General features: G+C 43.9%; 48 protein-coding genes and 3 pseudogenes (2 of these 51 running past the window's edge). 26 read left to right on the top strand and 25 right to left on the bottom strand.

Translation table 11 applies throughout. From position 1 onward, the window contains the following. The 3 genes and pseudogenes from V7K27_RS04330 to V7K27_RS04320 form a co-directional block, all read right to left on the bottom strand. On the bottom strand, positions 1-1,500 hold the 5' portion of the coding sequence (locus tag V7K27_RS04330) for an NAD(P)H-quinone oxidoreductase subunit 4 (RefSeq protein WP_334944649.1). The gene continues 78 nt to the left of window position 1, outside the view; 1,500 of the gene's 1,578 nt are visible here — the first part of the coding sequence; it begins with the start codon at positions 1,498-1,500; its stop codon lies beyond the left edge, outside the window. Positions 1,501-1,770: 270 nt separating this feature from the next. Further along, entirely contained in the window at positions 1,771-1,998 is a 228-nt protein-coding gene (locus V7K27_RS04325; protein ID WP_334944647.1) for a type II toxin-antitoxin system MqsA family antitoxin, read from the bottom strand. Then, a pseudogene (locus V7K27_RS04320) lies at positions 1,995-2,282 on the bottom strand (DUF4258 domain-containing protein). Before V7K27_RS04320 ends, V7K27_RS04325 begins: the two are co-directional and overlap by 4 nt. A 349-nt stretch (positions 2,283-2,631) precedes the next feature. On the opposite strand from V7K27_RS04320, the gene V7K27_RS04315 reads away from it, so the two are divergent. Together V7K27_RS04315 and V7K27_RS04310 are read left to right on the top strand one after the other, a co-directional pair. Continuing rightward, a complete protein-coding gene (locus tag V7K27_RS04315; protein WP_334944645.1) occupies positions 2,632-2,889 on the top strand; it encodes a hypothetical protein in 258 nt (85 codons plus the stop codon). Positions 2,890-3,050: 161 nt separating this feature from the next. Next, positions 3,051-3,614 (top strand): hypothetical protein, encoded by a 564-nt coding sequence (locus V7K27_RS04310; protein ID WP_334944643.1) that lies wholly within the window; start codon positions 3,051-3,053, stop codon positions 3,612-3,614. A 45-nt stretch (positions 3,615-3,659) separates the two neighbouring features. Here the strand turns inward: V7K27_RS04310 and V7K27_RS04305 are convergent, their stop codons facing one another. The 6 genes from V7K27_RS04305 to V7K27_RS04280 form a co-directional block, all read right to left on the bottom strand. After that, complete coding sequence (locus tag V7K27_RS04305; RefSeq protein WP_334944641.1) at positions 3,660-3,905, bottom strand: addiction module protein; 246 nt, start codon at positions 3,903-3,905, stop codon at positions 3,660-3,662. Positions 3,906-4,216: 311 nt separating this feature from the next. Beyond that, a complete protein-coding gene (locus V7K27_RS04300) occupies positions 4,217-4,399 on the bottom strand; it encodes a DUF6887 family protein (protein WP_334944639.1) in 183 nt (60 codons plus the stop codon). Further along, positions 4,380-4,568 (bottom strand): DUF6888 family protein, encoded by a 189-nt coding sequence (locus tag V7K27_RS04295; RefSeq protein ID WP_334944637.1) that lies wholly within the window; start codon positions 4,566-4,568, stop codon positions 4,380-4,382. The genes V7K27_RS04300 and V7K27_RS04295 overlap by 20 nt, the downstream gene beginning before the upstream one ends. A gap of 264 nt (positions 4,569-4,832) precedes the next feature. Next, on the bottom strand, positions 4,833-6,935 hold the full coding sequence (locus V7K27_RS04290) for an NAD(P)H-quinone oxidoreductase subunit 5 (RefSeq protein ID WP_334944635.1): 2,103 nt from the start codon (positions 6,933-6,935) through the stop codon (positions 4,833-4,835). A gap of 236 nt (positions 6,936-7,171) precedes the next feature. Further along, positions 7,172-7,558, bottom strand: a complete 387-nt coding sequence (locus tag V7K27_RS04285) for a thioredoxin family protein (RefSeq protein ID WP_334944633.1) — start codon at positions 7,556-7,558, stop codon at positions 7,172-7,174. 620 nt (positions 7,559-8,178) lie between these two features. Continuing rightward, positions 8,179-8,895: an NnrU family protein gene (locus V7K27_RS04280; RefSeq protein WP_334944632.1), complete on the bottom strand. Its 717-nt coding sequence runs from the start codon at positions 8,893-8,895 to the stop codon at positions 8,179-8,181. A 212-nt stretch (positions 8,896-9,107) separates the two neighbouring features. On the opposite strand from V7K27_RS04280, the gene V7K27_RS04275 reads away from it, so the two are divergent. The 8 genes from V7K27_RS04275 (at position 9,108) to V7K27_RS04240 (ending at position 20,796) form a co-directional block, all read left to right on the top strand. After that, positions 9,108-10,121 (top strand): LysR family transcriptional regulator, encoded by a 1,014-nt coding sequence (locus V7K27_RS04275; RefSeq protein WP_334944630.1) that lies wholly within the window; start codon positions 9,108-9,110, stop codon positions 10,119-10,121. 495 nt (positions 10,122-10,616) lie between these two features. Continuing rightward, the gene (locus tag V7K27_RS04270; RefSeq protein WP_334944628.1) at positions 10,617-12,020 is read left to right on the top strand and encodes a serine/threonine-protein kinase; all 1,404 of its coding nucleotides are present in this window, start codon (positions 10,617-10,619) and stop codon (positions 12,018-12,020) included. 27 nt (positions 12,021-12,047) lie between these two features. Further along, positions 12,048-13,091, top strand: a complete 1,044-nt coding sequence (locus V7K27_RS04265; RefSeq protein WP_334944626.1) for a phosphate ABC transporter substrate-binding protein — start codon at positions 12,048-12,050, stop codon at positions 13,089-13,091. A gap of 255 nt (positions 13,092-13,346) precedes the next feature. Next, positions 13,347-14,747 (top strand): ABC transporter substrate-binding protein, encoded by a 1,401-nt coding sequence (locus V7K27_RS04260; RefSeq protein WP_334944625.1) that lies wholly within the window; start codon positions 13,347-13,349, stop codon positions 14,745-14,747. Positions 14,748-15,386: 639 nt separating this feature from the next. After that, positions 15,387-16,001: a PEP-CTERM sorting domain-containing protein gene (locus tag V7K27_RS04255; RefSeq protein WP_334944623.1), complete on the top strand. Its 615-nt coding sequence runs from the start codon at positions 15,387-15,389 to the stop codon at positions 15,999-16,001. Positions 16,002-16,169: 168 nt separating this feature from the next. Further along, the gene (locus tag V7K27_RS04250; protein ID WP_334944621.1) at positions 16,170-18,218 is read left to right on the top strand and encodes a phospholipase C; all 2,049 of its coding nucleotides are present in this window, start codon (positions 16,170-16,172) and stop codon (positions 18,216-18,218) included. A gap of 238 nt (positions 18,219-18,456) precedes the next feature. Further along, positions 18,457-19,434: a hypothetical protein gene (locus V7K27_RS04245; protein ID WP_334944619.1), complete on the top strand. Its 978-nt coding sequence runs from the start codon at positions 18,457-18,459 to the stop codon at positions 19,432-19,434. A gap of 315 nt (positions 19,435-19,749) precedes the next feature. Then, positions 19,750-20,796 (top strand): PstS family phosphate ABC transporter substrate-binding protein, encoded by a 1,047-nt coding sequence (locus tag V7K27_RS04240; RefSeq protein WP_334944617.1) that lies wholly within the window; start codon positions 19,750-19,752, stop codon positions 20,794-20,796. A gap of 54 nt (positions 20,797-20,850) precedes the next feature. Here the strand turns inward: V7K27_RS04240 and V7K27_RS04235 are convergent, their stop codons facing one another. Beyond that, positions 20,851-21,570 carry a Crp/Fnr family transcriptional regulator gene (locus V7K27_RS04235; RefSeq protein ID WP_292795523.1) on the bottom strand — a complete coding sequence of 240 codons (720 nt, stop codon included), beginning with the start codon at positions 21,568-21,570 and terminating at the stop codon, positions 20,851-20,853. 526 nt (positions 21,571-22,096) lie between these two features. On the opposite strand from V7K27_RS04235, the gene V7K27_RS04230 reads away from it, so the two are divergent. Beyond that, complete coding sequence (locus tag V7K27_RS04230; RefSeq protein ID WP_334944615.1) at positions 22,097-22,831, top strand: DALR anticodon-binding domain-containing protein; 735 nt, start codon at positions 22,097-22,099, stop codon at positions 22,829-22,831. A 421-nt stretch (positions 22,832-23,252) separates the two neighbouring features. Here the strand turns inward: V7K27_RS04230 and V7K27_RS04225 are convergent, their stop codons facing one another. Next, positions 23,253-24,122 (bottom strand): Cof-type HAD-IIB family hydrolase, encoded by an 870-nt coding sequence (locus V7K27_RS04225; RefSeq protein WP_334944613.1) that lies wholly within the window; start codon positions 24,120-24,122, stop codon positions 23,253-23,255. 484 nt (positions 24,123-24,606) lie between these two features. Here V7K27_RS04225 and polA point away from each other — a divergent pair, with 484 nt between their 5' ends. After that, positions 24,607-27,549 (top strand): DNA polymerase I, encoded by a 2,943-nt coding sequence (gene polA / locus V7K27_RS04220; RefSeq protein WP_334944611.1) that lies wholly within the window; start codon positions 24,607-24,609, stop codon positions 27,547-27,549. 194 nt (positions 27,550-27,743) lie between these two features. On the opposite strand, the gene psb27 is transcribed toward polA, so the two are convergent. From psb27 to cofH, 4 genes are all read right to left on the bottom strand, one after another. After that, positions 27,744-28,148 (bottom strand): photosystem II protein Psb27, encoded by a 405-nt coding sequence (gene psb27 / locus V7K27_RS04215; protein ID WP_334944609.1) that lies wholly within the window; start codon positions 28,146-28,148, stop codon positions 27,744-27,746. Between the two features lie 156 nt (positions 28,149-28,304). Next, positions 28,305-28,736, bottom strand: a complete 432-nt coding sequence (locus V7K27_RS04210; protein ID WP_442947587.1) for a type II toxin-antitoxin system VapC family toxin — start codon at positions 28,734-28,736, stop codon at positions 28,305-28,307. Positions 28,737-28,745: 9 nt separating this feature from the next. After that, complete coding sequence (locus V7K27_RS04205) at positions 28,746-28,997, bottom strand: hypothetical protein (protein WP_334944607.1); 252 nt, start codon at positions 28,995-28,997, stop codon at positions 28,746-28,748. A 628-nt stretch (positions 28,998-29,625) separates the two neighbouring features. Further along, complete coding sequence (gene cofH, locus V7K27_RS04200; RefSeq protein WP_334944605.1) at positions 29,626-30,768, bottom strand: 7,8-didemethyl-8-hydroxy-5-deazariboflavin synthase subunit CofH; 1,143 nt, start codon at positions 30,766-30,768, stop codon at positions 29,626-29,628. A 618-nt stretch (positions 30,769-31,386) separates the two neighbouring features. On the opposite strand from cofH, the gene V7K27_RS04195 reads away from it, so the two are divergent. The 7 genes from V7K27_RS04195 to V7K27_RS04165 all read left to right on the top strand — a co-directional run bounded on the left by V7K27_RS04195 (position 31,387) and on the right by V7K27_RS04165 (position 38,162). Beyond that, the gene (locus tag V7K27_RS04195) at positions 31,387-31,578 is read left to right on the top strand and encodes a CbtB-domain containing protein (protein WP_334944603.1); all 192 of its coding nucleotides are present in this window, start codon (positions 31,387-31,389) and stop codon (positions 31,576-31,578) included. A 38-nt stretch (positions 31,579-31,616) separates the two neighbouring features. Further along, positions 31,617-32,837: a hypothetical protein gene (locus V7K27_RS04190; protein ID WP_334944601.1), complete on the top strand. Its 1,221-nt coding sequence runs from the start codon at positions 31,617-31,619 to the stop codon at positions 32,835-32,837. A 166-nt stretch (positions 32,838-33,003) separates the two neighbouring features. Further along, positions 33,004-33,405, top strand: a complete 402-nt coding sequence (locus V7K27_RS04185) for a DUF1636 domain-containing protein (protein WP_334944599.1) — start codon at positions 33,004-33,006, stop codon at positions 33,403-33,405. Positions 33,406-33,739: 334 nt separating this feature from the next. Then, a complete protein-coding gene (locus V7K27_RS04180; RefSeq protein WP_334944597.1) occupies positions 33,740-34,765 on the top strand; it encodes a multicopper oxidase domain-containing protein in 1,026 nt (341 codons plus the stop codon). 649 nt (positions 34,766-35,414) lie between these two features. Continuing rightward, on the top strand, positions 35,415-36,446 hold the full coding sequence (locus V7K27_RS04175) for a helix-hairpin-helix domain-containing protein (RefSeq protein WP_334944595.1): 1,032 nt from the start codon (positions 35,415-35,417) through the stop codon (positions 36,444-36,446). Positions 36,447-36,645: 199 nt separating this feature from the next. Continuing rightward, positions 36,646-37,080, top strand: coding sequence for a ferritin-like domain-containing protein (locus V7K27_RS04170; RefSeq protein WP_292764575.1), 435 nt, complete (start codon positions 36,646-36,648; stop codon positions 37,078-37,080). Between the two features lie 113 nt (positions 37,081-37,193). Continuing rightward, positions 37,194-38,162 (top strand): FTR1 family iron permease, encoded by a 969-nt coding sequence (locus tag V7K27_RS04165; protein ID WP_334944593.1) that lies wholly within the window; start codon positions 37,194-37,196, stop codon positions 38,160-38,162. A gap of 136 nt (positions 38,163-38,298) precedes the next feature. On the opposite strand, the gene V7K27_RS04160 is transcribed toward V7K27_RS04165, so the two are convergent. Beyond that, complete coding sequence (locus tag V7K27_RS04160) at positions 38,299-39,234, bottom strand: ABC transporter substrate-binding protein (protein WP_334944591.1); 936 nt, start codon at positions 39,232-39,234, stop codon at positions 38,299-38,301. Between the two features lie 490 nt (positions 39,235-39,724). Here V7K27_RS04160 and V7K27_RS04155 point away from each other — a divergent pair, with 490 nt between their 5' ends. Beyond that, positions 39,725-41,224, top strand: coding sequence for a family 10 glycosylhydrolase (locus V7K27_RS04155; protein ID WP_334944590.1), 1,500 nt, complete (start codon positions 39,725-39,727; stop codon positions 41,222-41,224). 364 nt (positions 41,225-41,588) lie between these two features. Here V7K27_RS04155 and V7K27_RS04150 read toward each other — a convergent pair whose 3' ends face one another. Continuing rightward, a complete protein-coding gene (locus tag V7K27_RS04150; RefSeq protein WP_334944588.1) occupies positions 41,589-42,215 on the bottom strand; it encodes a chloramphenicol phosphotransferase CPT family protein in 627 nt (208 codons plus the stop codon). Positions 42,216-42,620: 405 nt separating this feature from the next. Between V7K27_RS04150 and V7K27_RS04145 the strand changes: the two genes are divergently transcribed. After that, positions 42,621-43,202, top strand: a complete 582-nt coding sequence (locus V7K27_RS04145; protein ID WP_334944586.1) for a hypothetical protein — start codon at positions 42,621-42,623, stop codon at positions 43,200-43,202. A gap of 23 nt (positions 43,203-43,225) precedes the next feature. On the opposite strand, the pseudogene V7K27_RS04140 reads toward V7K27_RS04145, so the two are convergent. The 3 genes and pseudogenes from V7K27_RS04140 to V7K27_RS04130 all read right to left on the bottom strand — a co-directional run. Beyond that, positions 43,226-43,339 (bottom strand): annotated as a pseudogene (locus V7K27_RS04140) (molybdenum cofactor guanylyltransferase); the annotation flags it as partial. A 168-nt stretch (positions 43,340-43,507) separates the two neighbouring features. Continuing rightward, positions 43,508-43,610: pseudogene (locus V7K27_RS04135) on the bottom strand (molybdenum cofactor guanylyltransferase); the annotation flags it as partial. Then, complete coding sequence (locus V7K27_RS04130) at positions 43,589-43,777, bottom strand: hypothetical protein (protein WP_334944582.1); 189 nt, start codon at positions 43,775-43,777, stop codon at positions 43,589-43,591. The gene V7K27_RS04130 and the pseudogene V7K27_RS04135, both read right to left, overlap by 22 nt. Positions 43,778-44,270: 493 nt before the next feature. Here V7K27_RS04130 and V7K27_RS04125 point away from each other — a divergent pair, with 493 nt between their 5' ends. The 3 genes from V7K27_RS04125 (at position 44,271) to V7K27_RS04115 (ending at position 47,534) form a co-directional block, all read left to right on the top strand. Then, positions 44,271-44,834, top strand: coding sequence for a TetR/AcrR family transcriptional regulator (locus V7K27_RS04125; protein WP_292766045.1), 564 nt, complete (start codon positions 44,271-44,273; stop codon positions 44,832-44,834). A 504-nt stretch (positions 44,835-45,338) separates the two neighbouring features. Continuing rightward, positions 45,339-46,475, top strand: coding sequence for a cytochrome P450 (locus tag V7K27_RS04120; protein WP_334944579.1), 1,137 nt, complete (start codon positions 45,339-45,341; stop codon positions 46,473-46,475). Positions 46,476-46,601: 126 nt separating this feature from the next. Beyond that, positions 46,602-47,534, top strand: a complete 933-nt coding sequence (locus tag V7K27_RS04115) for an SDR family NAD(P)-dependent oxidoreductase (RefSeq protein ID WP_334944578.1) — start codon at positions 46,602-46,604, stop codon at positions 47,532-47,534. 535 nt (positions 47,535-48,069) lie between these two features. Here the strand turns inward: V7K27_RS04115 and V7K27_RS04110 are convergent. From V7K27_RS04110 to V7K27_RS04100, 3 genes are all read right to left on the bottom strand, one after another. After that, positions 48,070-48,672 (bottom strand): molybdenum cofactor guanylyltransferase, encoded by a 603-nt coding sequence (locus tag V7K27_RS04110; protein WP_334944576.1) that lies wholly within the window; start codon positions 48,670-48,672, stop codon positions 48,070-48,072. Between the two features lie 198 nt (positions 48,673-48,870). Beyond that, entirely contained in the window at positions 48,871-50,925 is a 2,055-nt protein-coding gene (locus V7K27_RS04105; protein ID WP_334944574.1) for a thioredoxin domain-containing protein, read from the bottom strand. A 78-nt stretch (positions 50,926-51,003) separates the two neighbouring features. Next, positions 51,004-51,159, bottom strand: a complete 156-nt coding sequence (locus tag V7K27_RS04100; RefSeq protein WP_334944572.1) for a hypothetical protein — start codon at positions 51,157-51,159, stop codon at positions 51,004-51,006. Between the two features lie 479 nt (positions 51,160-51,638). Here V7K27_RS04100 and clpP point away from each other — a divergent pair, with 479 nt between their 5' ends. After that, on the top strand, positions 51,639-52,250 hold the full coding sequence (gene clpP, locus V7K27_RS04095; protein WP_334944570.1) for an ATP-dependent Clp endopeptidase proteolytic subunit ClpP: 612 nt from the start codon (positions 51,639-51,641) through the stop codon (positions 52,248-52,250). A gap of 261 nt (positions 52,251-52,511) precedes the next feature. On the opposite strand, the gene V7K27_RS04090 is transcribed toward clpP, so the two are convergent. Beyond that, positions 52,512-53,501, bottom strand: a complete 990-nt coding sequence (locus V7K27_RS04090) for a hypothetical protein (protein WP_334944568.1) — start codon at positions 53,499-53,501, stop codon at positions 52,512-52,514. An 87-nt stretch (positions 53,502-53,588) separates the two neighbouring features. Then, entirely contained in the window at positions 53,589-54,476 is an 888-nt protein-coding gene (locus V7K27_RS04085) for a hypothetical protein (RefSeq protein ID WP_334944566.1), read from the bottom strand. A gap of 1,066 nt (positions 54,477-55,542) precedes the next feature. Here V7K27_RS04085 and V7K27_RS04080 point away from each other — a divergent pair. Then, a protein-coding gene (locus tag V7K27_RS04080) for a ribonuclease R family protein (protein ID WP_334944564.1) crosses the window boundary here: on the top strand, positions 55,543-57,671 show its 5' portion. The gene runs 229 nt beyond the window's last position; 2,129 of the gene's 2,358 nt are visible here — the first part of the coding sequence; it begins with the start codon at positions 55,543-55,545; the stop codon falls past the right edge of the window.

Genomic DNA, 57,671 nt, shown 5'->3' with positions numbered 1-57,671 from the left:
ACGCAATCTTGCTGTCAATTGTACAGTTGTAGTGTCGTACATCTGAGTCAGCAATTTCGGATAGAAACCAATACCAATAATTGGCACTAACAAACAGGCAATGATAAATACTTCACGGGGTTCGGCATCTATCAAAGCTTGGTGAGAAACTAATTCCTTGTTCTCTTCTCCGTAGAAAATTTCCCGCAACATCGACAGCAGATAAATCGGAGTTAAAATCACTCCCACTGCCATCAAAAACACCACAATGACTTTGAACGTAGAACTATAAGCATCGCTGGTTGCAAAGCCCACAAATACCATTAATTCTGCCACAAAACCGCTCATCCCTGGTAATGCCAAAGAAGCCATTGAACAGGTGGTGAACATGGCGAAAATCTTCGGCATTCTCTTAGCGACACCGCCCATTTCATCCAACATCAGGGTGTGTGTGCGATCGTAAGTTGCGCCGACGAGGAAGAACAAACTCGCCCCAATTAAGCCGTGGGAAACCATTTGCAATACTGCCCCACTCAATCCCAAATCGGTGAAGGAGGCAATACCAATCATGACAAAGCCCATGTGAGAAATTGAGGAGTAGGCAATTTTTCGCTTCAGGTTACGCTGGGCAAAGGATGTTAAGGCAGCGTAGATGATATTAACTACCCCCAAAACTACCAATACTGGCGCAAAGAAAGCGTGGGCATCGGGGAGCATTTGGGCGTTCATCCGAATTAAGGCGTAACCGCCCATTTTCAGGAGAATACCTGCCAATAACATGTGTACTGGCGCTGTAGCTTCACCGTGGGCATCAGGTAGCCAAGTATGCAAGGGAATTATCGGCAACTTGACGGCGTAGGCAATTAGGAAGCCAGCATAAAGTGCAAGTTGGAAATTGAGGGCGAAATCTTTAAGGGCGAGCGATCGCATGTCGAACGTCACCGTATCGCCGTAAAATCCCATTGTCAGGGCAGACAGCAAAATAAACAGCGAACCACCGGCGGTGTATAAAATAAACTTGGTCGCTGCATATTGCCGCCTTTTGCCTCCCCAAATCGACAGCAGGAAGTATATCGGCACAAGTTCCAGTTCCCACACCAGGAAAAATAACAGCATATCCTGGACGGCGAACACGGCAATCTGACCGCCATACATCGCCAAAATCAAGAAGTAAAATAGCTTCGGCTTGAAGGTAACTGGCCAAGCTGCTAAAATCGCCAGCGTGGTAATGAATCCAGTCAAAATAATTAGCGGCATGGACAAGCCATCTGCCCCTACTGACCAATTCAAATCCAGTTGGGGTACCCAGGGGTAACTCTCCACCAACTGCAAATCTGGATTGGAGAAATCATACCCAGTAGAAAAAGCATAAACAATCAGTGCAAAATCTATCAGCCCTACGATGAGGGAGTACCAGCGCACTGTTTTGCCTTCTTTGTCAGGGATGATGGGAAGAAGTAGCGACGCCGCTATCGGAAACAGAATAATCGTCGTCAGCCACGGAAAATTAGCTGTATTCATCACAATTTGTCTGCTATCAAAATCATGTTTGGCAAAAAGTCACTAGTAATTAACTAACAGCTTTTTGGTGATTTAGTCTTCCTCGTTAGGTTGATTTAATTAAATTGGCAATTCCCGATTTTTTCTCTTGGGAGTCTCTTTTGACACTTAGGGGTGCGGAATGTGGGTTCTGATACTCCCAGTCAAGTTAAAATCTACCCTAAAATTATAGTTTAGCGGTGCGATCGCGTAGTCAAACCCATCGCTAAAGCAGAAACGCCAATAAGAAAACTAAGCTGCATATCTAATAATCTCTAATTCTGCTCCATTATTAATAGCTGACTCTGCTTTTTGTAAAACCTGTTCGGTAACTGCATCACTTAAATAATATTCACCGCAGTTATCACAAATTTCTGCTGGAACTTTTTTTAAGACAATAATACATTCATCTCTTTCTAACGTCACAGTCACTAAACCTGGTTTAGTTTCTCCATGTTTACAAATTACACATTTCATCATCTTTGTCTCCTAGTTGTAAAATCATCTAACCAAATATTAGTATCAGGAATATAAGCTGTTACTATATATCCTGTATCTGTAGCTTCATTGTAGGAAAATACAACATGAATCGGTTTACCTTCTATAAAATCCAATATTAGATAACTGGGGTAGGGTGTATCATCAGGATTTTCTTATATCACTTCTCCATAAGAAATTGCAGTTTTTACTTCTTTTTGACTGATGCGGCGATAAAACATTTGTTGGATAGCATGACGGGAGAAAACTAGATTTTGACAATACATCAATTATTTTTTTAATTATGCGGGTTTCCCGACTTGAGCGTTAGCGTAGCGTCACTGGCGTTGTGTTAGCACAGAGAGTACGACACCCAACCCTAGATAATCGTGCGTTACGAACTTCGTTCTAACACACCCTACATACTAAGCTGATGTGCAGCTAAATTGTATAATACGAAAACGTAAAATTATTATTGTAGTGCGGGCATCTTGCCCGCGTCGCATATACAAATTAAATATGCAACAGCTTAGGCTAGAATTTTAACGATGCGATCGCGTAGCCTCCCGCATCGCTATAAATACATGATGCTGTTTGGTGGTTGTTCAAAAAAGGCTGACAGGAGAAATAACCATAATGATAATCGCACAAATTAAAAGTCAGATTCGTTATGTCACCAACGTAAATGGAGAAACAACAGATGTACTCGTCCCTGTAGAACTTTGGCAACAGCTGATGAGTTCCATAAGTTCTGATAACGTCAGTGGTTTAGCTTGGATTGATGAACAAGAGCCAAAAGCACAAATATTAGCCGATTTGCAAGAGTCCGTGCTACAAGCAGCAGTAGGACAAACTTTCCCAGTTTCAGAGCTTTGGGACGATATCGAAGCCTAGAATAAGAAAACTAAGCTGCATATCTAATAATCTCCAATTCTGCTCCATTATTAACAGCTAATTCTGCTTTTTATAAAACTTTTACACTTTGTCAATGAATCTTTAGCTCTTATTCGATACTTTCAGGTATCATGGATTTTGAGTGAGCTTAAGCAATTGCTATGACGAAGAAGTGGATTCTGTATAGTAAAGAAGATAGGCAAGTTAAATGGCCTACTTGCATTAATAAGTTGTCGCCTGTTAAAAATAAAAATCCACTAGAGGGAGAATCGCTCGCCGAACTAAGAGAGGCACACACTTGGACAGATACATTCGATGAAATGATCCTTTCAATTCGGTCAGTTTCAATTCTAGGAAAATGTAGTACGGCAAAATACTTAGAATGTCCAAACATACCCGATCATCATAGAGAAAATGCTAAAGATTTTACTAGACCTTATAGAGAGCATCCATCAAAGTATTTCGATAATATTGGACAGTATTACTGGGTAGATTTTGATATTATTACTTCAGATAAATTGACAATGAAATTACGAATGGTTGTCAATGTAGGTGACGCTGATTGTCATGATGGTCAGTGGGGAGAAGTTTGGCAGCGCAATACGGGAAAGCCTGTTGCACAAATATTGAGTACTGGTGACATGGAAACGACAGTGCAAACCAGTTCAAGTGAATTGGCCAAGCTTGTGCGTTTTATAATCGAAATCGTACTGTTTTACTCTTAGCGTTGATATCGATATAATCAAAGTCTCCGGTCTAACATAACCAAATTATTTCATACAATAATATTGTAAAGATGCACGAACTCGTCGAAACACTTCTTCAGCAGGAATACCAGTAATTTGATTGGTGTTCATAGCTTCATCACGCTTTTCAGCCTCTTCAGCCCAACTAGCTGCAATTTCTTGATCTATTTCACTTTCTTGACCCAATTGTTCAAGTAATCGTGCCAATAAAATCACTTGAGAATCTTTTGGAAGTGCAAGAACTTCGGCTTCAAGCTGTTCAAGGGTCATAGTGAGTACCTAAACTCTCTAGTACAGTACCTCTTATTTTACTGGAAGTACATAAAACCTCAGCAGTGTTAACTGTTGAGGAATTCAAGCTAAAAAAAAGGAGTCTAAATCAGACTCTTAAAAAAACTTAGGGGCGGGCGATCGCCAGAACTGTAGTGATTACCCAATCTCACATCGTCGCCCGTTTTACTAACCGCCTGCGTAGCGGAACGCCGCCCATTGCGAATTGTTTTAATTCCAGTCGAGTAGAAAAATGTGGTTTTGTATCAGATATTGTTACAGTTTGCCCTCAACAGGTTTGCAAAATGTTTTTAGCTTGCTTGCAGTCGTTTGGGTAACTCTGTTTCAATCTCTTCTGCTGATATTTTTACTCGTCCTGGAACTGCCCGTAACATATCTACATATTTGTGAAAGGCTTCAATATCTTGAGGGTTACGGCGTACATATAATAGTAGTTCTTGGCGCGTCATTCCTTCAAAATTTGATTCCGTCATAGGTTAATCCCCCATCTATCTCGATTTCTATTTCTATTGTCTCTTCAACAATAATGTAGATGCAACGTGTTCGTTCATCTAACCGAGTCATGTTAATTGCTTTTAACAGATTACTAGTTTGTACGCATACTCGGTATAGCGATTTAAGTTGAGCTATTGTTGGTTCCATTAATTTCTTCAATTTTTAGCCGGAATCAAAAACCACGTTATATGAATCACATCTGCGGAATGTGGGTTTAATTGCTGACTATTCGCCAAAAAAAAGGAGTCTAAATTAGGCTCCTAAAAAACTTGGGGTGAAAGGGCGGTTAGAAACCGCATCTACATAGGCAAAACCCACCTTTGTGGGTTAAGAAACCTTTATTTTCTCTTAGTCCGCGCAGGCGGACTTTGTTTGTGTAGCCGCGAATTCTATTCGCCAGGGCTACACAAATCAGGTGACACCAAAGACAATCACTAAGCCCAAAACCGCCCCAAACACAATCAAGGCATAGAATTGAGCGCGACCGCTTTCTAGGTACTTCAGACCTTCACCACTGACAAGGGTGAAAAAGCCCGTTAGGTTAACAGCACCATCTACAACGCGGAAGTCAACTTCCATCACTTGTCTAGCTAGGCGACGCAAACCGACAACAAAAACCCGATGGTAAATGTCATCAAAGTACCACTTGTTGAGAGATAACTCGTAAAGTGGTTGGATTTTAGCAGCGATCGCAGCCGGGTCAATCTTCCCTCGCAAATACATCAGCGAAGCTAAGGTAATCGCAATCAAAGAAATTCCCACTGAGGCACCCGCCATAATGTAGAATTCCGTCGGATTGAACTCGGCAGCCTTTTCTATAACTTCGGTGAGAGTTTCGCTAGGAGGAAAGATAAACTCTTCAAAATAATTGGCGTAAGGAGTTCCCACCAAACCAATCAAAATTGAAGGCACTGCCAACAGTGCCAACGGTAGAGTCATTGTCCACGGCGACTCATGAGGAGAATCGCTATGATGCCCGTGGGAGTCATGGGACTCATAGTGTTCACCAGTTGCCGCTAATTCTCCTTTTTTCATCGCCCCAGGCCCAAAATTCGGGACTGGTTCTTCTGACTCTAATTCCAGGACAATTGTCGCCGCCGCCTTCTTGAGTTTTTGCTTGATTTTCTCGTCATTACCTCGGAATTCGCCTTCAAATGTCGAGAAATACATTCTAAACATATAGAAAGCGGTAATCCCGGCAGTTAACCAGCCAATCAACCAGAGGAGTGGGTTAGCCTCAAAAGCCTTCCCCAGAATTTCATCTTTTGACCAGAAGCCAGCAAAGGGCGGAATACCAGAAATTGCCAAGCAACCAATCAAGAAGGTAATTGCCGTCACGGGCATATACTTCCGTAGACTCCCCATCAAGCGCATATCTTGCGCTAAGGCGGGGTCGTGACCAACAACACCTTCCATGCCGTGAATTACTGAACCTGAACCCAAGAACAGCATCGCCTTGAAATAGGCGTGGGTCATCAGGTGAAATAGTCCAGCACTGTAAGCACCGATTCCCATTGCCATCACCATGTAACCAAGTTGGGAAATGGTGGAGTAAGCCAAGCCCTTCTTAATATCGTTTTGGGTAATGGCAATGCTTGCCCCCAAAAATGCGGTAAACGCCCCAGTAAAAGCAATCACGTTCATTGCTGCTGGAACGTGTTCAAATACTGGGTACATCCGGGCAATCAGGAAAACACCTGCTGCCACCATTGTTGCTGCATGGATTAAGGCAGAAATTGGGGTGGGGCCTTCCATCGCATCTGGTAGCCAGACGTGCAGGGGGAATTGGGCAGATTTGGCAACTGGCCCTAAGAAAACTAAAATCGCAAACAGGACAGCGAGAAAATTGCTGATCGAGCCTGATTGTACCAGTTGGGACAGGCGATCGCCGATGACATCAAATTCAAAGCTTCCTGTTGCCCAAAACAGCCCCAAAATGCCGAGTAATAGACCAAAGTCACCCACGCGGTTGGTCACAAATGCTTTTTGAGCTGCATCGGCTGCTGACTTGCGATCGTACCAAAAGCCGACCAGCAAGTAAGAACACATCCCCACCAATTCCCAGAAGATATAAATCTGTACGATGTTGGGGCTGAGTACCAGACCTAACATTGAAGAGCCAAACAAACTGAGATAAGCATAAAACCGCACGTAACCGGGATCGTGAGCCATGTAGCCATCGGTGTAAACCATGACTAAGAAGGCGACCGTTGTCACAATCACCAGCATTAGGGCTGTCAGGTGGTCAATAGTGTAGCCCATGTTCAGGTGAAAATTACCTGCTGCTGCCCACTCCAAGGTGCGGATATAAGTCGCGTGTCCTTGAATTTGACTCCACAACAAGGCAAGCGACAACCCCATACCTGCTCCCATTAAGGAGATAATCACCACAGCGTTAAGCTGCCGTAGGCGGTTTGTCACCTGATTCAACGAGATTAACCCTAGACCGACCAGCATTGCCCCAAAAAGAGGTAATACCGGAATCAGCCAGGCATACTGATAGATTACTTCCATCACTGACGCCTACTTTTATAATTCTTAACTAGCGTGTCGGAACTGTTAATAATTGTGACACACACCCTTTAGGATAAAATAACCCACCCAATGACCTTTGGGTGGGGTGTTAAGCATGGTTTTAGATTTGGTCATTGGTCATTTGTCATTTGTCATTGGTCATTTGTCATTTGTCATTGGTCATTTGTCCCATGCCCCATGCCCCATGCCCCATGCCCCATGCCCAATAATACCCATCAGGCTGACCGATACTCTAAGCCCACTGTTTTTGAACTTTTGTAGATTTTGGGGCAACTGCTGTAGCTGGCTTTAATCTCTTCTAAAGCTAGACGTAAATCTTCTCTGCCGCGAAAGCATTCCAAGCGATCGCGAATAATGCCATTTTCAATCAATAGTAAAGTGGGTAGTGATTTTAGCCTATAAGTAGTGGACAATTTAAAATTTTGATCGGCGTTAACCCCAACTAATTTAATTTCCTCCCCGCATTGGGTTTGAAATTCCAACAACAGTGGGTGGATAATCCGACACAAGCCACACCAAGGTGCTTCAAAATTAACTAAAACAGGAATAGGAGATTCTAAAACTTCTTGAGTAAATGTCTGCTCACTAACCGACAACACCATGACACCTCTTGGATTATAAGGTTTTTATATCAAACTACCTATCGGCACCCAATTAAGTAGTGCTGAGTTCTGAGTCCTGTTAGCGGTAGCTAGGGTTTAGCCCGTGCTGAGTAGAAATCCATAACTAAAGTTAGGGGATTGAATGAGGAACTCGTTTCTTTTTCTTTTAGACAGGACTTACGCAAACAATAGCCGAAACCCTTATTTTCAGGTTGGGGCAATTCATGAATTGCCCGTACAGCTTGTACTTTTGCGTAAGTCCTATTAGAGTCAAGTGGGGGCGCTTTCAGGAACCAAATCTCAGGACAGAGAATAATTAATTAGGCAAAAATTGAGCGCGTTGATGTGTCTCTGATAAAAAAGCCAGCGCGACTTTCACGGTGGCTTTTTTGGAATGTTTAACTCCTGATTGCCGTCTTTACCTGGGAATTTGACTGAATCTGCCACTTATTCCCAAGGAAAAGCAACTGACCAACAACTACCAATCTAAAATCTTAAGCTGAGTGAACAGACCTCCACTGATTGATGTTTGAACCTATCCTACATTGATTTGGGGGCAATTGATAAGCTGAAATCTCATTTATTTGGGATTTTCTGCTGACACTGGGGATCACCTAAAATTACCATCCTATATTACTAGTTGCTTCCAGTAACAGAGGGTGCGACCACCAAAACAAAGCGATAACAATGGCAACTCCCAAATAGGCAGGGCGGAGAAATTCCTGCCATTTGATAGATTGACGTCCGTCGATAATTGCTTTGAAGGGAATAATTGAAGTCCGTTGTTTGGCAATTTCAAAGGCTTCTCCATAGCGATGCCAGAGGCGGCGATCGCCGTGCCAAACCCCAAACAAGTGATGCAACACCAATCCAATGGAAGTTACAAGGGTAAAGGTAGTACCCAGCCAGAGAGTATGGGCAACACACCAAATTATTTGTCCCACCATCTGGGGATGACGGGTAATCCGAATAATTCCTGTTTCGTAAAGATGAACTTGGGGCTTTTGAATAGCAGCAATTTCTAGTAGATTGAAGGTAGCAGGATATAAAAACAAAAACGAGATCGCTGACAGCAGCCAAACAAGTTCTCGCACTCCTAGCACCCCTTGTACCTGCCAAAGTTGCAAACCATCATAGCGGTGCCCAAAAAAGTAAATAATTAATATCACAGCCAACGGTAGGCTAACTAATGCAAAGAGAATACGATAAAGCCTTGGTCCAATGTATTTTTCGGCCCTTGGACGCAAAGCAGCGCCTCCACTGTGAGCGATCGCAAAAGCTATTTGTAACCCCAGTATGACAAAATGACTAGGTGTCAACCAAGAAATCAGCAGCATATACACGAGTGAAATAATTTAAAGAAAATGGAACTCAGTACAACCCATACCACAAAGTATTCAAAAGGAGACTTTAGTCCAAATATTGTGCTAATGTCTTTTTCGAGTCAAGCCTTCAAGTTTAATATGCAAGAAATCATGACTGGCTAATTGCTGTCACTCAAGATTTGTTGTGTGCATCCGCTCCTTTTAAAGTTTGTGGTTTGAGCCTTATGTCTGACCTTCCTTTCACTTTAGATCAGTTACGTATTTTAAAAGCGATCGCTCAAGAAGGTAGCTTCAAGCGTGCCGCCGATAGTCTTTACGTCTCCCAACCTGCCGTCAGCTTGCAAGTTCAAAATCTCGAACGGCAGTTAGATGTCCCCTTATTCGACCGTGGAGGACGACGCGCCCAATTAACCGAAGCCGGACATCTACTCCTCAGCTACGGTGAAAAAATCCTCAGTCTGTGTCAGGAAACCTGCCGCGCGATCGAGGATTTACAAAATCTCCAAGGCGGTACTTTGATTGTCGGTGCTTCTCAAACTACCGGCACTTATCTTTTGCCCAGAATGATCGGGATGTTCCGACAAAAATATCCAGATGTGGCAGTGCAATTACACGTCCACTCCACTAGGCGGACTGCTTGGAGTGTCGCTAACGGACAAGTTGATCTGGCAATTATCGGCGGTGAAATTCCTGGTGAACTATCAGAATCTTTAGAGGTTATTCCTTACGCTGAAGACGAACTAGCGCTGATTCTACCTATCTTTCATCCCTTTGCCAAACTTGAAAAAATCCACAAAGAAGACCTATATAAATTACAATTCATTGCCCTAGATTCTCAATCGACTATCCGCAAAGTAATTGACCAAGTGCTATCACGCTGTGAAATTGATACCAGGCGTTTTAAGATTGAAATGGAATTGAATTCCATTGAAGCAATTAAAAATGCTGTGCAATCTGGTTTGGGGGCTGCCTTTGTCTCAACTAGTGCGATCGCTAAAGAGTTACAAATGGGCGTTCTCCACTGTGCCAACATTGAAGGCGTTGTCGTCAAACGAACACTGTGGCTGATTTTTAATCCTAATCGTTATAGATCCAAGGCCGCAGAAGCTTTTAGTCGGGAAATTTTACCCCAGTTTGCTAACCCTGGATGGAATCAAGATGTGTTAATATTGGCACAAAAAAACATAGTGATAAATACCTTGGATGGAGCAACGGCCATCTCATCCGGCGAAGGCTAAAATCAGGTCACAAATAATTCGTAATTCGTAATTCGTAATTATTAACCTATCGGTGTTCCTGCCGGGTGTCATAGGCAAGCGGGGCGTTTGACACCAGGATAAACTTTTCTGTTCTTGATGATTGAAGAAGAATGCAGAATCCATAATTCAGAATTCAGCAATCTTTCAGTCGGGGATTGGGACCCGCCACTACGAAAGTTGACCAGCAAATCTACGATTTTGTGAGGATCTTAAACCCGGTTATTCATCCGCTTTTTCGGTTACGAATACCTAACATGAATTCTGACGACTGGCGCCAATATTGCTGTTCGATAAATTTAGTTGGTCTGTAACCTGAACTAATTACGAATTACGTTAGCGAATTGTCTCCCTACAGCCCTTCGGGCATCCTACGGCAGGCGTTAGCCTCTCCCTTTGGGAGAAGGGGAGACGCAATCATGCGAACGAGCGTCATTATCAATTACGAATTATTTTGAATAGTGACTAATCACGAAAATGGAAGTTTACTGCACTCGTCCACGTTGTCCACGCCCAAAAAACTATTTTGTCGATTTAGATGATATTACGACGCTGAGAACAATGCAGCAGAAGTACTGTACTACCTGCGGTATGCCACTGATGCTAGATGGTCGATATGTGACAACGAAGCTGCTGGGAAGGGGTGGGTTTGGAGCAGCATTTTTGGCACGCGATCGCCGGATACCAGGAATGCGTCAATGCGTAGTTAAGCAGTTTCAACCAGCAGGAAATCTAAGCTCAACTCAATTGCAACAAGCACAGGTGATGTTTGAGAGAGAGGCAGAAGTTTTAGCACAACTTGGTAACGACCATGAGCAAATTCCTGACTTGTTTGCCTTCTTTCCAGTGATAGTTAATAGCTTGCAACCAGGAGAGCAAGACCAATTTTTTTACTTGGCACAAGAATACATTGATGGGCAAAACTTAGAGGAAGAATTAGTTCAAAATGGTAAATTCTCGGAACAGCAAGTTATGGAGGTGCTGCAAGAAATCCTGAAGGTGCTAAAGTTTGTCCATCACAGAGGCATTATCCATAGAGACATCAAACCTTCTAATATAATGCGTCGTCGTGATGGTAAACTTTTCTTACTAGATTTTGGCGCAGTCAAGCAAGTAACAAACGCTGCACTTGGTTCTGCGGCATCTTCCACAGGAATTTATTCTATGGGATTTGCACCGCCGGAACAGATGGCTGGGGGTCAAGTATTCCCATCTACAGACTTATACGCGTTGGCTGTAACTCTTATTACTTTGTTAACAAATCAGGAAGCAGTTCAACTATTTGATGCTTATAGTAACCAGTGGAAATGGCGATCGCAAGTGACTATTAACCCTCACCTTGCTGACATTTTAGAAAAGATGCTGCTACCTGCTCCCAATCAGCGCTTTCAATCAGCCCAGGAGGTTATAGATGCACTGAACTCACAGGCGGCTCAAGCCACTACACAGCTTAATTCGCCTTCTGTAACACTTCCGCCACAACCACCCAAAGGTTCTAGTCCCGTCGTCCCGCGCCGTCCATCAACTCAACCAGCGTTTTCCACACTGGAATTATTAGGTGGGGCGGCATTTAGTGGATTTGAGGGTGCATTGATTGCGATCGCGCTCTTGAGTCTCATAAAATCACCAATACCGACTTTGATTATTTCCGCCCTGATTTTAGGTATACTAATTTTTGCTCAAACCAGGCGGTGGATTGAAAAGTTCGATTTATTAATTATTCCGACAATTAGTTTAATTATTATTTTTTTTGTCTCCTTTTTACAAGGGGGTCTTGGTATTCAGACAGTAGTTGTTTTAGCAGTTGCAGCAGGCTTAATAGCCATTTCACTAACAGCCGTATTTCGACTTATTTATAAATTATTATCTCTCTTACTTTAAAAAAACTCCTGCTGCTAACAGCCACCTATGTCTCAGAAAAACGAAACACTTAGTCTTTTCTTAGCCGTTGTCATCACTATTGGCTTAATCTTTGGTGGCTTATGGTTTTTTATGGAACGGTGGGTGCAATTAAGTGGAACTGTTCCTAAACCTTCGGAAACTGGCAACACAAGTAATCCCCTAAACCAGTTTGTCAACAAATGTAACGTGGCAAATCTCCCAGAGGGGACATTCAACTATGGTGGTAGTACAACCTGGGCACCCATCCGTAAAGAGGCAGACTCCGTACTGCAAAACCTTTGCCCTCGCTTTGTTTTACGCTACACTCAACCTCCATCAGGTGAACCCGGATCTGGAACTGGGATTCGGATGTTGATAGATAATCAACTAGCTTTTTCTCAATCTTCTCGCTCAGTTAAAGCTGAAGAAAATACAGAAGCTAAACAAAAAGGATTTAGTTTGAAAGAAATTCCGGTGGCGATTGATGGAATTGCGATCGCAGTTAACCGCAATCTCAACATCCCTGGCTTAACTGTCGCCCAACTCAAAAACATCTACACAGGCAAGATTACCAACTGGCAAGAAGTCGGGGGGCCAAATTTACCAATTACAGTCTACTCTCGCAGCAAAGAAGCTGGGGGTACAGCAGAATTCTTTGTCGAAAATGTTTTAAATAAAGAGAATTTTGGTGCCAACGTTAGTTATATTGGCACGACCACTGAAGCAGTACGAAAAGTAGCTGCAAGTCCTGGCGGAATTTACTATGCTTCTGCCCCAGAGGTTGTACCCCAGTGTACGATTAAGTCTATACCACTAGGGCGCATAAGCGGTCAATTTGTGCCTCCATACCAAGAACCCTTTATACCTCCATCTGAATGCCCCACTAAACGTAATCAGCTGAATAGTCAAGCATTTCGTAGTGGAGACTATGCAATTACCCGCAATTTATTTGTCATCGTTAAACAAAATGGTCAAACAGATCAGCAAGCAGGTGAAGCTTATGCAAATTGGCTGCTGACACCTCAAGGTCAAGAACTGATCGAAAAGGCTGGATTTGTTAGACTTAAATGATCAAAATAGTTAGATTTAGGGACTTCCAAATAAAAAAACATCCCAAAACTGATGCGAAAACCCTCTCTATTTCTCCTCTCTCTGTGTACTCTGTGTCTGGGGTGGTTCGTTTCTTTGGATAATTTAATAAACTAGGACTTACGCATGAGTTACGGAATAACGAACCGCAGAGGCGCAGAGTACACAGAGAAATCAGAGTTTCAGAGATATTTTGCGTAAGTCCTATAAACATTTTTATTTTATTCAAATTTGTTCATGTCACAAAAGAATGAAACCAAAATTTTAGCCTTGGCCTTGCTGCTGACAGTTGGAATAGTTGGCGGTGGTGTGTGGTGGTTTACTAATGGCTCTGGGGTCAAAATTGGTAATACCATCATTCCAAATCAGGAGACAGGTAGCAATTCATCCTTACAAGACCGGATTAGTTTTGGGGAAAAATCCTTGACTCCGGGTGACATTTCTCCAGTTAAAAAAGCGGGAGTACAGGCGATCGCTGCTAAAAGTTATGATCAGGCGATCGCTAATTTCACAGCTGCCCTAAAACTCAACCGTAACGATCCAGAAGCATTGATCTTTCTTAACAATGCCCGAATCAAATCTTCAAAGAGCTACACTATTGTGGCTTCTGTACCAATAGGCACTGACCCCAATACTTCTTTAGAAGTTTTACGTGGTATCGCTCAAGCCCAAAATGAAATTAATACCTCTGGAGGAGTCAAAGGAGTGCCGTTGAAGGTAGGGATAGCTAACGACAACGACAATCCAGAAATAGCCAAGCAAATCGCTTCGGGCCTAGTCAGTAATCCAGAAGTATTAGGTGTAGTTGGGCCGATTACTAGCGATTCCACCTTAGCCGCAGGTACTATTTATACTTCTGGGCAACTTGTAGCAATTTCCCCTACCAGCACATCTGTAAAAATTTCTAACTTTAGCCGCTACGTTTTTCGCACGGTTCCCAGTGATTTTATCGCTGCTAGAAGTTTGGCTAACTATATGGTGAAAACCTTGCAGAAAAAAAATGCAGCAGTTTTCTTTAATTCTCAGAGTAACTATAGCCAGTCTTTAAAGTCTGAGTTTGTTTCATCTGTTTTACTGGAGGGTGGACAGGTATCCAGCGAATTTGACTTATCCAAGGTGGATTTTAGTGCGGCTAAAAGTGTAGAAGAAGCAACTAAACAAGGTGCAGAAGTGTTGATGTTAGCTGCTAACACTGAAACTTTGGATAAAGCGCTGCAAGTAGTTCAGATTAACCAGAAACGGTTAATTCTGCTCTCTGGAGATGATGTTTACACCACCAAAACTTTAGAAATTGGTAGACAGCAAGCTGAGGGGATGATAGTAGCAGTTCCCTGGCATATTGATGGCGATCCCAAGTCAAATTTTCCCCAGAGATCTCGGCAGTTGTGGGGCGCTGATGTGAGTTGGCGAAGCGCCCTCAGCGATGATGCCACTGTAGCTTTGATTGCGGCATTAGAACGCAATCCCACGCGATCTGGAGTCCAAGAAGCACTAACTTCCTCTGACTTCTCTGCCACTGGCGCTTCTGGTACAATTCGGTTTTTAGCATCAGGCGATCGCAATGCGCCAGTCCAACTTGTAAAAATCGTTCCTGGCTCTCGTTCCCGCACTGGTTATGACTTTGAACCAGTGCGATAATCAGCAATAAAAAATTAAAAATTAACCAATAGTTAACCTGGAAAAACTCTCAACATGGGAAATTCAGCTTTATGGGCAATACTTTCGCTTTCTTTATGAGTATTCCCATAGAGCAAACCTAAGATTTTACACGCTTGTTTTTGCCTGATGGCAAAAAACTGAGCCAATAAAATCCTTTATGGTTAGTGAGAAATCCGGGTAATACTACCCTGATACCATTTCTTTGTGAGGCTGCGCCAAATTTTCTTTCTTTCTTTCTTTCTTTCTTTCTTTGTGTCCTTTGCGCCCTTTGCGGTTCGTTCCTCATATATAGCGGTTCTCAATTGCATGGAATACAGACCACTCGTAGGGGCACAGCATTGCTGTGCCCCTACCATGTATTGCATCCAAACGAGAACTGCTATAGTTTGGCGCATCTTCATGCAGAATTGGTATGACTATTTAATAAACTTTGCCTTTCCTTAACTTGTCATTAATTTTCACGTAACAAAATACAGAAGTGGGGATTTTTAGCAGATGGTGAGGTAGTGCAGTCTTGAGGTTTTTTCAAGTGAGTAACTGCCGAACCCAGACAGCTAATGGACAAGTAGTGTAATATCTTGTCCCTTGTGGGGAAAATCAAGAATTAAGAGCAAAATTATGCTGAATTTAACACCTTTAAAAAGGTTATCGCAAGCAACCGCAGTACTTGGTTTCGCTATGCTTGCAGTTATTGGCACAGATACTGCTCAGGCTGTCAATTTGAAAACATTTAATATTTCGGGAAATTTTGCTCCTACACCTCTTGATGGTTCAGTAGGGCTACCTGTGAATTTAGCAAATGGTTCTTTTAATGGGACTTACACAGTAGATGTGGATCAATTACCCGCTTCTAGTTCTTTTGTAGATTTGACAAGTTGGACTATCAACTTAGTCAATGATAATACTATTTTACGAACATTATCCAACAGTTTGGCTGGCAATACAGCTTACATTCAAGAGAACATACTTGCTTTTGCAGACGCAGGCTTATTGAGAGGAGAAAATAATAACTTGTACAGTTTGGAACTGTATTCTGATAGCAATTTCACAGGTACGGGTAGTACCAATGATGGAAAATTTTTGGACAACAGCGACCTTGGAAGTGTCCAAAGCTCCGGTATTACTGCCGTTACTTTCGCTAAAAGTGAGCCTGTTCCTGAACCTCGAACTTTTGCGGGAGCAGCAGTTGTTGCTACTATCGGTTTCTGGCTGAGAAGAAAGCAAAAAGCTTAAATAGCGGCATAATTTTGCTTTTGCTCAACGGGATTAAGTTTTTGCGAATTTCGGAACCAATAAAGCACAGCTTAACCAAAATACCTATTTTAAATTAATCAAACGCTTGCGGTATCTGAATACTAAATAGCAATATTACCTGGATAAAAATTACCAAGGAGATGTGCTTTGAAACGATTTACAAAGTTCTATTTTGCTCTGACATTCTTGCTACTACCGTCGATTTTTCTCGGCTCGGCGATCGCAGAGGATTCCTCTCCACACGAAGCAAACTCAACCGTCACAACTCAGCCAAATGCAGCGCCAGACGTGGCGCGATACTTAAATGATCCAGCCAAGGAACCCAACCTGCCGCCGAAGTTGCTCAAAAAACTGCTTCAAGAGCGGATCAAGTACGTCTTCGTAATCTTTAACGAGAACCACTCCTTTGACAACGAGTATGGCACGTTGCCCGGTGTTAACGGACTTTACTCAGATGGACAAAAGCCTCGTGACCCAAAGAAAACACCGGGCTTCACCCAGACCTACACGGATGCTAACGGCATGACCGTCACGGTTCAGCCATTTCGGATTGGGACTGAGCAGAACGCCACTGTCGTTGACAGCGTTGACCACTCGCACACCGGACTGGCAACCAAGCTGCACGTTGTAGACGGCAAGCCACAGATGGATCAGTTCGTCTACGACGAGTACACGCGCTTCGCGTCCAAGGGTGGAGCCGCCAATATTGCTGAGGGCAAGCAGTTTGCGCGTCTAGTCATGTCGCACATCGACTGCGACACCATTCCATTCTTCTGGAAGTGGGCTAGTCGCTTCACGGTCTTCGACAACATCTTTGCAACCGAAGACACGCCCTCAACCCCGAATGCGGTGGCGATGATCGCGGGACAGGCGGGTGAAACTCAGTGGGTGAAGCACGGTTCGAGCGGCAAATCTTACACCGTGGGCAGCCACACGGGGACGACGCAGGGTGTACCCCTGGTCAACGACCCACAGCCATTCTATGGCTCCCAGTTCGACACAACGACGAACAACAAGCAACCTGCTGGCACGAAAGAGAGCTACGCCGATAACAACATCTCCTCAAACCTGACCTTCGCCAGTCTGCCGCTCACCTTCCAGGGGCGCAATATTCGGTCGGTCTTGGCTGGCAACAGGAATCCTTTATTCGATCTAGCCGATATCCAGCAGGATATCCCCTATATCCAGAAACTCCGGCCTGAGCCTGTCAATTGGCGCTGGTATCAAGAAGGCTATAATCTCGAACCGACGGATACCAAGGGGATCGCTTCCCACAATGCCTATGTTACCCATCACAACGGCGCACAGTATTTCGGCTATATTGCCAACACGCCGGAGGTGAGCAAAAACCTCCGCGGACTTGGTGACTTATTTAGCGACATCGCCAAAGATACCCTGCCCAAAGGCGGCGTGTTCTACATTCGTGGCGGCTACACGAACCAGCAGGGTTTGAAGCCACCGATCACCAACCCCAAGACCCCTGCGGATGAGATCGCCGCGATTAATGCGGCAAAGTCGGGCGATGATGACCATCCGGGCTACACCGATCGCCAACTCAGCGAGGCGATGGCGGCCAGGGCGATCAATGCGATCGCCTCAAATCCAAAGCTTTGGCAGCAGAGTGCTATTATCATTACCTACGACGAGTCCGATGGTTTCTACGACCATGTGCCACCGAGGATTTTGTCCTATGGCCCTGACGGGTTGCCGCTCTCCCGTGGTGTGCGTGTGCCGTTGATCCTAATCTCACCCTACGCGCGGACGCACGCTGTCTCCCACGTCGAGGGTGATCACAACTCGGTGATCGAGACGATTAACACGATCTTTAATTTGCCTGCCCTTGCTAGCCTGCCTGATGAGGCACAGGCACTCGCTGCTGGCAACTCCCCGGAGTTCAACAAGTTCGGGCCGCCAGGATTTCAGCAGAAGTACCTCGGCCCACGGGACATCAATTCGCCAATCACCGACAGCCTACTGTCCGGCTTCGATCCGAAGCGCCTGCTCGGCATTTCGCCGCCACTGCCAGCTTCCTTTGCGAAGATTCCAGATAGCGTTGTAAACACACTACCGCACTACGGTGGGCAAGGCTGCCGAGCGATCGGAATCACGCCGGAGGACAAGCGCCAGGGGATAGTCAACAAAATCCCCAAGGGCTTTAACCCACTACCAAGCACTTATCCAGTAGCTAACCCTTAAAGACATAAGTGCTGAGTCCTGAGTAAAAAAGTGAGATTCCCCACTCAGCACTCTTCGTATCCCAATACTGCGTAGGTTTTGGGTCGATCCCCCCAACCCCCCTTTTTAAGGGGGGCTAAAAATGCCTTATTTTTCCCCCTTTTTAAGGGGGACTAAGGGGGATCTCAAATGACTATGCACCTTAACTGAGCAGTATTGCTTCGTATCCCCGTTTTTCGACATTCCCTGAGGAGAATTCATGCGCTTTGTGTTAGTCTTCGTGACTCTCATTGGTATCTGCGGCTCGATTTCCCCCGCTCAGGCGGGTTCGGTCATTAAACGTGTCAAGGAACACAATGTGGTTCGCTGTGGCAGCGTCGAGCGGACAGGTTTGGCAACTGAAGCCGAGTCAGGTGGCTGGCGTGGTCTAAACGTTGATATCTGCCGTGCGATCGCCGCCGCCGTGCTGGGATCTTCTGACCGCATCGAATATCATCAGTACGAGACACCGAAGGACTTCGACGCTGTGCGTAACCAGCAGGACGACGTATACTTCCTCACAGGATCGGAAATTAACGAGCAGAAGCTGGCTGGTAAATTGCTGCCAGGCCCGACAGTCTTCGTAGAATCTCATGCGGTGATGGTGGCGTCCACCTCGGCTGTACACCACGTCAGCGACCTGGCCGGAGAAAGCATCTGCTTCATGATTGGCAGTTCGGTCGAGCGGAGCCTCACAGCTTACTTCGGTGCGCTCCACAAGAACTGGTTCCGTCGGGCATTCTCTGAGGATGGGGAGATGATCGATACATACAACGTGCAAAATTGCCACGCGATCGCCGGTGAAATCACGACCCTTGCAAATATCCGCCTCGACTCTGGGGTGAACCGATTATCAAGCCGCATCCTCCCGGAGTCGCTGACAACCTTTCCGGTAATCGCTGCGACCGGAACCGAGGACGCTCAGTGGTCGGCGATCGTCGCGTGGACAGTGCATACATTAATCAACGCCGAAAGACCGGAAACACCCTGGTATGCAGGCGGTGCTGGGGCGTTGCCGATTTCTGCACCAGAACTCGGTTTCGATAAAGAGTGGCAACGCCGAGTTCTCACATCTGTAGGTAACTATGGCGATATCTTTGATCGCCATCTGGGGAAAGGCTCACCACTCAAGCTCGATCGCGGATTAAATACGAACCATTTCCGAGGAGGACTTCTTCTGGGCCCGTTCCTCGAATAATTTCAATCAAGGGACTTCCAAATAAAAAAACACTCAACTACTTATTGTGGAGTGGGCATCTTGCCCGCCTTTAGCTATGGGCGGGCGAGAGGCCCACCCCACAAGATTGGATAATTTATTTGTTGGAAATCCCCAAGAATAAATGTCTTTAATTTTGAATTTTGAATTGTTAATATAACTTGGCTTTTAAACTAGTCAGAAGTGAGGATTTGTCATAATTCGTTAATAAAACACCAGTTCTCCAAATACAATCTCAAGTAGCAAGCACCTATTAAGTCAAGCACTTGTATTGAATGGACACGCGGGTAATTTACTATGTCCCAAAAAAACGAAATACCTATTCTTGTCTTATCCATCCTAATCACCGTCGGGCTAGTAGCTGGCGGTTTTTGGTGGTTCAGCAGAAAGTCTGGTCTTAACCTAAATACAATTAATTCTGGTAACACCAAAACGCCCCTAACTGCATCAGAACAACCTAGTGGCAAGACTTTTACATCAGTACAGGATGTTCCTACAGGATTATTCAATTACGGAGGCAGTACATCTTGGGCGCCGATTCGACTAGTAGTTGATCGAGCAATTCAAGCGGCGCGACCAGAGTTTCGGCTGCGTTATGTAGAACCCAGCAATGCATCTCCTGGTTCTGGTACTGGTATCCAGTCGCTGATAGACGGTCAACTAGCTTTAGCCCAGTCTTCCCGACCCGTTCTAGATCAGGAGTTAAGCCGTGCCCAGCAGCATGGGTTTAGTTTAAAACAAATTCCTGTGGCAATTGATGGTTTAGCGATCGCAGTTAACCCAACTATCAACATCCCAGGACTAACGGTAGACCAGTTAAAGTCAATTTACACAGGCAAAATCAATAATTGGAGCCAGGTGGGTGGCCCCAATATTCCGATTAAGCCCTATTCTCGCGGCATTGCTGATGGCGGTACGGTTGAGCTTTTTCTCCAAGACATCTTGGGTGGTCAAGCTTTCAGCCCCAATGTGGAATTTATCTCCACAACCACCCAAGCCTTGAAAAAATTGGCTGGTAGTCCTGGTGGTATCTATTACGCTTCTGCCCCAGAGGTGATTCCTCAATGCTCAATCAAAGCCTTGCCGTTGGGGCGGACGCAAGGGACATATATTGCTCCATACCAAGAACCTTCTGTCCTCCCGTCGGAATGTCCTGGTAAACGAAACAAATTGAACATTGAGGCTTTCCAATCAGGAAAATATCCGATTACCCGTAATCTGTTTGTGGTGGTCAAACACAATGGTCAGAGTGAGCAGCAAGCAGGTGTCGCTTACGCCAACTTACTGCTGACTGAACAGGGACAGGAACTGATTACCCAAGCTGGGTTTGTCAAAATTCGCTGACAAGAGCGATGCACTCAAGACAGAGTGGCGGAACTCGCCGCTCTGAACTGTGCTTTAACCAGCTCTATTAATTGACTCTGCTGGCAAGCATATTAGATTATCGCCTTGAGTCAGGATTAAGCCACGTTGACGCAGCTTGCCCATCAAGCGGGTGACGGTTACACGAGTGGAACCAATCGCGCTACCAATTTGGGCATGGGTAAGGGGAAAGGGCAGACAATAGCCGCGAATCACATCAGGATCAGTGTCGCTCATTGCTGGCTCTCCATATTCCTCAATTAACAATGTCAGAAATCCTAAGAGTCGGTCAATTGTGCGGCGTTGTCCCAAGGCACTCAGCCACAGCAGCTTACGCTGGTGCTGATACCTAAAGGCATCCATAACTTCACGACGGAAGTGAGGCCAATTGTCTAGGTCGTGCCAATACATCCACAGCACCGCAGTTTGGTCAACATGGGCGTAAGCCTGGAGTGTGAATGGTGATTGGGCAACAATTTCAAATGGCTGTCCCGCTCCCACAAAACCCAAGAACGCTTCTTCTGGGGTTCTGTTGATTCGTCGAGACGTTAGCTGACTAGCAGTCGCACTAACTTGTGCGGTTCCTACCATGCGGATCGCACCCCTTTGTACCAAATATAGCAATCCAGGTCGGGCTGGAATGCGTTCATCTTTACTAAAGGTGCGGCAGCGGTAGTGTTCTTGAGCCCAGTCAAGAATTCGTTGCCAAGTCAAAAAAGGCCGTGATGCCTCAGAAAAGGAGGATTGAGATTGCATAGGTAACAAAGAGCGATCGGCTGAAAACAAAGACGTGTAAATAAAAAGGTGCAAGGAGTGTCTTTGTGTTGGCGAGGCAGGCTTAACGCCCAACAGCGCCAGCCATACAAAGAATAGAAAGCAAATTACTCTCTACTCTTTTGTTATACTTCCTACTGTACAATGATGGTAGTAAAATTTACTTACTATTCATCGATTATTCATTAAATTTTATCCTCCTCTCATTTTTCTTCATATAGATTATATTTATACCCCAAGATAGATGACAAGAAAATAATAAATATACTTTACATGATTACTTCAGTAAAATTACGTGCGTGATAAATTACTATTCAGCAAATATACGTCAATAGAGCAGCTAATATATAGCTATTTAATAAAGTCGATAAGTATTCGTACTTATGCAATAGAGAATATAAGCATAAAAGAGGAAAAAAAACTTCTATATAAAGATAGAGATTATAGTAAAGTTTTGTATATCTCAGGTGTAGCCCTGCGACTTTCAAAATCTCAGAATCGAAAAGCTATGGAGTTTGCTAGTGCGATCGCCTCAGATATATCAGGGATATGTGGTGACGTTTTTAGCATCCAAATAGTTCCCCCTGGTTGGATACATTTTGAATTGACTCATTCCACGTTAGCGACTTGGTTACAAAGTGTGGCAATCGGGAGTTCAGGGGGAGGAGGGGGAGATGAGGGAGATGAGGGAGATGAGGGAGATGAGGGGGATGAGGGGACAATTGATGCCCAATGCCCCATGCCCCATGCCCCATGCCCAATGCCCAATGCCCAATGCCCAATTCGCTGTTTGCTGTTTGCTGGTCAATATGCTCATGCACGCTGCTGTTCGCTAGTGCTTCTGGCTCACCGAGAGGGATTGATTAAACTTAGAGAACCAGTTCCAAATAGTAGTCCAGCATTTTGGAGTGTTATCGCCCCCAACCCCATACCTTGGCTCAATAGTGATGGAACATTGCGACTAAATCACTCAGATGAGCGTCGTCTAATTGCCGAGTTAGTACAAGTGATAGATAAGATAGAGTGCCCTGATGTTGGCAGTTCTGTGAAATGGGAAAAAGTAGCGCTGAATTTGAGCCAAGCTTTTGAAAAGTTCTGGTCTAATTGCCGGATTTGGGGTGAGGTGAAAATTACCTCACCAGAGGTAGCCCAAGCCAGACTTGGATTGCTCATGGCTACTCAGTCAGTATTAAGATTTGTGTTAGAGGAAAACTTGGGGGTTTTTGCACCCTTGGAGTTATAAGTCAGTAATGTTGCTTAGTACAGTATTTCCGAAATTCGGAGTTTTTTTAAACGCTGAGGGAACCGCAGAGGGGAGGCAGCGCGTTGCGGGGGTTCCCCCCGTTGTAGCGACTGCCGTCGCGCTGAGAATTCGCTATGAACTTATAAAATTCTGTGCTTAGGCAAAAACAGGACTTACGCAAACAATAGCCCAAACCCTGATTTTACGGTAGGGGCAATTCATGAATTGCCCCTACGCTGTGTAGTTTTGCGTAAGTCGTAAGAAAATAAAAACTTTTATCACAGCTATTGACTCAATGCATCACCTCGGCTACATTAACAAGTGTGTGAGGAGCGAACCAGCAGGGGCACCGAGACGAAACACGGCCAGTCGTCGGTGTCCTTTCTGATTTATATGGGTTAGGTTTGAAAAAGTACTTTCACTAGAGCAAAAACTTTTCAATTGCTACTGCTGCTCCGTCTTGCTCTACACTAGGAGCTACCCACTGCGCGATCGCTTGCACTTCTGCTGGTGCGTTACCCATAGCTACACCAAGTCCAACGTACTCCAGCATTTCCACATCATTGAAGTTATCGCCAATCGCCATAACGTTGGCTATCTGTAATCCCAGCAATTCTTCGGCTAGGTAACGCACAGCAGTTCCCTTATTCACAGAGGCGTTAGTTGCTTCAAAAAAGGTAGCAACAGATGTTGTCAAATAAAGTTCAGCAGGTGTGTATTGGCGGCGCAAATTCCCCAATAGCTTGTCGATTACATCTGTGTTATCAGACAAAGCGAGAATTTTTGTCGGTTCATTGGTTAAGGTTTGGCGCAAATCACCCACGGGAATCGGGATAACACCAGAACGTTCTGCATAAATTTGGGTTTCTCTAGTTAACTCACGGACGTATAGCTGATCGTTGATGTAAAAGTGGACAGATAGAAGCGATCGCAATTCAGGTTGTTCAAAATAGTCGATTAGCTGGTGGGCAATTTCCCTGGAAACAGTCCAATGGCGATGGATTTTTTGGGTGATCGGGTCTTGAATCCAGGCTCCTTGATAGGCCATTAATGGTAGAGTAGAGCCGATATCTTGGTGGAAGCGCAAGGCGGAACAATACATTCTACCTGTAGCGATCGCCACTTGAATTCCTCGTGCTTGGGCGGCAATAATAGCTTGCTTTACACCTGTACTGACGGTGTTAGACTCTCCAGCGATCGTGCCATCTATATCCAAAACTAATAGTTTAATGTCTTTTGCAGCAGCCTGATGATCAGTAGATGCCAAATGTGTAGCAGATGCTTTCTGCATAATTTCCTAGATTTTAACTTCCACAGGACTTACGCAAACAATAGCCGAAAAGAGTGATTTTCTGGTAGGGGCAATTCATGAATTGCCCCTACAGCGTGTGGTTTAGGCTCTAGCGATCAGTGGGGAGTAGTAGAAAAAATTGGGTTCTCTAGTCACTTACGTACTTATACATACCTGCCAAAAGTAGGTTCTACTAGGCTTCCGTACAAAAGCTGCAAATACGTAGACATCACTTCGCCTAAAATTATGTGCAGGAGCAATTGGTATGCAAAAACGGCGCTATTGTCGCCAAAGCCAAGCTGAACAAGCATCTGAAATTGCTAAAATAACGTGAGTTCGACAAGTCTTATTTGACCTCTCCCCCAGCCCCTCTCCGACGCGGAGAGGGGAGCAAAAAGCTTAATTTTTCGTTGCTCCTCCCTTTCCGTTTCGGAGAGGGAGGCTGTCCGGGAGAGGTTCATCGAACTCACGTTAAAATAGGGCTATGTCTGAAACTTTCACTTCTGCAACCGCAACACGCCCCACGTTCATCCTCGTCGATGGACACTCCCTCGCTTATCGTTCATACTTTGCTTTCGCTAAAGGGCGAGATGGAGGACTGCGTACTAAAACGGGGATTCCGACCAGTATATGTTTTGGTTTTGTGAAGTGCCTGCTGGAGGTAATGGCAACACAACAACCCCAAGCAATGGCGATCGCGTTTGATTTGGGTGAGGCAACTTTTCGCCACGAAGCTGACGAGACTTATAAAGCCGATCGCCCGGAAACGCCAGAAGACTTCATTCCCGACTTAGCAAACCTGCATGAGTTGCTGAATGGCTTCAATCTACCATTTTTCACTGCCCCTGGTTTCGAGGCAGATGATGTTTTAGGAACCTTAGCACAGCGAGTAACTGCTGCTGGGTATAGGGTGAAGATTCTTACGGGCGATCGCGATTTATTTCAACTGATCGACTCTGACAAACAAATCACTGTTCTGAATTTTAGTCCAGATGCCCTAAAGCGCTCTACAAATAGCATCACGGAATTTGAAGCAGAACAAGTCAAAGAAAAAATGGGCGTTTTACCTTCACAAATTGTTGATTTCAAAGCTCTTTGTGGTGATAAATCAGATAATATTCCTGGAGTCAAGGGAATTGGTGAAAAGACAGCAGTGCAGCTGCTAAATACCTATGGTTCTCTTGATCATATTTATGCTGCTTTAGATGAAATTAAAGGCGCAACTCAGAAAAAACTCGCAAGTGGTAAAGAAGATGCTGAGAAGTCTCGCTATTTGGCAACCATAGTTTTAGATGTTCCGATAGAATTTGATTTAGAAGATTGCAAATTAAAAGGGTTTGATACAAGCGTTTTATCACCAATTTTAGAAAAATTAGAATTTAAGTCTTTTTTAGGCAAAATTAACGACCTTCAACAACGTTTTGGTGGCAAGGTTGCAGAAAAACAACAAGCTAAAATAGACGCAATTAATCCCAATACTAACTCAGAATTCAGCGCTGATGAAGATAATGATTTGTGGTTTTTCAGTGCTAGTGATACAGCAGCAGTTCCACAGCAGTCTACTTCCCCAATTACACCACGCATCATCAATACCGAAGCCAAACTAACTGAATTAGTGAAACTTTTGCAAAAATTCACCAACCCAGAAACACCCGTTGCTTGGGACACTGAAACCACTGATTTAGAACCAAGAGACGCTGAGTTAGTAGGAATTGGTTGCTGTTGGGGAACGAAACCAGATGAGGTAGCCTATATTCCTGTAGGGCACAAAACTGGGGAAAATTTGCATAAAGATTTGGTGTTAGAAGCATTACGCCCAATTCTCGAAAGTGCCGATTATCCCAAAGCTCTACAAAATGCCAAATTTGACCGCTTAGTTCTAAAGTGTCAAGGAATTAATTTGGCGGGAGTAGTGTTTGATTCCATGCTGGCAAGTTACATTCTAAATCCAGATTCTAGCCATAATTTGATGGATTTGGGGCAGCGATATTTGGGATTAATCGCAAAAAGTTACTTAGATTTAGTTCCTAAAGGCAAAACCATCGCGGATATAGACATTCCCGCCGTAGCAGATTACTGCGGTATGGATGCTTATACTACCTTTGGCTTAGTGCCGAAATTGCGTGAGGAACTGGATAAATTTCCAGCTTTATCTAAGCTATTAGTGGAAGTGGAACAGCCGCTAGAAGCCGTTTTAGCCCAAATGGAATATACAGGCGTTCGGATTAATTCAGCTTATTTGCAAGAACTTTCGCAGCATTTAGAAACTGAGTTAGCCAGGTTAAAACAGGAAGCAACTGAAATAGCTGGAGAAAATTTTAACTTGGGTTCTCCGAAGCAAATGAGCCAAATCTTGTTTGAAAAGTTGGGGTTAAGCACTAGACATTCTCGTAAAATTCAAACGGGCTATTCTACAGATGCAGCAACACTAGAAAGACTTCAAGAAGATGATAACACCGGATTTGTTGAGGCGATCATTGAGTATCGCACTCTATCTAAATTAAAGTCTACTTATGTTGATGCATTACCTGCATTGGTGCGTCCAGATACTCAACGGGTGCATACTGATTTTAATCAAGCAGCCACATCAACTGGTAGGTTATCTTCATCTAATCCTAATTTGCAAAATATTCCCATTCGTACAGCTTTTAGTCGCCAAATTCGGAAGGCGTTTTTGCCAGAAGCTGGTTGGTTAATGGTGGCTGCTGATTATTCACAAATTGAATTGCGGATTTTGGCTCATTTGAGTCAAGAGCCGATATTAGTGCAAGCATATCAGCAAAATGAAGATGTTCACACTGTTACCGCGCGGTTAGTGTTTGAAAAAGAAAATATCACATCAGAAGAACGAGGGATGGCAAAAACTATCAATTTTGGCGTGATTTATGGAATGGGTTCTCTAAGGTTTTCGCGCTCAACTGGGATAGATAAGACCATTGCCAACGAATTCATTAAGCGGTTTAATGAAAGATATCCGAAAGTATTTGCATATTTGGAGCGAGTGAAAAAAGAAGCGATCGCTCTTGGTTATGTAGAGACTATTCTCGGTCGCCGTCGTTATTTTGATTTTACTAATAACAGTTTACGCAGATTAAAAGGTAGTAACCCAGAAGATATTGACTTGAGTAAATTGAAGAATTTGGGTGCTTTCGATGCGGGTTTATTACGCTCTGCTGCTAATGCACCAATTCAAGGTTCCAACGCTGATATTATCAAAATTGCAATGGTGAGACTGCATGAGATTTTGAAGAACTATCAGGCGCGTTTGTTGTTGCAAGTTCACGATGAATTAGTGTTTGAAATCCCCCCTGATGAATGGGAAGAATTACAACCGCAAATTAAGTCGGTGATGGAAAACGCAGTCCAGTTGAGTGTACCGTTGCTGGTGGATGCGCGTGTCGGTGATAATTGGATGGAGACGAAGTAAGTTGGGAGCATCTCAATGAGTGTAAAAAGCCTTGTAAAACCTCACCCCAGCCCTCTCCTTGGTAAGGAGAGGGCTGGGGTGAGGTTTCTCATCTGGTATATTTGCTTTCACTGAGATGCTCCCAAGTAAGTTGATAAAATAATCAAGAGTCAATACTTTTGACCCTTGATGATAGATTAAGCAATAGTTAAGAGTTAAGCGCCACGCTTCAGCGCCACTTCTACCTGCTGTAACTCCTTCTCTAAACGATTTTTGAGTTTTTCGGGTACGGGACGATTTGGGTAAGAACTGTAGTGTCCAGCTAGAGAGTTGAGGGCTGTTCGCATGGTTGTAAAGGAGCCAAGACTAGAAACGGAGTTAACCCGCTGATAGCGAGCTGAAAAGTCATTAATTTTTTGACGCGCTTCTGCTTGAACTGCTGCTTTGTCTGGTGAATCTTGTGATAAATCCAGAGCTTGTCTCATAATATTGACCACAGCTAAGGTGTCTTGGCGATAATCCCCACTCAAACTATCTGGACTGCCAGAACAGCCCATTAAGCCGATAGCTACAACCAAAACCAGCGCAAGCAAACGCGACCAATAGCGCTTCATATGCATTAATTAGATGAATACGTAAATCAACGTCCATCCTATCTTGAATTGGTATCTTGGGGATCATTTAAGTGGGGAGTGGGGGAGTAGGTAGGGCTGTTTAATTCACTAAAAGGCGCTCATTTACAAGCATCTTGGGCAAAAAATCAGGTGATTAAAAGCTCACTCCACCGACAACTCACCCACCACCAAAACCCTCAACTCCGTCACCCGCTTCAAAGCTGTATCATTGGTCAAAAATGCCTCACAACCAGCAATTATTGCCGCCGCCACCTGCAAGGCATCGGGTAACTGAAGGTTATAACACACCCGAATTCTCGCAGCTTCTCGCGCAATAGCAACATTAATCTCCACAAAAACTACTTCATCTTGTTGCAACACATCGACAAAAGCCTGCTCTAAATCCACTAACCCCAGACGTATAGCACCCACCAAACACTCTGATAACGTTATTCCAGATGCTACTGCTGTAATGTCAGCTTCTAACCGATCAAAAATTGGATCGACTAAATCCACAAACTGCGGATTGCGTTCTACAAAATAAATTACGGGTGCTGTATCGAGAAATAAGTGAGAAACTCCAGAAGACAGCATCACTAATCCTCATTCCTCTCGTTGCAACAACCGTTCTCGGTGTTCATCTCCTTCCCGTCGAGTCTGCGAAACCCATTCCTGAGCATCCTCACCCAATAGCGGATAGGGTGCTATACCCTTTAAATCGCTCCACTTGCGTTTTGGTTGCGCTTGAGTGATATGTTTCTTCACACGCTCCACCAAATGCCCCATCACCGTCAATTGCTCCTCTGGAGTCAGTTGTTCAATCTCGCTTAAAATTTTTTCAAGTGACGGACTCATCAACCTAATCCTTATCAACTGCTGTAAATTTTAGCGTCTTTACTCTTGGATATAGCGGTTCTCGTTTGTATGCAATAGACTTTGACCTCACTTCCATTCCGGGAGCATCCCAATTTTGCCAAAATAAAATTTGTAGTGGGAGCATCTTGCTCCCTAATGTCCAGGAAGCGGGCTAGAAGCCCGCACTACAAAAAAATAAATTTACACATTTGGGATGCTCCCTCCATTCCTCTCTCCTAAAAGGAGAGAGGCTTTGAATCCTACTCCCCTTCCCTACAAGGGAAGGGGCTGTTCTTGTTAGGTCTGTATTGGACTAAACTGAGAACCGCTATATATCCCATCTTCTTAAGGTTGCAAGCACATACAGCAGAATTCAGAATTCAGGGGTCAGAATTCAGAAGTAAAACAGCTTTTACACAAGGGTTTGAGACTTTGGTTGTGTACCTCACCAACTTGAAATGCCCTGTAACTCTTTTCAGACTGACTCAAAATAGGTCAGCAAGCGTATCAGTAATAGTAGCTTGAAACTCCTGTTTTTTGCGGTTATCGTCGTACTTTAAAACAGTATTAATAGAGATTAAAGAGGAATTTTTCACGAAAATTTTTACCCACCTTGAAAGAGCTACTCTTAATTCCTAACTTTTTGATAAAGAGTATCCCGTTGTTGGTAAGGTCTTCCTAAAGAAGCGATCGCACTTTCCAAAGTTTCCACTTCCATACAGGTACCACCCAAAGCACCTGCCATTGTGGTAATGTGTTCTTCCATTAATGTACCGCCGATATCGTTGCAACCCCAAATTAAGGCTTCGGTTGCACCAGCAAGCCCCAGTTTTACCCAACTCTGCTGATGGTTGGGAATCCAATTACCTAAGTAAATCCGCGCCACAGATCCTAGCAGCAGTGCATCACTCAAAATTGGTTGATCGCGTCCGACACGACGACGTAAGGATTTGGGCGCTTCTTGTCCAACGAAGGGTAATAAAATAAACTCTGTGATGTTTGCTGGATATCCCTGATTGATGGCAGTTTTTTGAAGCGATCGCAATTTTTCTAAATGTTCAATTTGCTGTTCGTGGCTTTCAATATGCCCAGATAACATCGTACTAGTGGTATGCAAGCCTAATTTGTGAGCGGTGCTGACAATTTCTAGCCAAGTGGCTGTGTCAATCTTCTCTGGACACAATATTCGCCTAACTTCATCGTCTAATACTTCAGCTGCTGTTCCCGGCATTGAGCCAACACCAGCATCGCGCAAAGCAATAATCACATCAGCATATTCAAGTCCGTCAAGTCTGGCGATAAATTGCACTTCCTGGGGAGAGAAAGCATGTAAATGTATCTGAGGAAATTCCTGTTTAATAGTATTTACTACCTTGAGATAGTAGGGCAAAGATTTGCCATTTATCTGCGCTTGTGGATTTAATCCGCCCTGCATACAGATTTCCGTCGCACCTCGTCGCACCGCATCTGTTGCTTTTTCCAATATTTGCGCCGAATCTAACCAGTATGCACCGGCATCACCATCATCTCGGCGGAAAGCACAAAAACTACAGTGCTGCTCACAAATATTAGTAAAGTTGATATTGCGGTTAATTACATAAGTAACTGTATCGCCTGCTTGAGTGTGGCGGAGTGTATCGGATGTAGTACGTATTGCGGCGATCGCCTCTGGCTCAGTTTGTTGTAACAATACCACTCCCTCTTCAAGAGATAAGTCGTATCCCATCAAGGCACGTTCAAGAATTTTTTCAACAGCAATTTTTGTCAGCATTACTTTCTTAATTTCTCAGTAAATCTTAATTTTATGTATGATCTTGGAAATAATAAGTAGCTTTATATAACCCATTAACAAAAAAAAGCGTGGTTTTACCATCGCATAATTAATTTCAGTAGACCGAAAAGTTCTGTGTTAGTAAAGCTCACCGTTCGCGTAGCGTTCCGTTGGCGCAGCCTCTCGTAGAGAAGGAAAGGTATCGCTTTGTGATGGATAGTTACAGACACAATTATTGTACAAAAAAATTATAAGATACATTTTTTAGAAATTTGTTGAGAAATTCAAGATAAGTAAAACTCATAAATTAGCCAATTAGCCAAAAAGGTAAGGGTAACTCTCCCCCCGTCCGTGAGTAGCAAGCCACACGACTAGTCACACTTACGACATAAGATTGCAATGCCTCTGTCATCTAGATAGGTTTTACTAAACCTTACGTCAGTGTTAATATAGGTAATCTTCATGAATGAAAGCGAAATAGCTGGCTCAGTATGCTAGTACGGCTCATACAGAGTCTTATTCATCTGTTTTCAGTGATTTACTGCTGACTGCTCCCTACAGAAGTCACAATGCCTACCGAATCAATCATTAAATATCGTTTTATCTACGAGGTACAAAATGACAGTTCAATCTTCTAGTTCAGTCCAGCAACAAGTCGCCCGTCGCGTACTATCAGTGCCTGTACAATCAGCGCTCTATGTCGCACTGTGTTCTTTGACTCTGTGGACAATTTATTTCACTACATACCCTGCTATCCATGACACGACTCATACTCTGCGTCACCACACACTGATGGTGAGTTGCCATTAGTTGATTGAGTCAATAATTAGCAGGAGCAGAGAAATAAAATGACAAAACTTAAGTGGTCTAAGCTGATCGGTGCGATTTGCATGATCGGAATTATCCTGTATGGTTGGATCGGACTTGCCCAATCCCCTCAACCATCGGTGCGGCTAACAACTAATCCACCGATTAATCAGGTTCAACCCCTTGAGGCTGAAGCCACCACAGTTTTGGGATCGGGGCACTACAATCCGCCAGTGCATCTGATGCTGCAAGCCTTCGATGCTCAAGGGCAATCTTTAAAGGATGCCAAAATCCACTTGCAATTGTTCACCCCTCCTAAAAACCCCTGGTTCACAACAGATTTTCCGATCGTCGAGGGAACAAAGTTGCTGGACATTGAGGGCAAGGCACCAACAGGTCAGTTGCAGATTCAACAAACCCTGCCGATCCGGGGAACGTATCAACTCCAGGTAGCAGTTACTCCGCTTGTTGCCAATGCGTTTCAGCCGATTCAGCAAAAGCTGACGCTGACACTGCCTGAAAATTCCTTAAAGTTCCGCTACTTTGGCATCCTGGTTGTGATTTTGCTGGCAGTTGGACTACTAGGAGGTTGGGTGATTGGGGGCAGACAACCAATTCAACCGGGAGAAATTGCCCCGCAACAGGTACGATTGTTGTTGAGTGGATTGATTGTGGTAGCGATCGCTGCACTCCTCTGGGTGAATATCAGCGCTGAACTTGCCGAATCGCACCATATGTCCATGTCGATGCCAGGTATGGGAGAAGAAGTTCCGCCCTCTGGTAAGCCCGCTAAATTGCAGTCTCAAGGACTTTATATGCAACTATCGGGTGACGAGAGTGCAACGGTGGGTCAACCTGCCAGATTGCAGGTTAGCGTCAGTGATACCAAAACCAGCCAACCCGTGACAGATGTAGTGTTGAAGGTAACAACCACCCAACTCGAAAATAATTGGGTGGCGTTTGCTTATGAAGGTACTCCAGACAGCAACGGAAAATTGGTGTGGGAGCAGGAATTCTTTGACGGTGCCCCCCATAGCGTTGTTGTCGAGGTTGCGCCGCAAGCAAACGTAACCCGGCAATTTCAGCCATTCCAAGTTGCAGAGAATATTCCAGTCGAAGGTGTCGCTCCGCCGATGCATGTCCGGTTGATTTCGCTAACTTACTTCACAGGAATTGTGGTAATTGGTTTGCTGCTGGGACTGTGGCTGCGACAACGGCAGACTCCGCGTACTGGGATGACTTGGAAGCGTAGTGTTTCATAAGTCAGTGTCAACTAGCGTTATTGCTATGTCATTTGGTTGTAAATACATTTGCCCTTAGTTTCTTCGTCCAATCACCAAACAGGCTGATTGCCTAAAATCCATGTCGGATAGCATTGAGTGTTCGACATGGATTTTTATAGACACAAATTGAACCCTGCATTTATCTATGAATCATCAACACATTATATTCGTCTGCACGAACTGTGGAAGTAGTCATAACACAAAACAGTATGTTGTTAAAAGTGGTGGTGAACGGCTGCTAGAGAAATTACAAACCTTATATCATAACTGGGTGTTGCAAGACGAGTTCTCGATTCGACCCGTTGAATGCATGGGTGTTTGTGACCAGGCTTGTGCAATTGCTTTCGTCTCTCCTAACAAACACACCTACTTATTCGGCGATCTGCCTGCTGATGCTGAATGTGTAGAGAAGACAGCAACTGCCGTACTTGACTGTGCTAGTCAGTATCACACCAAGCCGGATGGTTTGCTCCCCTACGCCAAGCGCCCGGAACTGCTCAGAGCCGGAGCGATCGCACGGATTCCACCGATGCCGCCGTGTCAATAGACTTGAATTCTTTGGAGTTGGATTTAAATAAAGCACTTCAAAAATTAACTTCTTTATACTTTTTATTTAAGTAAAAATACTATTGAAAGGAGAAAAATTGCCTAGAGTTTTGCAAGACAGCTAATCACAGAAAAATCCCACAACCAAAAACGAAAAAGGAATACCCTACTCCCTATTTTCAAGACAGATTATAGCTCGACCTGAATCTAATAACTTCAGTAGCAGTTTTGAAGCGCTATAAAATTATTGACAATAATTATTAATTCCTCTAATATTTAAAAGCAATTGCAAAAGATTTGCAATTCTTTTTTGGCGCTAACCGTAACTAAATGTCATGCCCAACAACTTCGCTCTAGGTGACGGAAAACCGTGGAGCCGCCGTCAATTATTGAAGCTGGGCCTAGCAGGTGCTGGAGTGACTGGTGCAGCTGGACTTTGGCAGATGCTAAATCTACAAAGTAAGTCAATCGTCAAAGTCCCACCACTCGATAGGTCAGCATCAGACGAGGTTAATAACCCAATGAAGATGGTAAGGGATTTTGATTATGGGACGGTGAAGCAAGAAAATGGGCGGACTATCCGAGAATTTCAGTTAACTGCTGGTACTTCCATCATAAAACTCAATAGTGCTGTCTCTTACAACATCTGGGATTTAAACGGTCGCATACCAGGGCCAACGCTACGGGCAAAACAGGGCGATCGCATCCGGGTACTATTTCTTAATAAGGCGGGACATTCTCACTCTTTGCATTTTCATGGCGTTCATCCGGCGGAAATGGATGGTGTTCGCCCAATCAGGAATGGTAGTGCGACAATTTATGAGTTTGATGCTGAACCCTATGGTGTACACCTATACCACTGCCATATTGAACCAGTCACCCGTCACATCGCCAAGGGGCTGTACGGAATGTTTATTATCGATCCACCTACTCCCCGTCCCCCGGCTGATGAGATTGTACTAGTGATGGGTGGGTATGACGTGAATGATGATAGCCATAATGACTATTACGCCTTCAACGGTTTGCCACACTATTACATGCATCATCCGATTCGCATTTACAAAGATCAGTTGATTCGGCTGTATGTTCTCAACATCATTGAATACGATCCGGCAGTGACGTTTCATCTCCACGCCAACTTCTTTGATGTCTATCGCTATGGCATGAGTATGAAGAAGAGCGAGAAAACTGATGTGATTACGATGGGTGTAGCAGAAAGGCACATCTTGGAATTTGCTTTTCGCTACCCAGGTAAGTATATGTTCCATCCCCATCAGGATGCGATCGCAGAAAACGGTTGCATGGGTCAATTTGAAGTACTTGCCCAGAGCAACTCTCAAAACCCTGTGAAAAATTCCTGACAATATTATTGAAACAGAATTCAGGAGTCAGAATTCAGGAGTCAGAATTCAGAATGAATTTTGTATAACTGGCGGATGAATAGACGGGTTTAACAAGAAAGGCAGAGGGCAGGAGGCAGAAGGCAGAAGGGAGTTCTGCTTCGTGTCCACAGAGAGTGACCGGACCGAACTTGGGTTTAAGTCCCCCACCAAAATCTCTGCTGAAGGTGGCCTGCAATTGGTGTGGGTCTGAAGCCCAGACCATATTGCTACCTTCTGCCCTCTGCCTTCTGCCTTCTGCCTTCTTCACGACCCCGACCAAATCTACGATTTGGTGGTATTCAATCAGTGGCGAGTGCCAATCCCCGACTGATTTAGGACTTACGCAAAAAACCTCTCAAACTCTTATTTCTCCGTGTCCTCTCCGTTCTCTGTAGTTCGATTTTTCTTTGCTTGTGCGTAAGTCCTGTGAAAGATTGCTGAATTCTGGATTCTGAATTCTGAATTCTTCTTCAAGAGTAATTCGTAATTAAATTTTTAGCAATTAGTTGCTAAAGAATCTCATTATATGCAACAGTTAAGTCTATGACAATCTGTCAAACAGACTACCTTCTGGTAATAGTTTGAAATGTTTCAATTAATACCTTTTTTAGTTGTGCGAGGAGCAAAGATGATAAAACTTCGTTATATCTGTTTAACAGCAGCAGCAGCCTTAATAGTTACCTTGAGTTCTTGTAGTAGTACACCAACCGCCGAAAATCCATCAGCACCAGTTGCTAGCCCTCAAGCTACAGAGGCGGTAAGTGAAAACAGTCATAGTGGTCACGGTGGCAAGGAAAAAATTAATATTAACACTGCTATATTGTCAGAATTGGATAAGTTTGAAGCCAAGCTAGGTGTTCCGGCTTTATCCAACAAAATCCAGGCAAATCGTCCCTACGGCAGCCCAGAAGATTTAGTTACTAAAAAAGTAATTACTCAACAGCAGTTCGACCAAATTAAAGACCAGGTTGGTGTTCAGGAAGTGGTACTCACAGGTGAGGCCAAAGATGTTGACTATATGTCTAAATTAGGCTTAATGAAAGGCCATCTTTTAGTAGCAAAAGAACTCCTAGATCAGAATCAGCCGAAACAGGCAGAACCTCATATTGGACATCCAGTTGAGGAGATTTACGTTGATGTAGAAGATCAACTTAATGAGCGTAAAGTCAAAGAATTTAAGACAACATTGGTGAGTTTGCAAGATTTGGTGAAATCTAGTGCTAAGGATAGCAAAGTTAAAACTAATTTTGCCTCTTCAGTGCAAGCAGTTGATGGTGCGATCGCAGCTTTGCCAGCAGATCAACGCTCAAAACCGGGATTTGTGTTACAGGTAATTAACGAACTACTAGATTCAGCTAACTCCGAATATGGCGCTGCGATCGCAGATGGTAAAATAACCGCGCCAATTGAGTATCAAGACTCCCGTGGTTTTGTCGTTTACGCCAATGAATTATACAAAGGAATTTCTAGTCAAGTAGCTCAAGCAGATCCCGAAGCCCACAAAGCGATCGGCACTAGTTTCGCTGAACTCATAAAAGTTTGGCCCGCCGCCATCCCACCAGCGAAAGCAGTCAAAACACCTAATGAAGTTACCAAGCTGGTGAAAACCATTGAGGAAAACTCTCAAAAAGTGGTTGACAAATCCAATACCCAAGTATAACGATAACACATTGATTTAATGGGAAGCATAGGGTAAGGAGTTTAAAATAGTTAGGAGTTAAGAGTTAAGAGTTAAGAGTTAGGAGTTATGAATTATGAGTTATGAATCCCGATCTGCTAACTCCTAACTTCCAACTCCTCACTCCTAACTTCTAACTCCTAACTAATTACGCTCCATTCGTTACTTGAACTAACAACTGATGCAAGAACTTGACCATAAAAAAACCATTGACCTGTTGAACGCCATCATGGAATTTGAACTAGCAGGGGTAGTGCGCTATACACATTATTCTTTGATGGTGACTGGCCCTAACCGTATTCCAATTGTGGGTTTTTTCAAAGCACAGGCAAGTGAATCTTTACTTCATGCCGAACAAGTGGGAGAAATTCTCACAGGTTTAGATGGGCATCCCTCCCTGAAAATTGCCCCAATGGAAGAAACCTACCAGCATAAAGTTAAGGATATCTTGGAAGAAAGCTTATCCCATGAAAAGAAGGCATTGGAACTGTATAAAAATTTGCTCGAAACTGTCACCAATGCCAGCATTTATCTGGAAGAATTCGCTCGCGGTATGATCGGGCAAGAAGAGATGCATAATCTCGAACTGAAAAAGATGCTACGTGATTTTAGTTAATAGTCATTAGCGCTGTAGGGGCAATTCATGAATTGCCCCTACGTGAATAAAGAGCAGCTTCACGTAGAATTGGTATTAGTCATTAGACATCTGGTGAAAATGAAGGACAAAAAATGGATTTTAGTACTGCTCTACCTACTTTTATAATCACACTCCGAGAGGGAGTGGAAGCTGCCCTTGTTGTTGGTATTGTGCTAGCTTTGCTGAAAAAAGCTAAACAATCCCGACTCAACTCTTGGGTATATGCTGGTGTCGGCGTTGGCATTGTCGTCAGTGCCTTAATAGGAGTGCTATTCAGTTGGGTAATTCAAGTAGTGGGAGCAGCGAATCCTCAATACACCACCGTCGTTGAGCCAGCGCTAGAAGGTGTGTTTAGTGTGTTAGCGATCGCCATGCTCAGTTGGATGCTAATCTGGATGACTAAACAAGCCAGATTCATGAAAGCTACAGTTGAAGGAGCAGTCACAGAAGCGCTGACACAAAACTCAAATGCTGGTTGGGGCGTTTTTACCTTAATTTTAATTGCCGTTGTCCGCGAAGGCTTTGAAACTGTTCTATTCGTTGCTGCTAATTTTCAACAGGGATTAATGCCAGCGTTGGGTGCGATCGCTGGTTTGGTAGGGGCATCTGCCATTGGGGTGCTGCTATTTAAATGGGGTGTCAAAATTAACATCCGCCAGTTTTTCCAGGTAATGGGCGTTTTCTTAGTGTTGATTGTCGCTGGGTTAGTAGTTTCAGCCTTGAAACATTTTGACGAAGCTGTAGCTAACCTTGCTCTTAGCAGTCGTGCCACAGAAAACCTTTGTTTCTATTACGAACGTTTTACAAAAGTCCACTCCTGTATTTTGGGGCCAATGGTTTCAAATACTTCCACAATATTGCCTGACGAACAGTTTCCTGGCATTATACTCAAATCTTTATTTGGTTACAGAGACAATCTCTATCTTGTGCAAGCAGTGGGATATGTGACGTTTTTACTCACCATTGGCGGGCTGTATTTCCGCAGCCTTGGAGGTGCTTCTCCTGAAGGTAAAAAAAATATCCCCTTTGCTCAAAAACCGATTAGTTCTGCAAAGGATTAAAAGCACAGTCAATTTTATATTTTTGCCCCGTTCCCTCGTTCCCAGTCTCTGACTGGGAATGCCTATTAGGAGGCTCCGCCTCCCCTATTCATCAAGGTATAACCTGAAAACAAGATTTTAAATTATATTTATAGAGCTAAGTAGCCTGTGGTGCAAACAACGCTTGCTTAAGCTGCTGACAAGCCTTTTCAATTGCATCTATACTACCTGGATTCACCAAACCAAAATAATCAAACACATAGACTCGGTTATTTTTAGTCGCTTGCAGTTGCCGCCAAAAAGCTTCTTTTTTCAGCGAATCTAAAAGCGCTACTTCCGAATTGCCTTGCGGGGGATTAACCAAAATTATCACTTCTGGATTTGCTTCTAAAACCTTCTCAGCCGAAAGCGTCACATAGCCACCAATTGGACTTTTTCCTTGTAAATCTGCTGCTATATTTTTCGCCTGGAATTTCGCCAACAAATCCCCTGCCCAACTATTTTTATTCGGCGCTAAAATTGGTTGACGACTAACCAGCGCTAGAGTAGAAAAACCCTGAGTTGGCTTTTCTGGCAAAAAAGTTTTATAACGATTTAACAAAGGCTGAGGATCAGCGTCAATTGATTTAGCAAGTGTTTTAGTAAGTTCTTCTAAAGATTTCCAGTTATTCACCTTAGTGAGAAAGGTCGGAATTCCTAGCTGCTGAAGTTTTTGAATTGGGATGTTAGAAAAACCTTCTGCACCAATAACTAAATCTGGTTTGAGTGCCACCACTTTTTCTAAATTTGGCGGACTTTGTCCTTCACTAACACGGGGAATATCCTTGAATCTGGAGTCATTCTTAAATAATCTGCTGCCAGTGATTCCGACAATTTTTGTTTGATCAAGTCGAGAGATGATGTCAGCAGCAAGAGAAGAAAGAGCAACAACTCTTTTTGCTGATCCTTTTGGTAATTGCTGAGAATTTGTGTTTGTCGTCTCAGTAGGGTTTGTGACTTTTGTTTGTGGCTGCTGAGTGGTTGCAGTCGTGCAAGCAGCTAAAACTATACTCATCAAAAGTGCTAAAGCAGATAAGAGCCAACGACGATGCATATTAAAATTCCTTCTGGGGTAGAAATGGCATAAGAAGCATACTCAGCACCACATTCAAAAATAGCAAATGTAACTTTTAGTTCACAGAGCCAATCAGGGTATTCTTGGTTCAAAAATTCTGCTAGTTTTGGGAGATTTTCACTAACCGACGTAGAGGCAGAATCTACCCAATAACAGACTAAACTTGATTTGTATTCAGGTGTTTTATGCGTTTATGTGTTTATCAAAAAATACGGCAACACAAATAGGCTTTTGGCAGTCTTGAAAAAATAGGTTTTAAAACCTTTACTACTTAACTATATAATTCGATACACGTTGTCCACAATTATCTGAGTTGGGGTCGATGATTATCGTAAATTAAAGGGTTTAAGACCGAATGTCAACACGTAGCTCAGAGTTTTGGTGGCTCCGACTCCGCTCAGAAATAAGAATCTGAAACTTTCTTCAATTTTGAATTTTGAATTGTTAATGTGTCCATCTACTGGTAGGTATGTCTAACCATCCCTTGAACGTTGCAAGATCAACATTATTTTGGCGGTGTCTATTCGCTGTTGTTTTCACTAGTAGTTCGTTGCTCCCCAACTTTGAGAGCGAAGCAGCAAGGGCGCAAGGAACTGAGTATTGTCAGTTATCATCAACGGCGGCGCAAGAAAAAGAAAACTTACGTTTATCAGCCCTCAAAGGCAAGGAAGATGCTCAAACGCGCTACCAAAATATGGTAGAAAAGCAGGCAGAGGAATTACATGAGTGCCGCACTCGGACTTGGCCGCAAATCCAAGCCATTTGGTTGCGCTTGTATCCCTGTGACATTCAGCCAGGAACAATTGATCAGATTATGGATCGGATTGTTAACCGTGGCTATAACCAAGTTTATTTAGAAGTATTTTACGACGGACAGGTATTATTGCCAGCAAAAGCTAACCCGACGGTTTGGCCTGCTGTGATTCGCACTCCAGGAGCAGAAAACACCGATATACTCGCCACAGCAATTAAAAAAGGTCGGCAACGCGGTTTGAAGGTCTACGCCTGGATGTTTACCATAAATTTCGGTTATACTTACGCCCAGCGCCGAGATAGAGAAGGTGCGATCGCTCGTAATGGCAAAGGTCAAACTAGCCTATATGTTGTAGATAACGGCTCTCAAGTATTTATCGACCCTTACAACTTGCAAGCAAAACGCGATTACTACCAATTAGTACAAGAATTTTTGCGCCGTCGCCCAGATGGTTTGCTATTTGACTACGTGCGTTATCCCCGACAAGCTGGAAGTGATTCCATCGCCACCAAAGTTTCAGATTTATGGCTATTTAGTCCTGCAACTCAAGAAGCTTTATTTAAACGGGCACAGAATTATAAAGGGCTGGACTTAATTCGCCGCTTTTTGAGTAAGGGATATGTCACTGGCACAGATATAACGGAAGTCGATAAACTTTATCCCCAGGAAGGAGAACCCCTTTGGCAAGGACGCATTCCCCCACCAGCGCCAAGCTCAATCCTGCCTGTAACCAACAGACAACCACTTTTACAATGGCAGTTATGGCAGCTTGCCGTTGCCCACGCTATGCAAGGAATTCTAGATTTTGTCACCTTAGCTAGTTACCCAGCAAAGCAGCAAGGTATTCCCGCAGGAGTGGTGTTTTTCCCTGATGGCAACCAAACTGTCGGACAAGGCTATGATTCGCGTTTGCAACCTTGGGATCGGTTTCCCACTACATTGGAGTGGCATCCCATGTTATATCGGACTTGCGGTGATGTTAGTTGTATTGTGGAGCAAGTGCAACGGGTTTTGAGTATGGCAAAACCGGGTACGCAGATCATCCCGGCTTTAGCTGGTCAGTGGGGAAAATCCGTCAGTAATCGTCCATCCCTAGAAGTACAAATGCAGGCACTTCGCCAATTTGCTCCCCAACTGAAGGGAGTTAGCCATTTTGCCTATTCTTGGCAATATCCTGAAAGTGATAGCGATCGCAAATTCTGTCGGGTTAAGTAGACTTATTCCAGAAGTAGTGAAAGGGATCGAATTTCCCTTTCAGCTTATACAGCTATTTCCAGGTAAATAGACCACACGGTAGGGGCACAGCAATGCTGTGCCCTTACGACAGATGTGGTTCAAAGACATGATTTATGCTGTAAATTGAAGAAGAATGCAGAATCCAGAATTCAGAATTCAGAATTCAGAATTCAGAATTCAGCAATCTTTCAGTCGGGGATTGGGACCCGCCACTGAATTGTTGCACCACCAAATCTACGATTTGGTGGGGGTCTAAAAAGAGGTTATTCATCCGCTTTTTCGTACAGAATACCCAACTGAATTCTGACGAAAAAGCGCCTGAATTCTGTTCGATAACTACAGCTTAAGTATGGAGTGCAGCGAGTCGTTGGAATGCCGACGGTGCTGGATTATCTGCGAGGTGCTGGCGGATCACCTCGGCACACGCACCCGAACTTAACAACGAGGTATCAACTTCCAGGTCATAGATGCCAGGGATGTGGACTTCACGTTGCCATAACTGAACCGGACGTGGCATCCAGGAGTCGGCTGCACTGACCACGTTCCACCCCGTGTTTTGTCGTCGTTCCATAATGCTCTCGATGGGGCAGCGAACGCCTACGAACAAGACCGGCAATCCGTTCAAACGTCGGGCACTATCGGCCAGAATACCGTGAGGGATTGCGTAGGCTTCATGGTGTCCGACATCAACCACGACATTCAGACCCAAGCGGCTGTGGGCGGCGATGGACTCATACATGGCGCTGTACAGAATGGGAACCAGGGGTTCGATGTCCTGGCGTTCTCCCCCTGGCCGCAGACCGATCCCAGGCAGGTATCGTGCGGGAGTCATTTGCATAAACCTATCGACACCTAAGTTCATCCATACACCATCAAATGTCTCCTGGATGACTGCGACAATGCTCGACTTCCCCGATCGCGGAACACCATTTAGGATGATAATCTGTCCTAGCTCCTGTGTCTGCCCCATGATCACTCCTCGCGTCCCTAATATATATAGTTAGCAGTTCCACGTTAGGGCTATTTTGTGGAATCGGCAATTGAAAATGCTTCTACCTCAGCCATGAGCCATTGGCTGAGGTAGAGATTTGATTGTGAGTGCAAGCACAGCCTCTTCTCTACGAGAGGCTAGCCACAGAGGGCGCAGAGAAGATAAAATTATAAGTAAAAATATTAAGAATTATAAAACAGGAGTCAGAATACAGAATTCAGAATTGGTGAATACTCTACCCATAAAGGGATAGAGTTTTAAGGCGAGAATATTTTAATTGTTTTCGCCCACCATTCCACTCGCTTTTAACCAATATTCATCATCCACTCCTACAGAATTCAATTCTGAATTCTGACTCCTGAGTTCTGAATTCTTCTTATAAAAATGAAGCGTAAATGGACAATTTCACTTTTGGTACTGCCAATCCCAATTTTAGCTTTAATTTACACTTATAATTCACGCGTTCAGACCACAACCAAGATAGCTGAGAACAAAGTCACGATAGATGAAATAAAGCCAGTTCTTACGGTAGGACTAGATCAACCGGTTGATATTTCTCCAAACGCCCAAAAAAGTCTTCAAGGCTATGGAGGTGAATTCAAATCAGCAGTACCTTTACCAAACATTGCTGTGTCAGCACAAAAGGCGCTGGAATTAGCAAATAAAGTTACGCTTTCCAGTTTAACGCAACCGCCTATTAAAACCACAGTTGAATACTTATCCTACACAGATAAAGGTCGAGATTTTGTCAATAAAAATGTTTGGCGGGTAGTTTATTGGGGTTCACCACTAATGATGACTGGACCTCCACCTGTGGTTAATGCAGATGGCTCTATTTCCCAAGTTCCCAAAGTAAAACTACCCAGTAGTAAGAAAGCAATTACTTATGTTTTGATAGATCCTAACGATCCTGATGGAAAAAATGACTTTATTAGCACAGTTTCCGCAGGTTCAGTTAACGATTAAGTTTTTACCTTTTTTGAGATGAATTAACTTAAAGCCAAGTCTTCTGGTGTATCACAGTTAAACAGCATTTCCGGTTCTGATAAGGGCAAAATTTCTACAGGATATTGCCGAAGCCACTCTTGAAACGATCGCCCCCTTGGTTGATAAACTCTAAGAGGTTGTTTGAAAAGTCCTCTTCTTGGTAGCAAAACGTTCTAGATCCCCCTAAATCCCCCGATAAATTGGGGGACTTTGATTCCGGTTCCCCCCTTTTTAAGGGGGGTTAGGGGGGATCTAGAAGTGCCTAAAATCACAACTAAATACTTTTCAAACACCCTCTAAGAGTTGTGGCAAACAGCGACGGCGATAGAAACCACATAGAGGTTCCCAGCCTTTGGGATGATTAGCTAAAGCTGCGATCGCATCATCGCAATTTCATTAGCTGATGGTGTCCCATTCTCTGTGTAACTGCACTCCTGCACAATTAAATGTTGACTTAAATCACTTGATATGTTATAATAACGACCTAATTTTACACTCCAGAGAAATTCGTTGAATTCATCTTGGATAGCGATACCTACGGTGGGCTTTGCCAACGCTTTTTCTAACCAAAGAGAGTCCTGAGTTGGGAAAAATGCACAAGAGTAACTCTCCAAGAAATTAATTATCCAAAATCTCAAACTACCTAGTTGACACTTTACCGTCTGGACGGTAATATATATTTAGTTAACCGTCCAGACGGTAATTTAATAGTAGATACTTGAATCCAATCTCTATCAATCTTGGATTGAGAATATGATGTTTACCATTGGAAATCCCTTTGCTAATCAAACTGGTTTCAGTTCCCATAGCAATTCGCTGCTATCTCAAAATCCGCTGGTTCGACGTGCTACGGATTTGTTGGATGAAACTTTATACTGTATGATTGCATCCCACCGATTTTCAAAGAGAGCAAGTATGCATTGCCAATAAATCTAATCCTAGCCTTGCTGCCCCACAGATGAAGCAATGAGACAAGATATTGACAATCTCGTTGCCAGATAAACTGTGTTCACCGGACAATTTATCTAGTTCCATCATTCAAGCTCTATGACTGCTACCAAAAAAACAAAATCTACGTCTGTCACCCGTAATGCATTGCTAGAAGCTGCGGGGCGAGTGATGGTAGCACATGGTTCAAAGGCATTGACGTTGGAGGCAGTTGCCCGCGAAGCAGGTGTCAGTAAAGGTGGATTACTTTACCACTTTCCCAACAAAGAAGCCTTGATTGCTGGAATGTTGCAACAGCTAATTGATCAAAAGGCAGTATTACTGGAGCATGAATTGGAGCAAGATGATGCACCGAATACACCAGGACATTGGCTAAGAGCCTATATCCGGTCACATGGAAAGTTTGATGGTCACTCTAGTGCAATTCAATTCAGTTTGCTAGCAGCAGTTGCTGAAAATCCAGAATTACTTAAGCCAGCTCAAGAAAACTTTGCTGATTGGCAACGGCAAATTGAAGCAAGTGGACTCGATCCAGCGATCGCAACTGTGATTTATCTAGCGATCAATGGTCTATCCTTTGTCCACCTCTTTGGTCTTGGAGTCCCGGAGGAGTCTTTGCAAAAACAGGTAATTGAAACTCTGCTGAAACTAGCGCGAGAGTAATTCGTAATTCGTAATTATAGCGGTTATCGTTCATGTGAGGAACACCCGTAGGGGCAATTCATGAATTGCCCCTACACGTTGCGATATAATTTTGTACCGCATCTGAGTGGGAACCGCTATAAGTTAGAGAGACGTGATAAAGAAGAATGCAGAATCCAGAATTCAGAATTCACCAATCTTTCAGTCGGGGATTCAGCGCTGCATTGCGGTCTTGGGGTCTCCCCTCTTGTGCAACTTTGTAAGAGAGACCCGCGACTGATTTAAGACCACCAAATGTATGATTTGGTGGGGGTCTTAAACCCAGTTATTCATCCGCTTTTTCGGTCAGAATACCTAACATGAATTCTGACTCCTGACTCCTGAATTCTGTTCGATAAATCGCCGTCTCTACAAACGAATTTATCCATCAATTATTTATTGACAGAAGTAGTCGATGATGTGCCAAATGGTAACAGCATCCGGCTCAGTTCAACCTGCAATTTTTTACAGAATGAAGGAGATTTTATGACTGCCGTTTTACAATTCTTACCGACCGATTCACAATTCCTACTCAGTCCTTTTTCTTGGTTGGCTAAAATGCGTCGGGAAGCAGCTGTTTTCTACGACACAGAGCATCAATGTTGGATGGTGTTTCGCTATGAAGATGTGGCACGGGTATTAAGCGAATGGAAAACCTTTTCATCTAAAGTGCCGCAACCCCCCGAACAAAAAGATTTCACTCAGTCTTTGGTCTCCACCGATCCGCCTAAACATAAATCACTGCGCTCAATAGTACAGAAGGTATTTACTGAAAATCGAGTTGAAGCATTGGCTCCTCGGATTACCGAACTTACTCACGAGTTGTTGGAGCAAATGAAGCAACACAAACAGGTCGATTTAGTACATATTTTCGCAATTCCCCTGCCGATAATCGTGATTGCAGAAATTCTCGGTATACCCTTTCAAGACCGGGAAGATTTCAAACGCTGGTCAGATGGGATCATAGCTCAAGATCAAACTGCTACTAAAGACATGGCTGACTATTTCCGCCAATTACTGAATGAGCGGCGATCGCATCTGGGCAACGACCTAATCAGCGATTTAATTACGGCTTATGAAGGGGGAGAAAAGTTGACCGCACAGGAACTCGTTGATTTTTGCATGGTACTCTTGGTAGCTGGGAATGAAACTACAACTAACTTAATTACAAATAGCATTTGGTCTCTGCATGAGCATCCTGATGAAAACCAACGATTACGAAATGACTTGTCTCTATTACCGAGGGCAATTGAGGAAGTACTGCGTTATCGCTCCCCGATTACTTACTTACAACGATACACCCAAGTAGAAACCAAAATTGGAGACCAGATAATTCCTCAAGGGCAACTTGTGCGGGCATGGATAAGTTCTGCCAATCACGATGAACTTAAGTTTGAGAATGGCGATCGCTTCATCATTGATCGAGAACCTAATAAACATCTTGCCTTTGGTAATGGAATTCATTTCTGTTTGGGCGCACCTTTAGCTCGACTAGAAGCCAAGATTGCGCTGAAAGCTTTGCTGGAGGAATTTCCTAACCTTCGCGTTGACTCAAAATTGCCTCTTAAACCAATTCCAACACTGTTGGTGCATGGAATGGAAAGCTTGAGTGTTCTGTTATAGGAATAGTTGAAATGGGCGACGCCGAATAGCCCAACCCAGGCATCGCCTCTGGGTCGATCTTTTTCTTGGTATTGATCTACTGAATGCTTCCAAACTGGTGCTTTTAATTAAGTAGGAGTAAATAAAATGAAAAATCAAAAATGGAACGCAAAAAATATTCCGAGTCAAAAAGGAAGAGTAGCAATTGTAACGGGTTCGAGTAGCGGCATCGGTTATGAAACAGCGCGGGTTTTAGCTAATAAACAAGCGTCTGTAATCATTGCGGTTCGCAATTTGGACAAAGGAAACAAGGCATTGGCAAAAATTCTTCAACAGAATAAAGATGCCGATGTAAAGGTGATGGAACTTGATTTGGCGAATTTAGCATCAGTTAAAAATTTCGCTGAAAACTTTCAGAAAAATTATTTGCGTCTGGATTTACTGATTAATAATGCGGGTGTGATGATTCCGCCGTATTCAAAAACGACGGACGGTTTTGAATTGCAGTTCGGCACTAATCATCTCGGACATTTTGCTTTGACGGGACAGCTTTTGCAACTTTTGATCAGCACCGAAGGCTCACGAATTGTCAATCTTTCGAGCAGCGCACATATTATGGGCAAGATAGATTTCGATGATTTGAATTGGGAAAAGAGAAGTTATGACAAATGGAAAGCCTACGGCGACAGCAAACTTGCCAGCCTTTATTTTACCTACGAACTCGACCGAAAACTAAAAGATAGTGGTATCGACATAATTGTAACCGCCTCGCATCCGGGCTGGACGGCAACCGAATTGCAGAGAACTTGGGGCATTATGGAATATCTCAGCAGCATCTTTGCTCAAGATATCACGATGGGCGCATTACCAACCTTGCGGGCGGCAATCGAAGCAGACTTGAAAGGCGCGGAATTTTTCGGTCCCAATGGGTTTATGACGATGCGCGGCTATCCAATAAAAGCCGAAACGAACAAATTATCCAAAGACAAAGCGATCGCCAAAAAACTATGGGTTGTATCGGAAAAACTAACCGGTGTGAAATTTGAATTTAAGAAAAAGATTTCCTCATCTTCGCGTTGACTCAATCCAGACTCTTAAACCAATTTCAACACTGTTGGTACATGGACTGGAAACCTTGAGTGTTTTGTTCAGGACTTACGCACTCAAAACCTGAAACCTAGATCCCCCCTAACCCCCCGATAAATTGGGGGGAACCTTAAAAGCCCCCAATTTATCGGGGGTTGGGGGATCTCTTGTGCGTAAGTCCTATTGTTATAGAAATAGTTGAAATCGGCGTAGACGTAGCCCAACCCAGGCATCGCTTCTCAAGAATAGGAGAGAAGCGCTCGTCTAAAGTTAAAAGCGGTTATAAATCGCCTTTACACGAGACTTTACCCGCCTGCGCGGGTTAAAAGCCTTGATTTTGAGTTAATCCGCGCAGGCGGACGAGAGTTTGTATAGCCGCTATTTTTATTAACCCAAGTGTATTGATTTATGGTGCAATATACTTGGGTTAAGCATTTCTTCCTTCTCTTTCTTTGCCTTCTTCTCTACCAGACGCACTGGCGTTTGCGTCCTTAGCAGTTCGTTAAAAAAATTCTGTATTCTTTTTCAATTAACTTAAAGCCAAGTCCTCTGGTGTATTACAATTAAACAGCATTTCGGGTTCTGATAAAGGCAAAACTTCTACAGGATATTGCCGAAGCCACTGTTGAAACGATCGCCCCCCTTGGTTGATAAACTCTAAGAGTTGTGGTATACAGCGACGGCGATAGAAACCACATAGAGGTTCCCAGCCTTTGGGATTATGAGCTAAAGCTGCGATCGCATCATCTCCCACACTATCAAGTTTAGTTGCCCAATCTTGCAACACCTCAACTCGCAACCTCGGCAAATCGCAAGCTAGCAGCAGCACCCATTCTGTTTGCACTTCGGCTAGTCCTTGGGCAAACCCAACTAAAGGCCCGTGGGCTAGAGATTCTCCAGACATAGGTACTTCTCGAATAAACTGACAACCAGGCAAAAGCAAGTCTTGATAGCGTTCTGGCCAGGGAGTGACTACATAAACAACATCAGCACAGCTTTGAGCAATACCACAAACTCGCTCTAACAACGGCACTCCTAGAATGGCAATCAAGGCTTTATCCTGACCCATCCGAGAACTTTTACCGCCAGCCAACACAATTGCTGTTAATTTACTAGATGAGTCAATAGTCATTCGCCAAAAAAATAGAGGGTAAAAATATATCTTGCACTTGTAGGCATTACCCGCCAGCGATTCAAATCGCTGGCTAATAGCTAAAGTCCATTGAAATCGACTGAAATTATTGTTTAGTCCTCTAAAAGAGGACTTAAGCTATTAGCCAGGGGTTTATAACCCCTGGCGGTTGAGGTTCTCAATGAGAATATTGAATATTTAATCCCTCACCTGACTTTCCTGTACTTGCTGCAATAAATGCTCTGCACTTTCTGCCGGTGCAAGACACTTCAAACCTTGGCAAACTAACCCAACGCTTCCCTCTGGTAAATCAGATGTGATGGCAAACACAGCCACAGGTAAATACTTGGGGATCAAAGCGTTAATCTGCTCAGTTGTGCTGCGAATCAAGGTAGAATTACGATACCAATCCAAAGCTGTAAATAAACTGGGACAAGCTTGGGGAGCGCGATGCATGACACTCCGAAAAGCTTTCAAACCAAGTTCCGCTAAATCTAAATAATCTAGATTATCGGTGAGTAGAGCCAGACGCACAAGGTTAGCGATCGCAATTCCATTCGCTGATGGTGTAGCATTATCTGCGTAACTACGCTCTCTGACAATTAAATCTTGACTCGAATCACTTGATGTGTTATAATATCCGCCTAACTCTACACTCCAAAGAAATTGGTTGAATTCGTTTTGGATAGCGATCGCTTTTTCTAACCATTGCTTCTGCTCAGGATTAGAAGCTTGTAAATCTAGCAAAGCTTTAATAAACAAAGCGTAATCTTCAGACTGAGCTAAAACGCTTGGTTCTCCTTGATAGTTGAGTCGGTGGAAACGCCCATCGACAAACTGATTTTCCCAGATAAAATTTGCCGCTCGTGCTGCTAATTCCAGATATAACGGTTCTTGGAACACCCCAGCAGCCCTAGCCAGCCCAGAAATCATCAAGCTATTCCAGGCGACAATCATTTTCGTATCTGTCACCGAAGGAATGCGACCTGGCCAGTTAGCGGTTTTTGCTTCCTGATTGTTACGAGCCGGGGGAAAAGTTTCCAGTGACTCAGAACTAACGCCATAGCGAGCGGTAAACAGCTTGCTCAGTGCCGTTTCCAGCGTTGCACTCAGTTTACCCGAATAGCGTCTTTGCAACACATTACGTCCCTCAAAGTTGCCGTTAGGTGTCACCGTAAACTGTTCTAATTCCCTTAGTTCTTCAGGTGTTAACAGTTGTTGTAGTTCGCTGTAACTCCAAACGTAAAAAGCTCCTTCTTCTGGTTCTACCGCCGTAGATTCACTGAAGCTGTCGGCATCTTGAGCAGCATAGAAGTAACCTTCCGGCGCGGTCATTTCCCGCTTTAGCCATAGTACAGTACCAGCAACCGCCCTCTCAAACGCTGGTTCTTGTACTCCTGTACTCCACAAAGAAGCTAGAAACTCCACAATCTGTCCATTGTCGTAGAGCATCTTTTCAAAGTGGGGTACTGTCCAAGTCGGGTCAACAGTATAGCGATGAAAACCACCGCCCACATGATCATAAATGCCTCCCAGCGCTAAGTCTAGTCCCCGTTGGGTACAAACTTGGTTGCCATCATAGCGAGATTCAAAATTAAATCTAATTCCCCGCAGTGCTAATTCTGTGTAGGGAATCATCGGAAAACTATTGCCAGATTGACTAGGAGTGATTACACCTGTGCTGATTTCCCAACCTTGGCGGAGTAATTTATGGTCTTCAAGCTCGGTTGTTGTACCGTCTTGCAACACCGCAGACGTGAGCAGAGACTCAATAATTAAGGCTTTGCGTTGCTGTAAGTCCTCTTTTTCTGTATCGTAATAACGGCGAAGGGTTTGCAACACCTGCAAAAATCCCGGACGACCATAGCGCGGGTCTACAGGGAAATAAGTACCAGCGTAAAACGGCACTAAATCTTCTGGAGAAAGAAAAATATTCAAAGGCCAACCACCTTGACCGCTCATCAATTGCAAAGCCTGCATATAGATGCTATCGAGGTCAGGTCTTTCTTCCCTGTCTACTTTGATGGGAAGATAATTGGCATTCATGTAGTGTGCGATCGCAATATCAGAAAAAGCCTCGCCTTCCATGACAGTACACCAGTGGCAACTAGAATAGCCAATGGAGAGAAAAATCGGTTTATTTTGCGCCCTTGCAGTTGCAAGGGCTTCGTCACACCAAGACCACCAATCAATGGGGTTTTCGGCGTGTTTGCGGAGATAGAGGCTCTTAGCTTCAGCAAGGCGATTAGTCATGATTAAATGCAAGTAGTTGCCTTCTTTGCTCAGTCTACTCTTGATATCGCCTACACCTGTGCAATTTATGAAACAATTTTATTGAAGCGATCGCAATAATAAACTAACCATATTTGGTGGCGTTTCTCGCACAGGAGATGCTGTCTTTGTTTGAATTAAAGTATTTGGGCTAAGTCCTGCTATCAGGTGGAGCAAGAAGGTGATGATGGCGGCTTGTACAAATTTTTCCAGCATGGCACGTCTCTCTCTGGGTGGATAGCATTTCAACTAGGACTGGTTATTCTAAATACACCTCGTACTATCGATTTACCGAATCTAACAAAAATAACTTAATAATTGCTGAGGGAAATCCTAAGAAAATGTTTAAAATGTTACTGAATATTTAACGTAATTCCCTAAGCAAGTCGGATTGCGGTTATCGGTCTAATCACCACATCGCCAAGGTTGTGCAGCAAAGTCCGAGATATGAGATTGGCGAGAGTTGGGTTTTTTTGATTTATTCTTCCCCAAATCGGGATATTCTATTAGACAGCTTTTGTTGCTAAAAAGTGCCCTTCGGGGTTGAATCTATTGCAAAAGCACATTTTGCTCCTTTGTTGGAGAAGGCAGAATGGCAAAGATTTACTTTTATCTACCTGGGAAGAGTAGAGATCAACCCCAGTTTCCTGCTGTCACCGATAAAATGTATTTAAAGTAGCCACAAACACGCTTCCATGATTCCTATCGTTATTGAACAATCGGGTCGAGGTGAACGCGCCTTTGACATCTACTCACGGCTGTTACGTGAGCGCATCATCTTTTTGGGACAACAAGTTGATAACAACATTGCTAACTTGATTGTTGCCCAACTGCTGTATTTGGATGCTGAAGACTCGGAGAAAGACATTTATATGTACATCAATTCTCCCGGTGGTTCGGTGACGGCTGGTATGGGCATTTTTGACACTATGAAACATATTCGCCCTGATGTCTGTACCATTTGTACCGGATTGGCGGCGAGTATGGGTGCTTTTCTCCTCAGCGCTGGTGCTAAAGGTAAGCGGATGAGTTTACCCCATTCTCGGATTATGATTCATCAACCTCTAGGCGGCGCTCAAGGACAGGCGACTGATATTGAAATTCAGGCGCGGGAAATTCTGTACCACAAGCGGCGGCTAAACAACTATTTAGCTGAACATACAGGTCAACCAATTGAGCGGATTGCTGAAGATACTGAACGTGACTTTTTCATGTCGCCAGAGGAAGCCAGGGATTATGGCTTAATTGACGAAGTGATTGACCGTCACGCTGCTGGTAGCCGTCCAGTAGTTGCTCTTGTTAATTAATAGTCACGATTGGTAAATGGTGATTTACCAGTTTTAAACCCCAAAAATAACCCCTCTTCACTTATGAAGAGGGGTTATTTTGGGAATGGGTGGACTGCTAAAGTACTTAGGAATGAGAATTAAATAACATACAATTTATATCCCTGGTTTACCTCACCCTCAATCCCTCTCCTTATAAAGGAGAGGGAAGCTAGAGACAGGATAAAGTTTTGCATCTTGTTTAATCCATGTTCCTTAATACCGATTTGGACAAATGACCAACTAAAATCCCGCTATTGGGTTTGGCTGAGATTGTAAGTATGTGAGGAATCCGTGTAATTCTTCTTCAGTAAGCAAACTACGCGATCGCTTCCCATAGGTTTTAATTAGATGCTCGCGTCCCTGTTCTGTTGTCAACCCTAAACGCTGCATTTCGACATCGGTTTTAGCCAATACCTTAGATAAATCCTCAGAAGACATTCTAGTAATTATCTTGTCTGATTCTTCTGAGTATCTAGAAAAATCTTGGAACTCGTCATATTCTGCGTAAAGCTCAGAGTTATCTTCTGGTATAGGGTGAGATTCCAAGTATCTGAGGAAATCCAGTAATTCTTCCTGGGTAAGCAAAGTGCGATCTGGCTTGTTATAAGTTGTTATGAAATACTGTTCTTCCTCGTTTTTTGTCCACCATAACCGTCCGATTTCAACATTAATTTTGGCAATCAGAACTTCGTCTAGTGTTGGTGCCGATTGAGATACAAGGTATTGGAAGAAGTCTAGGAATTCTACTTCTGTCAGCAAAGTATGTGATGGCTTCCCATAATTTTTTGTGAGATGTTTCCGTCTCTGCTCTGTTGTCCAGCCTAATCGCTGCATTTCAACATTAATTTTGGCAATCAGAACTTCGTCTAATGTTGGTAATGGTTGAGATACAAGGTATTGGAAGAAGTCTAATAATTCTACTTCTGTAAGCAAAGTAAGCGATCGCTTCTCATAGGTTTTTTTGAGATGTTCTCCTCTCTGCTCTATTGTCCAGCCTAATCGCTCCGTTTCGACATTAATTTTGGCAATCAGAATTTCGTGTAATGGTGGTGTTGGTTGAGATACAAGGTATTGAAGGAAGTCCAACAATTCTGTATATACCAGCAAAGTATGCGATCGCTTCCCATAATTTTTTTTGAGATGTTCCCGTCTCTGCTCCATTGTCCAGCCTAATCGCTGCATTTCGACATCAATTTGAGCAATTACTTCCGAAAAATTCACAGGTTCCATAGCTTCGTTAATGTTTCAACAGTTTATGTCTTTTGTCATTGACCCTTACCAATCACAAAGGACAAAGGACAAATGACAAATGACAAATCAAAATCCCGCTATTGGGTCTGGCTGAGATTGTAAGTATTTGAGAAATCCGTGTAATTCTTCTTCAGTCAGCAAAGTGCGCCCCCGCTTACCGTAGGTTTCAATCAGATGCTCTCGTCCCTGTTCTGGTGTCCAGCCTAAACGCTGAAGTTCGACATCTGTTTGAGCAATTACATCCGATAAATCCACGGGTTCAGCTTTCTTCTTTCTCTTTGCTGTCACTGACGGGGTGCCGAGATTCTCTTGAGGGCTGTAACTCCGAGGTGTAAATGGTGTGACATTATTGGTAGAAATTCCTGGAAAACTTTGATTTTCCACCTGATTATCAAAGGTTAATTCCAAGTTTTCAACTGGAGGATCAAATTCTAGCTCCCGGTTGCCAGTCACAGAAAAGTTTTGACCTAAATCCTGACTATAGGTATCGCTTTCTAGGGGCGCAGCATTACTGTACCCGTACTGTTCGTTACTGCTTGTTACTACTTCTGGTTTGATGTTCCGTACTCTGGAAGGCGGCACAGATATTTCTTTGTCGCTGACCTCTGACCAGTGACTACCAACAAAATCCTCATCTTTTGTAGAGGAATAGGCAGCAGGCTCATTTAATCCACTTTTGGTATTTAAGGAAGGATTTAACTCCGCCGGGGAAATTGGATTTGAGGTAAATGCCACTGATTCTGGTGGCGCATTTGTAATACCCAAAACTATCAGCGCTCTAGTTCTGGCTTGGTCTTCTGCTGCTTCTACCGTTTCTGCTGCTGCCATACCCGTAGCACGGGTTACGCCTTCAATTTGTACGCTTGCCCGGACAATATATTTTCCTTGAAAAATTTGCACTAATTCAGAAATCAAACTGCCCTTGGGATACAAGCTCTGGAATTGAGCCAACATAATACTGCTACCAATCTAAATCTTTTGAATAACGGGGTCGATACTGCCTGTATGCTCAAGCGAGGTAAACTACCCTTACTTTAATTTACATCCACTCGATACCCAGGATGCTTCCCCATTTTGCTTACTATCTGTCATCGGTTTCTTGGGAGGCGATGAGTAGGTATAATTCCCTGCTCTGAGCCACAAGCTGATATTCTTGCTTTGCCTTGTGTCCCAACCTCTGTAGTCTTGCCTGCAATGCTATACTGATTACCTAACTAGATATCTAGAACTATTTTCTGGAAGTGCGCCCTAAATCTACAATAATGAAGATAAGGTTCGCCCTCACTGCTTATTAAGCTGCTCACCTAATTGTTACCGATTCTACATGTGGGAAAATTGGGTTCATCGGCAGTTACTCCTAGTTAAAATCAGAGTCTAATGGCGTAAGATTACCTTCACTCTAGACAATCAAACACCTGTAGTTTCCACACCACTTGCTCCACTTGGGGAGACATGCCAGATCCTCCACTTGGGGAAACCCCAAGACCGGACTGGCTCCCCAAGACCGCAGTGGCTCCCCTGCATAGCGCTTTTGGGCAGCATGGAGAGTTCTCTAAACCCAGCTTCTCAAAAACCCGTCGCGTAATTACCTAGCGGGGCTAAATTTTAATCAGGCGTGCTTTCTTAAGTTTGGTTAGGTGAAGAGACTTGAACGCAGGCGAACTCTGAGAGCATCGTGCAGTGAGAAGTTCGTATATGCCCAGAGTTGTCCGTGGGTCGGCTTCCTTTGCTCGGAACTAGTAGTTTCCCGCTCTTGCTGGGTCGGGCTTTCTTTCCTTAGAACTTAGGAAGCCTTGCTTCAGGGCAATTCGTTTCCAGCTTGTTTCTGTAAGCCGTAAGCGTATACAGAAAAGAACCAGATTGAAGAAGAATTCAGAATTCAGAATCAATTTAAATTCTGAATTCTGGCTCCTAAACCTAGTTGCTCCACTTGGGGAAACCCCTGTTCCCGCACTGGCTCCTCCTGAATTCTGTTTTGTTAAACAACAAATGATGTTTTGACCAAAGGTCGGTTCACTGCATGGAATTTTCAATCGCTACACTCCTTGCCAATTTCACCGATGATAAATTGGTAGCTCGGAAGGTTTTAGAAAAGAAACTTGGCTGTGAAGATGAAAAAAGTTTACAAAAACTTCACATTGCCTTAGATGTTCTCGAAAAAATCGGTCTTTTAGTGAAAGAACGGGGCAAGTATCGCCGTGTCTCAGAAGAGGGAATAATCGAGGCAAAACTCCGTTGTTCTAGTAAAGGCTTTTGCTTTGCGATTCAAGATGTGGAAGGAGCTGAGGATATTTACATCCGCGAAAGTCATCTGAGTAATGCTTGGAATGGCGATCGCGTTTTGGTCAGAGTTCTTAAAGAAGGCAGTCGCCGTCGCTCTCCTGAAGGGGAGGTGAAGCTGATTCTAGAACGTTCCAACCACACGTTATTGGCACGAATTAAGCAGGTGGAAAGCGGTTTCCGAGCTGTGCCTTTAGATGATCGATTGCTGTTTGAACTCAAAATCCAACCTAACGGGGCAAAATTAGAAGAAGCGATCGATCACCTTGTTCATGTGGAAGTCTTGCGTTACCCGTTGGCACAATATCCTCCCCTCGGTCGAGTGGTGCAAATCCTCGGTAGCGATGCTGAAGCTGCTGCTGATATAGATTTAGTTACGTGCAAACACGACCTTTCCCGGACTTTTCCAGATAATGTCCTAGAAGCAGCCGTGAAGTTGCCCAAAAAGCTACTGAAAGCAGACCTGAAAAATCGCTTAGATTTACGTAATTTGTTTACTCTCACCATTGAAGGGGTAAATGGCGGCGATCCCAAAGTTATAGAAAACGCTTTTAGTTTAGAAAAAAACTTAGCCGGAAATTGGCTTTTGGGCGTTCATATCACCGATGTTTCTCACTATGTCTTACCTGACGAAGCCCTAGATAGAGAAGCACTTAAACGGGGAAAATCAGTGTATCTGGGAGAATTGGTGTTGCCAATATTGCCGCCAGCTGTGATAGAACGCTGTTCTTTAATACCTGGGAGCGATCGCTTAACTATCTCTTTTTTAATTACAATTGATCCCAAATCGGGACAAGTGTTGGAGTGGGAAATTCAACCCAGTGTGATCAATGTCGAAACTGCACTGAGTACAGAACTTGCCCAAGCAATTCTTACAGGTGAATCTCAAGAGAGATCCCCACAGCTTTCTCAGATTCTGCAAGACCTCCAAGCCTTGCAAACAGCCGTGAAACAAGTAAGGTTGACTCGTGGTAGCCTCCAGTTGAATCTGCCGCCCAGCCAAAACGCCTATTATGATGAGGGGATTCTCGGTACTGTGGTGGTGAATGATTTACCGGTGCGATCGCTACTCACAGAGTTGGTGCTGCTAGTTAATCAACTGATCGCAACTCACTTAAATGCCCTTGGTGTTCCCGCTATCTGGCGAGTTCAAAGTACACCTGATGTTGAAGATGTCCAGGAAATGCTGAAATTGGCAGTCAATTTAGGCGTTGACTTAACACTAGATCCAGAAGTCGATATCCAACCCTTAGATTATCAACATTTGACCACCGCTTTTGGCGAATCTCCCTCTGAGCAAGTTCTGACCTACTTATTGCAAGATACACTTAAGCCGTCTGCATACAGCACCACCAAAGGATCTCACTTTGGTTTGGCACTACCGCAATATGTTCACTTTAGCGCTCCCTTGCGGCGTTACCCCGATTTGCTCATGCAGAGAGTGTATTACACGCTACTCGAAAACGGACGCGATCGCCGCAATACCCGTGTGAGAGAGCGCGTTAACCTGCGCCACTCCTCCAGCCATGAGGAAATTAACTGGAACGTTTTACCGCCAGAATTGCAACAAGAACTCCAAAGCGATTTAACTAGGGTAATTGTCCAAATCAACGACCGAGAAAAAGAAGTCCAAGAAGCCGAAGCCGATTTAGCCGGACTGCAAAAAGCCCAACTGATGAAGCAGCGCATCGGTCAGGTATTTCAAGGGGTAATTACTGGTGTTCAATCCTACGGTTTCTTTGTGGAAATTGAAGTACCAGCCGCCGAGGTGGAGTCCAGCAGTAATCCTGGTGTACCTTTGCGGGTAGAAGGATTGGTACACGTCAGTTCTCTCAAAGATGATTGGTATGAATATCGCGCCAGACAACA

It is taken from the genome of Nostoc sp. (assembly GCF_036919575.1).
In the GTDB taxonomy this organism is placed as follows: domain Bacteria; phylum Cyanobacteriota; class Cyanobacteriia; order Cyanobacteriales; family Nostocaceae; genus Nostoc.
This window is presented reverse-complemented; position numbering and strand designations above follow the sequence as displayed.

Excerpts from the sequence above, each read along its gene's own strand:
- V7K27_RS04090 (WP_334944568.1), bottom strand. The coding sequence starts at position 53,501 with ATGGAACCTGTGAATTTTTCGGAAGTAATTGCTCAAATTGATGTCGAA.
- cofH (WP_334944605.1), bottom strand. The coding sequence starts at position 30,768 with ATGCTGACAAAAATTGCTGTTGAAAAAATTCTTGAACGTGCCTTGATG.
- V7K27_RS04115 (WP_334944578.1), top strand. The coding sequence starts at position 46,602 with ATGAAAAATCAAAAATGGAACGCAAAAAATATTCCGAGTCAAAAAGGA.
- V7K27_RS04315 (WP_334944645.1), top strand. The coding sequence starts at position 2,632 with ATGATAATCGCACAAATTAAAAGTCAGATTCGTTATGTCACCAACGTA.
- V7K27_RS04305 (WP_334944641.1), bottom strand. The coding sequence starts at position 3,905 with ATGACCCTTGAACAGCTTGAAGCCGAAGTTCTTGCACTTCCAAAAGAT.
- V7K27_RS04265 (WP_334944626.1), top strand. The coding sequence starts at position 12,048 with ATGTCTCAGAAAAACGAAACACTTAGTCTTTTCTTAGCCGTTGTCATC.
- V7K27_RS04260 (WP_334944625.1), top strand. The coding sequence starts at position 13,347 with ATGTCACAAAAGAATGAAACCAAAATTTTAGCCTTGGCCTTGCTGCTG.
- V7K27_RS04175 (WP_334944595.1), top strand. The coding sequence starts at position 35,415 with ATGATAAAACTTCGTTATATCTGTTTAACAGCAGCAGCAGCCTTAATA.
- V7K27_RS04100 (WP_334944572.1), bottom strand. The coding sequence starts at position 51,159 with ATGCTGGAAAAATTTGTACAAGCCGCCATCATCACCTTCTTGCTCCAC.
- V7K27_RS04155 (WP_334944590.1), top strand. The coding sequence starts at position 39,725 with ATGTCTAACCATCCCTTGAACGTTGCAAGATCAACATTATTTTGGCGG.
- V7K27_RS04280 (WP_334944632.1), bottom strand. The coding sequence starts at position 8,895 with ATGCTGCTGATTTCTTGGTTGACACCTAGTCATTTTGTCATACTGGGG.
- V7K27_RS04185 (WP_334944599.1), top strand. The coding sequence starts at position 33,004 with ATGAATCATCAACACATTATATTCGTCTGCACGAACTGTGGAAGTAGT.
- V7K27_RS04110 (WP_334944576.1), bottom strand. The coding sequence starts at position 48,672 with ATGACTATTGACTCATCTAGTAAATTAACAGCAATTGTGTTGGCTGGC.
- V7K27_RS04275 (WP_334944630.1), top strand. The coding sequence starts at position 9,108 with ATGTCTGACCTTCCTTTCACTTTAGATCAGTTACGTATTTTAAAAGCG.
- V7K27_RS04120 (WP_334944579.1), top strand. The coding sequence starts at position 45,339 with ATGACTGCCGTTTTACAATTCTTACCGACCGATTCACAATTCCTACTC.
- V7K27_RS04300 (WP_334944639.1), bottom strand. The coding sequence starts at position 4,399 with ATGACGGAATCAAATTTTGAAGGAATGACGCGCCAAGAACTACTATTA.
- V7K27_RS04290 (WP_334944635.1), bottom strand. The coding sequence starts at position 6,935 with ATGGAAGTAATCTATCAGTATGCCTGGCTGATTCCGGTATTACCTCTT.
- V7K27_RS04170 (WP_292764575.1), top strand. The coding sequence starts at position 36,646 with ATGCAAGAACTTGACCATAAAAAAACCATTGACCTGTTGAACGCCATC.
- clpP (WP_334944570.1), top strand. The coding sequence starts at position 51,639 with ATGATTCCTATCGTTATTGAACAATCGGGTCGAGGTGAACGCGCCTTT.
- V7K27_RS04205 (WP_334944607.1), bottom strand. The coding sequence starts at position 28,997 with ATGAGTCCGTCACTTGAAAAAATTTTAAGCGAGATTGAACAACTGACT.
- V7K27_RS04145 (WP_334944586.1), top strand. The coding sequence starts at position 42,621 with ATGAAGCGTAAATGGACAATTTCACTTTTGGTACTGCCAATCCCAATT.
- V7K27_RS04125 (WP_292766045.1), top strand. The coding sequence starts at position 44,271 with ATGACTGCTACCAAAAAAACAAAATCTACGTCTGTCACCCGTAATGCA.
- V7K27_RS04255 (WP_334944623.1), top strand. The coding sequence starts at position 15,387 with ATGCTGAATTTAACACCTTTAAAAAGGTTATCGCAAGCAACCGCAGTA.
- V7K27_RS04270 (WP_334944628.1), top strand. The coding sequence starts at position 10,617 with ATGGAAGTTTACTGCACTCGTCCACGTTGTCCACGCCCAAAAAACTAT.
- V7K27_RS04240 (WP_334944617.1), top strand. The coding sequence starts at position 19,750 with ATGTCCCAAAAAAACGAAATACCTATTCTTGTCTTATCCATCCTAATC.
- V7K27_RS04295 (WP_334944637.1), bottom strand. The coding sequence starts at position 4,568 with ATGGAACCAACAATAGCTCAACTTAAATCGCTATACCGAGTATGCGTA.
- V7K27_RS04190 (WP_334944601.1), top strand. The coding sequence starts at position 31,617 with ATGACAAAACTTAAGTGGTCTAAGCTGATCGGTGCGATTTGCATGATC.
- V7K27_RS04195 (WP_334944603.1), top strand. The coding sequence starts at position 31,387 with ATGACAGTTCAATCTTCTAGTTCAGTCCAGCAACAAGTCGCCCGTCGC.
- V7K27_RS04150 (WP_334944588.1), bottom strand. The coding sequence starts at position 42,215 with ATGGGGCAGACACAGGAGCTAGGACAGATTATCATCCTAAATGGTGTT.
- V7K27_RS04210 (WP_442947587.1), bottom strand. The coding sequence starts at position 28,736 with ATGCTGTCTTCTGGAGTTTCTCACTTATTTCTCGATACAGCACCCGTA.
- V7K27_RS04245 (WP_334944619.1), top strand. The coding sequence starts at position 18,457 with ATGCGCTTTGTGTTAGTCTTCGTGACTCTCATTGGTATCTGCGGCTCG.
- V7K27_RS04085 (WP_334944566.1), bottom strand. The coding sequence starts at position 54,476 with ATGTTGGCTCAATTCCAGAGCTTGTATCCCAAGGGCAGTTTGATTTCT.
- V7K27_RS04310 (WP_334944643.1), top strand. The coding sequence starts at position 3,051 with ATGACGAAGAAGTGGATTCTGTATAGTAAAGAAGATAGGCAAGTTAAA.
- V7K27_RS04230 (WP_334944615.1), top strand. The coding sequence starts at position 22,097 with ATGGAGTTTGCTAGTGCGATCGCCTCAGATATATCAGGGATATGTGGT.
- psb27 (WP_334944609.1), bottom strand. The coding sequence starts at position 28,148 with ATGCATATGAAGCGCTATTGGTCGCGTTTGCTTGCGCTGGTTTTGGTT.
- V7K27_RS04160 (WP_334944591.1), bottom strand. The coding sequence starts at position 39,234 with ATGCATCGTCGTTGGCTCTTATCTGCTTTAGCACTTTTGATGAGTATA.
- V7K27_RS04325 (WP_334944647.1), bottom strand. The coding sequence starts at position 1,998 with ATGATGAAATGTGTAATTTGTAAACATGGAGAAACTAAACCAGGTTTA.
- V7K27_RS04165 (WP_334944593.1), top strand. The coding sequence starts at position 37,194 with ATGGATTTTAGTACTGCTCTACCTACTTTTATAATCACACTCCGAGAG.
- V7K27_RS04235 (WP_292795523.1), bottom strand. The coding sequence starts at position 21,570 with ATGCAATCTCAATCCTCCTTTTCTGAGGCATCACGGCCTTTTTTGACT.
- V7K27_RS04225 (WP_334944613.1), bottom strand. The coding sequence starts at position 24,122 with ATGCAGAAAGCATCTGCTACACATTTGGCATCTACTGATCATCAGGCT.
- V7K27_RS04285 (WP_334944633.1), bottom strand. The coding sequence starts at position 7,558 with ATGGTGTTGTCGGTTAGTGAGCAGACATTTACTCAAGAAGTTTTAGAA.
- V7K27_RS04180 (WP_334944597.1), top strand. The coding sequence starts at position 33,740 with ATGCCCAACAACTTCGCTCTAGGTGACGGAAAACCGTGGAGCCGCCGT.
- V7K27_RS04105 (WP_334944574.1), bottom strand. The coding sequence starts at position 50,925 with ATGACTAATCGCCTTGCTGAAGCTAAGAGCCTCTATCTCCGCAAACAC.
- polA (WP_334944611.1), top strand. The coding sequence starts at position 24,607 with ATGTCTGAAACTTTCACTTCTGCAACCGCAACACGCCCCACGTTCATC.